Annotated in this window: 60 protein-coding genes, 2 tRNA genes and 1 riboswitch (2 of these 63 cut by a window edge); of the genes, 34 read left to right on the top strand and 28 right to left on the bottom strand. The window is 57.2% G+C overall.

Features of this window, described 5'->3' with window-relative positions; genetic code table 11:
- The 7 genes from FOM92_RS00560 to FOM92_RS00595 form a co-directional block, all read left to right on the top strand.
- Window positions 1–56, top strand: partial view of a hypothetical protein gene (locus tag FOM92_RS00560; RefSeq protein ID WP_143774846.1) — the 3' end only. 238 nt of this gene lie to the left of the window's left edge; the window shows 56 of its 294 coding nt (coding positions 239–294); its start codon lies off the left edge, out of view; it ends in the stop codon at window positions 54–56.
- Window positions 57–314: 258 nt separating this feature from the next.
- Window positions 315–755, top strand: a complete 441-nt coding sequence (locus FOM92_RS00570; RefSeq protein ID WP_143774848.1) for a terminase small subunit — start codon at window positions 315–317, stop codon at window positions 753–755.
- A complete protein-coding gene (locus FOM92_RS00575; protein ID WP_143774849.1) occupies window positions 752–1,024 on the top strand; it encodes a hypothetical protein in 273 nt (90 codons plus the stop codon). The genes FOM92_RS00570 and FOM92_RS00575 overlap by 4 nt, the downstream gene beginning before the upstream one ends.
- Entirely contained in the window at window positions 1,017–1,763 is a 747-nt protein-coding gene (locus FOM92_RS00580) for a hypothetical protein (RefSeq protein WP_143774850.1), read from the top strand. Before FOM92_RS00575 ends, FOM92_RS00580 begins: the two co-directional genes overlap by 8 nt.
- An 82-nt stretch (window positions 1,764–1,845) precedes the next feature.
- Window positions 1,846–3,939, top strand: coding sequence for a M23 family metallopeptidase (locus FOM92_RS00585; protein ID WP_170226753.1), 2,094 nt, complete (start codon window positions 1,846–1,848; stop codon window positions 3,937–3,939).
- Window positions 3,940–4,397: 458 nt separating this feature from the next.
- Complete coding sequence (locus tag FOM92_RS00590; RefSeq protein ID WP_143774852.1) at window positions 4,398–5,558, top strand: nucleotidyltransferase family protein; 1,161 nt, start codon at window positions 4,398–4,400, stop codon at window positions 5,556–5,558.
- A 413-nt stretch (window positions 5,559–5,971) separates the two neighbouring features.
- Window positions 5,972–6,418, top strand: a complete 447-nt coding sequence (locus FOM92_RS00595) for an energy transducer TonB (protein WP_143776251.1) — start codon at window positions 5,972–5,974, stop codon at window positions 6,416–6,418.
- Between the two features lie 88 nt (window positions 6,419–6,506).
- Here FOM92_RS00595 and FOM92_RS00600 read toward each other — a convergent pair whose 3' ends face one another.
- Both FOM92_RS00600 and FOM92_RS00605 read right to left on the bottom strand, forming a co-directional pair.
- On the bottom strand, window positions 6,507–6,743 hold the full coding sequence (locus FOM92_RS00600; protein ID WP_143774853.1) for a hypothetical protein: 237 nt from the start codon (window positions 6,741–6,743) through the stop codon (window positions 6,507–6,509).
- On the bottom strand, window positions 6,740–7,246 hold the full coding sequence (locus FOM92_RS00605; protein ID WP_143774854.1) for a hypothetical protein: 507 nt from the start codon (window positions 7,244–7,246) through the stop codon (window positions 6,740–6,742). The genes FOM92_RS00600 and FOM92_RS00605 overlap by 4 nt, the downstream gene beginning before the upstream one ends.
- A gap of 267 nt (window positions 7,247–7,513) precedes the next feature.
- Between FOM92_RS00605 and FOM92_RS00615 the strand changes: the two genes are divergently transcribed.
- Complete coding sequence (locus FOM92_RS00615) at window positions 7,514–7,987, top strand: hypothetical protein (protein ID WP_143774856.1); 474 nt, start codon at window positions 7,514–7,516, stop codon at window positions 7,985–7,987.
- 61 nt (window positions 7,988–8,048) lie between these two features.
- On the opposite strand, the gene FOM92_RS00620 is transcribed toward FOM92_RS00615, so the two are convergent.
- From FOM92_RS00620 to FOM92_RS00645, 6 genes are all read right to left on the bottom strand, one after another.
- Window positions 8,049–8,124 (bottom strand) — tRNA-Lys (locus FOM92_RS00620).
- Window positions 8,125–8,214: 90 nt separating this feature from the next.
- On the bottom strand, window positions 8,215–9,327 hold the full coding sequence (gene rodA, locus FOM92_RS00625; protein ID WP_143774857.1) for a rod shape-determining protein RodA: 1,113 nt from the start codon (window positions 9,325–9,327) through the stop codon (window positions 8,215–8,217).
- Entirely contained in the window at window positions 9,324–11,231 is a 1,908-nt protein-coding gene (gene mrdA / locus FOM92_RS00630) for a penicillin-binding protein 2 (RefSeq protein WP_143774858.1), read from the bottom strand. Before mrdA ends, rodA begins: the two co-directional genes overlap by 4 nt.
- Complete coding sequence (gene mreD / locus FOM92_RS00635) at window positions 11,228–11,782, bottom strand: rod shape-determining protein MreD (RefSeq protein WP_143774859.1); 555 nt, start codon at window positions 11,780–11,782, stop codon at window positions 11,228–11,230. The genes mrdA and mreD overlap by 4 nt, the downstream gene beginning before the upstream one ends.
- The gene (locus tag FOM92_RS00640; protein WP_170226754.1) at window positions 11,779–12,681 is read right to left on the bottom strand and encodes a rod shape-determining protein MreC; all 903 of its coding nucleotides are present in this window, start codon (window positions 12,679–12,681) and stop codon (window positions 11,779–11,781) included. Before FOM92_RS00640 ends, mreD begins: the two co-directional genes overlap by 4 nt.
- Window positions 12,682–12,695: 14 nt before the next feature.
- Window positions 12,696–13,736, bottom strand: a complete 1,041-nt coding sequence (locus FOM92_RS00645) for a rod shape-determining protein (RefSeq protein WP_143774861.1) — start codon at window positions 13,734–13,736, stop codon at window positions 12,696–12,698.
- 162 nt (window positions 13,737–13,898) lie between these two features.
- Here FOM92_RS00645 and mutL point away from each other — a divergent pair, with 162 nt between their 5' ends.
- Window positions 13,899–15,713: a DNA mismatch repair endonuclease MutL gene (mutL, locus tag FOM92_RS00650; RefSeq protein WP_143774862.1), complete on the top strand. Its 1,815-nt coding sequence runs from the start codon at window positions 13,899–13,901 to the stop codon at window positions 15,711–15,713.
- Window positions 15,714–15,811: 98 nt separating this feature from the next.
- On the opposite strand, the gene FOM92_RS00655 is transcribed toward mutL, so the two are convergent.
- From FOM92_RS00655 to ychF, 3 genes are read right to left on the bottom strand one after another with little or no spacing between them, the layout of a single operon-like run.
- Complete coding sequence (locus FOM92_RS00655; protein ID WP_143774863.1) at window positions 15,812–16,018, bottom strand: hypothetical protein; 207 nt, start codon at window positions 16,016–16,018, stop codon at window positions 15,812–15,814.
- A 21-nt stretch (window positions 16,019–16,039) separates the two neighbouring features.
- Entirely contained in the window at window positions 16,040–16,468 is a 429-nt protein-coding gene (locus FOM92_RS00660) for a group II truncated hemoglobin (protein WP_143774864.1), read from the bottom strand.
- Window positions 16,469–16,521: 53 nt separating this feature from the next.
- Window positions 16,522–17,622 carry a redox-regulated ATPase YchF gene (gene ychF / locus FOM92_RS00665; RefSeq protein WP_143774865.1) on the bottom strand — a complete coding sequence of 367 codons (1,101 nt, stop codon included), beginning with the start codon at window positions 17,620–17,622 and terminating at the stop codon, window positions 16,522–16,524.
- Between the two features lie 67 nt (window positions 17,623–17,689).
- Between ychF and FOM92_RS00670 the strand changes: the two genes are divergently transcribed.
- Window positions 17,690–17,947: a hypothetical protein gene (locus FOM92_RS00670; RefSeq protein ID WP_143774866.1), complete on the top strand. Its 258-nt coding sequence runs from the start codon at window positions 17,690–17,692 to the stop codon at window positions 17,945–17,947.
- 6 nt (window positions 17,948–17,953) lie between these two features.
- Here the strand turns inward: FOM92_RS00670 and FOM92_RS00675 are convergent, their stop codons facing one another.
- The 6 genes from FOM92_RS00675 to FOM92_RS00700 form a co-directional block, all read right to left on the bottom strand.
- The gene (locus FOM92_RS00675) at window positions 17,954–18,949 is read right to left on the bottom strand and encodes an SDR family oxidoreductase (protein ID WP_143774867.1); all 996 of its coding nucleotides are present in this window, start codon (window positions 18,947–18,949) and stop codon (window positions 17,954–17,956) included.
- Window positions 18,950–18,998: 49 nt separating this feature from the next.
- A complete protein-coding gene (locus FOM92_RS00680; protein ID WP_143774868.1) occupies window positions 18,999–19,496 on the bottom strand; it encodes a P-loop NTPase family protein in 498 nt (165 codons plus the stop codon).
- A 4-nt stretch (window positions 19,497–19,500) separates the two neighbouring features.
- Window positions 19,501–20,070 (bottom strand): aminoacyl-tRNA hydrolase, encoded by a 570-nt coding sequence (gene pth, locus FOM92_RS00685; RefSeq protein ID WP_143774869.1) that lies wholly within the window; start codon window positions 20,068–20,070, stop codon window positions 19,501–19,503.
- A gap of 104 nt (window positions 20,071–20,174) precedes the next feature.
- Entirely contained in the window at window positions 20,175–20,795 is a 621-nt protein-coding gene (locus FOM92_RS00690; protein WP_143774870.1) for a 50S ribosomal protein L25/general stress protein Ctc, read from the bottom strand.
- A gap of 105 nt (window positions 20,796–20,900) precedes the next feature.
- The gene (locus FOM92_RS00695) at window positions 20,901–21,677 is read right to left on the bottom strand and encodes a sulfite exporter TauE/SafE family protein (RefSeq protein WP_143774871.1); all 777 of its coding nucleotides are present in this window, start codon (window positions 21,675–21,677) and stop codon (window positions 20,901–20,903) included.
- Between the two features lie 286 nt (window positions 21,678–21,963).
- Window positions 21,964–22,401 carry an RrF2 family transcriptional regulator gene (locus FOM92_RS00700; RefSeq protein WP_143774872.1) on the bottom strand — a complete coding sequence of 146 codons (438 nt, stop codon included), beginning with the start codon at window positions 22,399–22,401 and terminating at the stop codon, window positions 21,964–21,966.
- Between the two features lie 191 nt (window positions 22,402–22,592).
- Between FOM92_RS00700 and FOM92_RS00705 the strand changes: the two genes are divergently transcribed.
- Complete coding sequence (locus FOM92_RS00705) at window positions 22,593–25,544, top strand: TonB-dependent receptor domain-containing protein (RefSeq protein ID WP_143774873.1); 2,952 nt, start codon at window positions 22,593–22,595, stop codon at window positions 25,542–25,544.
- 23 nt (window positions 25,545–25,567) lie between these two features.
- Window positions 25,568–26,617 (top strand): S66 peptidase family protein, encoded by a 1,050-nt coding sequence (locus FOM92_RS00710; RefSeq protein ID WP_211347329.1) that lies wholly within the window; start codon window positions 25,568–25,570, stop codon window positions 26,615–26,617.
- Here the strand turns inward: FOM92_RS00710 and FOM92_RS00715 are convergent.
- The 4 genes from FOM92_RS00715 to FOM92_RS00730 form a co-directional block, all read right to left on the bottom strand.
- Entirely contained in the window at window positions 26,614–27,387 is a 774-nt protein-coding gene (locus tag FOM92_RS00715; protein WP_143774874.1) for a CPBP family intramembrane glutamic endopeptidase, read from the bottom strand. The two genes, FOM92_RS00710 and FOM92_RS00715, sit on opposite strands and share 4 nt — an antisense overlap.
- A 63-nt stretch (window positions 27,388–27,450) precedes the next feature.
- On the bottom strand, window positions 27,451–28,395 hold the full coding sequence (locus FOM92_RS00720) for a TraB/GumN family protein (RefSeq protein ID WP_143774875.1): 945 nt from the start codon (window positions 28,393–28,395) through the stop codon (window positions 27,451–27,453).
- 48 nt (window positions 28,396–28,443) lie between these two features.
- Window positions 28,444–29,130, bottom strand: coding sequence for a hypothetical protein (locus FOM92_RS00725; protein ID WP_170226755.1), 687 nt, complete (start codon window positions 29,128–29,130; stop codon window positions 28,444–28,446).
- Entirely contained in the window at window positions 29,093–29,311 is a 219-nt protein-coding gene (locus tag FOM92_RS00730) for a helix-turn-helix transcriptional regulator (protein WP_143774877.1), read from the bottom strand. The genes FOM92_RS00725 and FOM92_RS00730 overlap by 38 nt, the downstream gene beginning before the upstream one ends.
- A 156-nt stretch (window positions 29,312–29,467) precedes the next feature.
- On the opposite strand from FOM92_RS00730, the gene FOM92_RS00735 reads away from it, so the two are divergent.
- The 11 genes from FOM92_RS00735 (at window position 29,468) to FOM92_RS00785 (ending at window position 40,454) form a co-directional block, all read left to right on the top strand.
- On the top strand, window positions 29,468–30,340 hold the full coding sequence (locus FOM92_RS00735) for a glycine--tRNA ligase subunit alpha (RefSeq protein ID WP_143774878.1): 873 nt from the start codon (window positions 29,468–29,470) through the stop codon (window positions 30,338–30,340).
- Window positions 30,340–32,391 carry a glycine--tRNA ligase subunit beta gene (gene glyS, locus FOM92_RS00740; RefSeq protein WP_143774879.1) on the top strand — a complete coding sequence of 684 codons (2,052 nt, stop codon included), beginning with the start codon at window positions 30,340–30,342 and terminating at the stop codon, window positions 32,389–32,391. Before FOM92_RS00735 ends, glyS begins: the two co-directional genes overlap by 1 nt.
- A 101-nt stretch (window positions 32,392–32,492) precedes the next feature.
- Window positions 32,493–35,153 (top strand): pyruvate, phosphate dikinase, encoded by a 2,661-nt coding sequence (gene ppdK, locus FOM92_RS00745; RefSeq protein ID WP_143774880.1) that lies wholly within the window; start codon window positions 32,493–32,495, stop codon window positions 35,151–35,153.
- A 38-nt stretch (window positions 35,154–35,191) separates the two neighbouring features.
- A complete protein-coding gene (locus tag FOM92_RS00750; RefSeq protein ID WP_143774881.1) occupies window positions 35,192–35,767 on the top strand; it encodes a DUF1214 domain-containing protein in 576 nt (191 codons plus the stop codon).
- On the top strand, window positions 35,767–36,285 hold the full coding sequence (locus FOM92_RS00755; protein WP_143774882.1) for a DUF1254 domain-containing protein: 519 nt from the start codon (window positions 35,767–35,769) through the stop codon (window positions 36,283–36,285). Before FOM92_RS00750 ends, FOM92_RS00755 begins: the two co-directional genes overlap by 1 nt.
- A gap of 54 nt (window positions 36,286–36,339) precedes the next feature.
- A tRNA-Arg gene (locus FOM92_RS00760) sits at window positions 36,340–36,416 on the top strand.
- A gap of 111 nt (window positions 36,417–36,527) precedes the next feature.
- The gene (gene queC / locus FOM92_RS00765) at window positions 36,528–37,211 is read left to right on the top strand and encodes a 7-cyano-7-deazaguanine synthase QueC (protein ID WP_143774883.1); all 684 of its coding nucleotides are present in this window, start codon (window positions 36,528–36,530) and stop codon (window positions 37,209–37,211) included.
- A complete protein-coding gene (queE, locus tag FOM92_RS00770; RefSeq protein WP_143774884.1) occupies window positions 37,208–37,846 on the top strand; it encodes a 7-carboxy-7-deazaguanine synthase in 639 nt (212 codons plus the stop codon). Before queC ends, queE begins: the two co-directional genes overlap by 4 nt.
- Before the next feature lie 76 nt (window positions 37,847–37,922).
- A complete protein-coding gene (locus FOM92_RS00775; RefSeq protein ID WP_143774885.1) occupies window positions 37,923–38,282 on the top strand; it encodes a hypothetical protein in 360 nt (119 codons plus the stop codon).
- 35 nt (window positions 38,283–38,317) lie between these two features.
- Window positions 38,318–39,664 (top strand): TldD/PmbA family protein, encoded by a 1,347-nt coding sequence (locus FOM92_RS00780; protein WP_143774886.1) that lies wholly within the window; start codon window positions 38,318–38,320, stop codon window positions 39,662–39,664.
- Window positions 39,657–40,454, top strand: a complete 798-nt coding sequence (locus FOM92_RS00785; RefSeq protein WP_143774887.1) for a 3'(2'),5'-bisphosphate nucleotidase CysQ — start codon at window positions 39,657–39,659, stop codon at window positions 40,452–40,454. Before FOM92_RS00780 ends, FOM92_RS00785 begins: the two co-directional genes overlap by 8 nt.
- Window positions 40,455–40,456: 2 nt before the next feature.
- Here the strand turns inward: FOM92_RS00785 and FOM92_RS00790 are convergent, their stop codons facing one another.
- The 4 genes from FOM92_RS00790 to crtY are packed head-to-tail and all read right to left on the bottom strand — an operon-like array spanning window position 40,457 to window position 44,608.
- Window positions 40,457–41,386, bottom strand: a complete 930-nt coding sequence (locus FOM92_RS00790; RefSeq protein WP_143774888.1) for a phytoene/squalene synthase family protein — start codon at window positions 41,384–41,386, stop codon at window positions 40,457–40,459.
- Window positions 41,383–41,964, bottom strand: a complete 582-nt coding sequence (locus tag FOM92_RS00795; protein ID WP_143774889.1) for an LOG family protein — start codon at window positions 41,962–41,964, stop codon at window positions 41,383–41,385. Before FOM92_RS00795 ends, FOM92_RS00790 begins: the two co-directional genes overlap by 4 nt.
- Window positions 41,964–43,445 (bottom strand): phytoene desaturase, encoded by a 1,482-nt coding sequence (locus FOM92_RS00800; protein ID WP_143774890.1) that lies wholly within the window; start codon window positions 43,443–43,445, stop codon window positions 41,964–41,966. The genes FOM92_RS00795 and FOM92_RS00800 overlap by 1 nt, the downstream gene beginning before the upstream one ends.
- Window positions 43,442–44,608, bottom strand: coding sequence for a lycopene beta-cyclase CrtY (gene crtY / locus FOM92_RS00805; protein ID WP_211347330.1), 1,167 nt, complete (start codon window positions 44,606–44,608; stop codon window positions 43,442–43,444). The genes FOM92_RS00800 and crtY overlap by 4 nt, the downstream gene beginning before the upstream one ends.
- A 106-nt stretch (window positions 44,609–44,714) precedes the next feature.
- Between crtY and FOM92_RS00810 the strand changes: the two genes are divergently transcribed.
- The 6 genes from FOM92_RS00810 to FOM92_RS00835 all read left to right on the top strand — a co-directional run bounded on the left by FOM92_RS00810 (window position 44,715) and on the right by FOM92_RS00835 (window position 49,150).
- A complete protein-coding gene (locus tag FOM92_RS00810; RefSeq protein ID WP_143774891.1) occupies window positions 44,715–45,464 on the top strand; it encodes a ParA family protein in 750 nt (249 codons plus the stop codon).
- A 26-nt stretch (window positions 45,465–45,490) separates the two neighbouring features.
- Complete coding sequence (locus tag FOM92_RS00815) at window positions 45,491–46,552, top strand: MBL fold metallo-hydrolase (protein ID WP_143774892.1); 1,062 nt, start codon at window positions 45,491–45,493, stop codon at window positions 46,550–46,552.
- Window positions 46,553–46,573: 21 nt separating this feature from the next.
- Complete coding sequence (locus FOM92_RS00820; RefSeq protein ID WP_143774893.1) at window positions 46,574–47,323, top strand: sterol desaturase family protein; 750 nt, start codon at window positions 46,574–46,576, stop codon at window positions 47,321–47,323.
- A 34-nt stretch (window positions 47,324–47,357) separates the two neighbouring features.
- Window positions 47,358–47,708: a DUF2141 domain-containing protein gene (locus FOM92_RS00825; protein ID WP_281285585.1), complete on the top strand. Its 351-nt coding sequence runs from the start codon at window positions 47,358–47,360 to the stop codon at window positions 47,706–47,708.
- Window positions 47,709–47,786: 78 nt separating this feature from the next.
- Window positions 47,787–48,665: a MipA/OmpV family protein gene (locus FOM92_RS00830; RefSeq protein ID WP_143774895.1), complete on the top strand. Its 879-nt coding sequence runs from the start codon at window positions 47,787–47,789 to the stop codon at window positions 48,663–48,665.
- A gap of 65 nt (window positions 48,666–48,730) precedes the next feature.
- Entirely contained in the window at window positions 48,731–49,150 is a 420-nt protein-coding gene (locus tag FOM92_RS00835) for a hypothetical protein (RefSeq protein WP_143774896.1), read from the top strand.
- Here the strand turns inward: FOM92_RS00835 and FOM92_RS00840 are convergent.
- Window positions 49,147–50,007: an MBL fold metallo-hydrolase gene (locus FOM92_RS00840; protein WP_143774897.1), complete on the bottom strand. Its 861-nt coding sequence runs from the start codon at window positions 50,005–50,007 to the stop codon at window positions 49,147–49,149. The genes FOM92_RS00835 and FOM92_RS00840 overlap by 4 nt on opposite strands.
- A 65-nt stretch (window positions 50,008–50,072) precedes the next feature.
- Here FOM92_RS00840 and FOM92_RS00845 point away from each other — a divergent pair, with 65 nt between their 5' ends.
- Genes FOM92_RS00845 through FOM92_RS00855 form a run of 3 tightly spaced genes read left to right on the top strand, consistent with a single transcriptional unit; the run spans window position 50,073 to window position 51,698 of the window.
- Window positions 50,073–50,405: an ArsR/SmtB family transcription factor gene (locus tag FOM92_RS00845; protein ID WP_143774898.1), complete on the top strand. Its 333-nt coding sequence runs from the start codon at window positions 50,073–50,075 to the stop codon at window positions 50,403–50,405.
- Complete coding sequence (locus FOM92_RS00850; RefSeq protein ID WP_143774899.1) at window positions 50,402–50,935, top strand: rhodanese family protein; 534 nt, start codon at window positions 50,402–50,404, stop codon at window positions 50,933–50,935. Before FOM92_RS00845 ends, FOM92_RS00850 begins: the two co-directional genes overlap by 4 nt.
- 1 nt (window position 50,936) lies before the next feature.
- Window positions 50,937–51,698, top strand: coding sequence for a sulfite exporter TauE/SafE family protein (locus FOM92_RS00855; protein ID WP_246087104.1), 762 nt, complete (start codon window positions 50,937–50,939; stop codon window positions 51,696–51,698).
- Between the two features lie 14 nt (window positions 51,699–51,712).
- On the opposite strand, the gene FOM92_RS00860 is transcribed toward FOM92_RS00855, so the two are convergent.
- Window positions 51,713–52,471 carry a DUF6445 family protein gene (locus FOM92_RS00860; RefSeq protein ID WP_143774900.1) on the bottom strand — a complete coding sequence of 253 codons (759 nt, stop codon included), beginning with the start codon at window positions 52,469–52,471 and terminating at the stop codon, window positions 51,713–51,715.
- A gap of 1 nt (window position 52,472) precedes the next feature.
- Window positions 52,473–52,578, top strand: a riboswitch (TPP riboswitch).
- A gap of 36 nt (window positions 52,579–52,614) precedes the next feature.
- On the opposite strand from FOM92_RS00860, the gene thiC reads away from it, so the two are divergent.
- Window positions 52,615–54,474 carry a phosphomethylpyrimidine synthase ThiC gene (thiC, locus tag FOM92_RS00865; protein ID WP_143774901.1) on the top strand — a complete coding sequence of 620 codons (1,860 nt, stop codon included), beginning with the start codon at window positions 52,615–52,617 and terminating at the stop codon, window positions 54,472–54,474.
- Window positions 54,475–54,502: 28 nt separating this feature from the next.
- Here thiC and FOM92_RS00870 read toward each other — a convergent pair whose 3' ends face one another.
- Entirely contained in the window at window positions 54,503–55,246 is a 744-nt protein-coding gene (locus FOM92_RS00870) for a GGDEF domain-containing protein (RefSeq protein WP_143774902.1), read from the bottom strand.
- Window positions 55,247–55,464: 218 nt separating this feature from the next.
- Here FOM92_RS00870 and FOM92_RS00875 point away from each other — a divergent pair, with 218 nt between their 5' ends.
- On the top strand, window positions 55,465–56,119 hold the 5' portion of the coding sequence (locus FOM92_RS00875) for an ATP-binding protein (RefSeq protein WP_143774903.1). It continues 1,442 nt past the right edge of the window; 655 of the gene's 2,097 nt are visible here — the first part of the coding sequence; its start codon is at window positions 55,465–55,467; its stop codon lies beyond the right edge, outside the window.

The raw sequence follows: 56,119 nt of genomic DNA on the forward strand, positions 1-56,119 counted from the left end.
ATGTTCGCATCGTGGATCTGGCCGGGGTGATGCCATCCGAACCTGAGGCGGCATAGATGCTTTGAGCGCCTAGCGTCCGCCCTCTACCGTCCTGAGACGTGCAAAGATGCATTCGAACAACAGGACGGCATTATGGAGCAATTACTGGTCAGAACCACAGAAGCGTTCAACGCAATTGGCGTTAAGCGGACTAAAGGGTTTGAGCTTATAGCGTCGGGTGATCTGGAATCAGTGAAGATTGGTCGCGCCACCCGCATACCAACTGAAAGCATAAGGGCCTATGTAGCCCGGCTTCGCGCCGATCGGACTGGCGCGTGACCCCAAAGCAGGAAGCCTTCTGCCTCGCTTATGTCGAGACCGGCAACGCGTCTGAGGCTTACCGGCGTGCATACGATGCTGAGAACATGAAGCCGGAAACGATAAACGTGCAGGCCTCCAAAATGCTGTCTGACCCTAAGATTGCTATAAGGTTGGCAGTATTGCGCGATGAACATGTCGAGCGACATAATTTGACTGTCGATGACCTAATCGCCCAACTTGACGAGGATCGGACCTTTGCTCGGGACCTCAAGGCTCCCGCTGCTGCCATTACGGCCTCGATGGGCAAGGCCAAGCTTCTCGGTTTCCTGACAGACAAGATCGAACACAGCGGCATCCAAAATCGACAATGGAGCGATGAAGATATTGCCGTGCGCGCAGCCTCCATCATCGCAAGCGTGCGTCAGCGGAACCCCGGCAGGTTTGAGGTAGAATGAACATGAATACCAAACATTATGTGCAGATGCTGGCGAAGCTCAACCAGGATGAAGTCGATGAAATGGCGGAGTTGCTGGCTGGGTTCACCGGCAAAGACAAGCGCGATGCAGGGGAAGAAGCCCGCCTGCAGGATTTCATTAATTCACTCCCAGAGCCTCCCGATAACGGGCGGGCAGAAGCATTGAAGCAGGCCCGCCTCTCCGCGGGAGAGCGCTGTAACGGCGGATATTTACCGAAACGACAATTGAAGGATCAAACACATGACTAACGTAACGAAATTGAATGTCGCTCAGATCGACGTAATACGCGCCAAGACGGCCAATGAATTGGATGAAGCGCAAGCCCGCCTAGACGAAGCCGCGTTCGAAGCCGCTCTGCCGGATGGTGACACAAAAGTAATGCTCAAGGCTCGCGATGCTGTGAACATCCTCGAACTCAAGCTGCAGGGATTGGCGGTTGTACGCAAGCAAGCCGCTGAGGAAGAGGAGCGGGAAAAGGAAGCTCATGCCGCTGCCAGGCGTCGTGAGGAAGCTGTTAAGATTCTCATCCTCATTGATGAGCATGTGGCCAATCTTCAAGGACTTGCCCAGACGCTCTACGAATTCCAGAAGCAAGTTGAACAGGCCGATGCAGTCGCGGATCGTTTGAGGGCACACGTTTTTGCGCTCACTGACAAAGAAAGGGATATCGAAAATGCTCAAACCGTCCTGGTAGCGCTCGGCACGTTTGGCACCGCAAACATTCCGTATTTGTATAAGGAGCTTCTCGCGAACGCTCCTCGAAGCGGCGAATATACTATGATGGGAAAGCCTCGCGCTCGTGGTTTGCTGGCAAAAATTGTGCCTGAAATTGAAGATGAAGCGGTGATTACAGAAGCGAACAAGGAATTAGATGACCGTGCGCTGGAGCGCTTTAAGGACAAAAATACCAAAGCTTTCCGCAATTCGAAAGAAGCGCTCAGTAAACTCGGAACCAGAGAGGCGCGGGAGCTTCTGACTGATGCCTAGCGTCCCCATAACCTCTGGCAGGTCTGTTGATGTCCGGCCTATGGGCAATGACCGGTTCCGCTACGCCGCACCGCGTAATCTCATGGGGCCTTCAATTGAGGGCTTTGGACGCGCGCTGCAAGGCGTGGCCAATGACATCGCTGAAATTGAGGCAACATACGACGACGCCAACAAACTCGAATTGCAAAATGATCTTCAGAAGGCGGCATCCGAAACTAGGTCGAGCGTGTTAAACCTGCGCGGCCGTGCGGCAGCTGACAGTCTGCCTGATGTTCTAAGGGATCTCGATACCCGGGCAGAAAAGCTTCTGATGTCAGCGCGTTCACCTCGCGCGCGCGACATGGCGAAACAGGCCTTTGACGTCGTACTTACCAATAATCGCGAGTTGCTCACTGGTCATGCTGACAAAGAAATGTTCGCTTTCAAAGGGGAGCAGTTGGTGGCGCAGCGCGATCAATTTGCGATGGATGCTGTGGACCTGCGAGGCACAGAGCTATTCGACGTTAATGTTGCGAGTGGCGTTGCCACTATCGAAAAGCTGGCGCGTCATAATGGTTGGCCTGATGAACAATTGGCAGGCGAGAGGCAGAAATTCATTGAGGGCGTATACTTGCGCGAAATTCTGGCGATCGACGCCGAAGACGGCGAGCCAACAAGGGCGCTGGCGCGATTAGATGAAAAGAAAAATCTCATCAGCCCGGATGCTGAATTCAAACTTCGCAACTCACTCATGCCCCGCGTCAATACGGCATGGGCGCGCAGCGAAATCCAAAACATCGCATCGAGCGTTGCACCGGCGCCGACGGCATCGGCGCAACCGCCTGCTGCTGGCAAGCCAGTGGCATTCGCTCATCCTCTTCGGGGCGCAGGCAAAACGATAGAGGGTGGCAAATACGGCGCTCCGCGTAAGTATGGCGGGCATAGTGGGGTTGATTATGCTTCGCCTCCTGGAACGCCTGCCTATGCCGCTGCACCGGGCAGAGTGACGCGCTCATACTTCGATCCTGCCTATGGCAACCGCATTGAAGTCGATCACGGTAACGGCACCGTCAGTACTTATTCCCACCTCCAGGCGCGAAGCGTGAACGTTGGCGATGAAGTGGGGCCCGACACTGTCCTAGGGGGTGTGGGCAACACTGGCAGTGCCTCCAACGGTAGCCATCTGCATTATGAGGTTTTGCGCAATGGTAAAAAGGTTGATCCGTCGACGGTTTCTGTACTTGCCGGCGTTGGTGGTGTGCCTGCTGACCCAAGGTTGGATGCTCAGGCAATGTCCAATGCTGTTGAAGCCTATATCCTGAAAAACAAAGTCTCTGAGACCAGAGCCGAGGCATTGCGAGCTGAGACTGACAGATTCGTATCGAATGCACGTTCAGAACGTGCTGAGGCCGAGAACGACGCCGCCCGCCGGGTTCAAGATTGGATGAACAAGAACAAGCCAGGCGATGATGACCTGACTTCTATCGGCGAGATTCCTGCAGCAATTCGGTCGGGGATATCCCCAGCCTTCGAGGCGTCATTGCGTGATCGCGCAAATAATACCCGGGACAGATTGAAAGCGCGCAGCGATGCTGCGGCGGCGGAGCGCGTAGCTGCAACATCGGACGCAGCGATATTTGAACTGCAGATGCTTACCGATGAGCAGTTGATGTCGACTGACCTCAGTCGCTACCGCGGTAGGCTCAAAGACAAGCAGTTAGGGCCTTGGGTCGATCGACAACAGGCTATTGCCAAGCAAGGGTCCGGCGCAGTCGTGAAACGTGATCGAATTACTGCAATATTGGATAGCGACTTGGCCAAGAAATTAGGTGCCTCCCGCGATCCTGATGCAAGCGACAAAGAAAAGCGCGCATGGTCAGCACTCAGCACCTATGTCGACAAGCAGGTGCGCGGCAAACTCGACAAGGAAGTGAGCCGAGAGGACATTCGTAGTTACATCGTGGCGGGCATGGCTGAAGTCGAGGTCAAGGGTACGGGTTTTCTGGGGTCCAATATAGGCAATGAGAGCATGCCTCGTGCAGCCGTCGCTCCTGGCGCAACTTTTGTCAGTGTCGTTCCAGTCGAGCAAAAGCGTAAAATACAAGCGAACTTCCGTGCACGTGTTGGCCGTGATCCCACTGAAGCCGAAGTGTTCGATGCTTACCAATCCGGCAAAGCCCGGGGAGCATGGGATTGATGGGTCAGTGATATTAAATCAGTGGGCAACGGTTCGAAATGTCAGCCTTTACAGATGTTTCAAGAGTTTCATGTGCACTGCACCGAAAGTAGCAATCAGATAGCAATCACGTAAGGACCAATCGCCATGTGCATGTCGCCCAAAGTTCCCGCCCCGCCACCGCCACCGGCGCAGCGTCAATCAACCAAAGCGCCTGAGATCAAGTCACGCGCTGGCGATCAGTTCGGGCAACGACGCCGGGGCTATGCTGCCTTGATGTCGGTTAAGGCTCCTTCGCTTCAGCCAGCCATGACTACCGCCTCGCTATTTTACGGCGGCTCGAATATGTGAGGGTAGGGATCAATCGGTTCTATTGCACACCCATATCATTATTGTGGTCGGCGCACTCATGGACTCGCAATCCCCGAAAGTAATGCTAAGTGATTAGTCTTCATGACTTTTGCCTTGGTGAAGCCGATATGTCTGAATTCCCACAACTTGAGTATTCAAAGAAGGATGTGGTGCGGGCGGGCAAGGCACTGACGAAGCGTTTAGTTTGGGAGGCTGAAACCAAGGCTGAAATTCAAACAGTGTTTGATATCGCCAACAGTTGGCGGGCCTCGCACGCGTTCCCCATGCATCGAATGCGCGCAGAGCTTCACGGCCGAATGAGTTCTCTGAAACTCAAAGGATTGACCGCAGCACGCTTAAAGCAAATGTCATCCATTCGTGGGAAGCTGAACCGCATCGAGAGCAATCTGCGTCAATTGCAGGATTTGGGTGGGTGTCGAGCGGTAGTGCCGGATATTCAGCAAGCACGCCTGCTGGTGAGCGATATCGTAGATAAGTCGCCGCACAAATTAACGCGGCAGGACCATTATATGGATAGTCCACGACCAAGCGGTTATCGCAGCCACCACATAGTGTTTGCGTTCAATCCCCGAAATAAAGCGGAAGAAGGCTATGAAGGGCGACTGATCGAAATGCAGATTCGCAGCCGCCTCCAGCACTCATGGGCGACTGCAGTTGAGGCCGTCGGTCTTTACCGCGGGGAGAACATGAAGGCGGGTGAAGGCAATCAGGATTGGCTACGCCTATTCCAGCTTATGTCGCATGAATTTGCTGCCAGCGAGGGCTGCGAGTACGCTAACGATGGGAGCAACAGCAGGGCGCAAGAGATCGTCGAGCTCAACGCAATCCTGAAGGCGACTGACGCCTTAGATAGCCTAAGCATTGCAGTTCACTCGCTCGATCTTATCGCACTCGAGCGCAACTATAAGCCCCGCTACTGCCTCATCAAATATGATCAACGGAATCGGAAGGTTGATGTCAGCTATTTGAATAGCCCCTCTAATATCGGCGGTGTTCTGGAAAATTTTGGCGACGACGAAGGCGATAGCGGTCAATTCAGCTCTGTAGTCGTTGAACTCGACAAAATTGATAACTTGAAAAAGGCATATCCCAACTATTTTGGTGATGTGCAATTATTTAAGTCGAGCCTGGCAGCGGTTGTTAATGGGCGCCCCGTCAAGGAATACTCATTGCCACCAATTGAACGCGCCCCGCCACCGCCAAAGGAAACTCCCGACGACTCTTGGTTGCGAAACCCAAGCCGTCGCTATCGTCGTTGGACAGAATAGCACCGCCGCCCCTGTTACAGCCTAACGCCCTCTTTAATCCATGGTCGCCTCATAGCGGCAGGCGCATTGATCTGGGTGAGCGCAATCCAACAATGGAAATAACTGTGCCTCTCCCGCCGGTGTGGTGTTCGGCAATGCTTTGACTGCATCACATGGACCAGCGAGCAGATTGCTCTCGATCTTTGTAACAAGGCCCTCCGGCCCCGCAAGATCAATCCAGCGCTGCAATCGAGCTTTGCACCATGCGCGGCTTTCCTCGGGCGTAGGGTATTGTTTTGGCATCTATGAAACCTTTCCCATTTTTGGTGCGATTGCGACTGTCCGAGTGAGTGGTCTGAGCATTGCTCGCTGTATCAGTTTTCGCCGGCACGGTCGTTAATCAACTTGAAACAAGTATCGGACAATCACAGGACATGCTCGAATTTATTTATTTCTTGGCTGCTGCAAGCTCCACAGGCAATGACCCGCATACCCACGCGCAATTCTCGCCGCCCCCAAGAAGTCCTATAATTCCTACACCTCCGCGACGGCCTGCCTATGTCCCTACAAAACCTTTGCCAAATAAAAGACCGGCATTTCCGATACCCAGAGGCAACCCAGGGAATTGGATTCAGCTAGCCATAGATTATCCCCCGGCAGCACGGGCCGCGAGACGACAAGGTACGACTGCGTTTGAGTTGACGGTCGATCGCAACGGACGCGTTGTTCAATGCAAAATCACTTCAAGCAGCGGTTGGGCCGATCTCGATGATGCAACTTGTGCGAATATTACCCGTCGTGCCCGTTTCTTGCCCGCGTTTGATGCCAGTGGAAACGCCACCACTGGAAAATACTCAAATCGTGCCCGGTGGCAGCTTTAATCGGTCTGCTGACGTGAGTGCCCATAAATGGCATTAAAAAGCCCCGCCGTTTCGGGCAGGGCTTTCGTGCGTACATGAACCCAGAAGACTACCAGCCAACGTGTTGGGTCTGGTCTATGCCGTAGTCCGGTGCAGGCGCATTTTCGGCATAGCATAACTCGCCTCGGTCTATGTCAGTGCCACTGTGGTCATCTTCCTCACGATCGCAGTCGCCGTCCATTTCGTCTAGACGTTCGATCAGTCGCTCTGTGACGGCTTCCAGTTCATGGCGGGTCAGCCTCGATATAGCCTGACTGATCAGGCCGATGGGAAGCGGGCGGCTCATGCTACGCTCTCCACTTCAAGGCCCTTGCAACTTTGGATTACCATTGCCGTCACGGCTTCAACACCGTTGGCGCGCTCCATGGATCGAAGCAACCGGCGATGCACCAGACTTTTAGGCTTTGCGCACAGGATCGCTTCACCCTCGCGGACGACATAGCTGCCTCCGTTGTTTTCCCACTCAGTCAACCAGAGATCCGGCTGAAAAATCGGGCTGACCGTTTCGCCGGATAGGCGGCGCAAGTCACCCACGATCGACGCAATGGCTTCGGGAGGCGGCATATCGCAGTCAATGGAGGCAATCTCCATCTTCACTAACACTGACCGCAAGTCTGGCGCTGATGTGCGCCACATCCGCTGCTCAATGTATGCAAGGCGGTCGCTGCTGGCGTCCACTTCCTCTTTAGTGTTAGCCTCAACGGCAAGGCAGTGCCGCTCGGCCTGATATGTCGTAAGAAGCTTTTCAAAGGCTTCACACGCGCGCGTCTGCTCTGTAGTGCTGTTCATAGTCGTAATCCTTCTCAAACAAGGTTTGCGGTTAGGGCCGGTGTGGAAGTTAGTGGCTTCCCATCGGCCTGATTTCGTGTTAACGCGATATCATGAGCAAGTCAACTGGTGATAACACGAAAAAGAGGGCGCCTGAAACAGGGACGCTTGTTGGGGTTCGATTTCAAGCTGGCCCGCTAGCACAGATCGATGAATGGCGTTCGGGTCAAGGGGACTTACCTAGCCGCCCGGAAGCGGTTCGCCGACTGGTCGAAAAGGCGCTTCTAAGTGGTTGACGATCGATTGCCAGCGGGCACATGGGAAGAAAAAATAGAGCGCATTCGCCAAGTAAGCGAAGTGAAGTATGGTCATACGACAATAGCGGCCAATTCTTCCGCAAATTGGCTGTTAGGCGCGGCAACGACTGCAAACAGTGCAGGTTTCTATTTTGCCATGTCTGCGCCCAATGCGTGGCTTACCATATCAGCAGCATTGGCTTTCGTACTTGCTCTCACTCTAACATTTGCTTGTGGATACTTTGTGACGAGAGTTCACGCGTTAGATGCGGAATCTGCCGACTTCATGCGCCAGGCTGATCTCGAAACATTCAAAGAGCAGTCCAAGGGTAGCTCTGAAGCCACAGATGACAGTTTAAATTCAAGTGCATGGTTACAGCGTACAGCTATTGCCAGCTTAACTCTCATGTGTCTGGGCGGATTGCTGCTGGTGGCTAGTAAGGGAAGCGCCCTGATTGCTATGTGATTGCTGGAGAGAATGTTGCCGGTCAATTCCGTGCCATTCTTACGGTAAGTCATTGAAAGAATGGTAGACGCTGAGGGGTTCGAACCCACGACCCGCTGATTAAGAGTCAGCTGCTCTACCAACTGAGCTAAGCGTCCCCATTTCGATGCGGCCAGATTGCTCGGCATCGTTTGGAGCGCCGCCTTTGATGGGATTCGGCGCGAATGTCAAGCTTGAGCTGTGTGCTTTTAGCTAAACTGCCCGCGTTTCGCTCCGGGATGGCGTTCGATCGACATGATGATGCCCACGCAGATCATCATGGTCAGCATGGAGGAACCGCCATGGCTGACGAAGGGCAGGGGTATCCCGGCGACAGGTGCCAGGCCAACGACCATCAGCAAGTTGATCATGATGTAGAAAAAGATGGTGCAAGTAAGGCCCGAAGCGACAAGTTGGCCGTAGCGGGTCTTGCTTTCCATGGCGACGGTCAGGCCCCAACGCATCAGAAGGACATACAGACCCAGGATGAAGAAGCCGCCAACGATCCCCCATTCTTCGGCCATGGTGGCAAAGACAAAGTCGGTATGTCCTTCGGGGAGGTAATCGAGATGGCTTTGGGTGCCGTTACCGAAGCCTTTTCCGAATATCCCGCCTGATCCGATCGCAATCTTGGACTGGGTAATATGGTAGCCCGCTCCTAGCGGGTCATTTTCCGGATTGAGGAATATGAGAACGCGGTCTTGCTGATAGGGCTTCATCCCGAAAAAATAGACAAGCGGGGCGAGGATGGCGACCGCTGCCGCGGCACCGATAAAGTAGATAAGCGGCAGGCCCGCCAGAAAGGCGACTACGCCCAGACCGAAGGCATAGGCGATGGCGGCATCGAAATCAGGCTGAATGACAACAAGCGCACTGGGGATCACAAGCAGGGCCGCGATTGGCCAGATTGCATCGATGCCGTTGATCCGGTTCGGCGGCAGGCGGTCGAAAAACCATGCCGCTGCCAGCACCATGACCGGCTTCATCAGTTCGGATGGCTGCAGAGTGATGATACCCAGATTGATCCAGCGCTGACTGCCGCCGCCGACAAAGCCCAGAAATTCGACGACGATGAGCAGGAAGATCAGGGCCAGATAGAGGGGGAAAGTGATGGATTTCCAGAATTCCATGCGGAGGCGGGACATCACGATTGCCATCGCAAGCAGCACCAGAAAACGGGCAACATGCTTGCCGGCCCACGGCTCAAGATGGCCGCCAGCCGCGGAATAGAGGACGGTCGCGCCAAAGCCGACCAGAGCCGTCAGAATGAAGATGACCCGCCACGGAAGCGTGGCAATAGGGGCCGGGACAACGCTATTCATCCCGTCGGATCCAGTGGCGGCGGATCAGCGGGTTGCCCCTGGAACGCGGCATATTTGGCCGCCATGCGCTGTTCGATATTTCCACCCCAGCCCGCTTCAAGTGCTTCGAGCGATTTCATTGCCTGTTCGCGGTCGTACAGAAAGGTAAGCACATCCTTGGCAATCGGTGCAGCGGCTCGCGCTCCCCCCATACCATGTTCGATTACGACCGCGGCCCCGTAACGCGGTTGGTCGACGGGTGCAAAGCAGACGAAAAGACCGTGGTCACGATATTTCCATGCGCCCGACTGGCCACGCTGCGCGCCTTCGATCCTGCGGACCTGTGCGGTTCCGGTTTTGCCTGCCATTGCAATGTTTTCGAGCTGCAGGCGGCTGCGCACAGCCGTACCGGCGCCGTTGACCACAAGATCCATACCCTTGCGCACTACGTCGAGATGTTCCTGCGGAAAGGAGAGCAGGGTTGGCGCTGCGCGGTTTTTCTTGATGATTTCGGGCAGCAGATTTCGCCCCGAAGCAATACGCGCCGCCATAAGGCCAAGCTGGAAGGGGCTGGAGATTATGTAGCCTTGGCCGATGACCGCATTCAATGTGTCAGATTCGGTCCATTTCTGGCCGAATTTGCGCATTTTCCATTCGCTGTCGGGAACTGTGCCATAGCGTTGCGATGGAAAGGGCAGAGGGAATTCCTGTCCTAGCCCGAGTTCGCGCGCGATCGGTGCAATATTGTCATAACCGATCCGACGTCCAATCGAATAGAAATAGGTATTACAGCTTTTCATGATCGCGGTCGCCATATTCACCGGACCATGACGCCCCAGGCATTTGAAAACGCGATTGCCGAGGCGGTAGCCACCACCGCATGTCACGGTTTCCTCGGGATCGACCCCATGTTTCAGCATTGCCAATCCGGCCATGGGTTTAAGGGTCGAACCCGGCGGATATAAACCCTGCAACGCCTTGTTGAGCATCGGAATATGATCGTCCGAATTCAGCATTTTCCACTCGATACGGCCGATACCGTCCGAAAAGCTGTTGGGGTCGTAGCACGGCATGGACGCCATTGTCAGAATATCACCTGTCAGGCAGTCAAAAACGACTACGGATCCTGATTCCAAACCAAGTCGCCGGGCGGCATAATTGTGCAGGTCTATATCAATGGTGAGCTGGACCGGCTTTCCGGGAATGTCTGGACGCGTGGTAAGTTCGCGGACAATCTTGCCGCGGGCGGTTACTTCGGTACGCTTTGCACCCGGTTCCCCTTGCAGTCTGTCTTCCAGCGTTTTTTCAAGACCATCCTTGCCGACCTTGAAACCGGGTGTGATCAGCAAAGGGTTTTTGTTTTTCTGATATTCTTCAGCGGAAACCGTTCCGACATAGCCGATAAGATGTCCTACGGCCGCGCCGCTGGGGTAAAAACGGGAGTAGCCTTGCCGGGGGCTTACGCCAGGCAAATCCGGGAGGCGGACACTGACCGCAGCGAAGCGTTCATAGTCGAGGCCGTCTGCCACCTGCACCGGTTGAAAGCCTTGTGCCTGTTTGAGTTCCCGATTGATCCGGTCCACATCGTCGCTCGACAATGTGAGAAGCTGGGCGAGCGTGGCAATTGTCTCGTCTTTGCGGACCAGCCGGTCGGGAATGATATCAACGCGGAAATCCGCGCGATTGGTGGCGATCGGTTTGCCGTACCGGTCGATGAACCAGCCGCGGCGGGGTGGGATGATGGTCAGATTGACCCGATTGCTTTCAGCGAGAAGCTTGTACTTTTCGTTATCCGCAACCGCGATATAGGACATGCGCGCGGCAACGGTCGCGCCAATCGCCGCCTGTACACCACCCACGAAAACAGCGCGACGGGTGAATGTGAAATCAAGCTGTCCCGATGTAACCTGCTTTTCGACTTTCATGTTGCCAATCGCCAGCTATCCAACCGTGCGCATATTCGCACGACCAGAGGATATAGCAATATGGACAGCAGCATTTGCGGTAACAGAATGATCGGGTCCGAAGCAGCATGAGCCATGCCCGCTATCCACAAACCGCCGAGCAAGACGATAATGATCAAAAGAGAGGCGATAAGCCAATCCTGCATATAATCGCGCCAAATCGCCCGGGAATCGATGACTTCGATGGCCAGCATCGCCAATGACCATAACAGCCCCGCACTACCGAAGGGCTGGCCACTGAACAGATCGTCAACCAGCCCGAACGGCACGCCGGACCAGACGGGTAACAATCCCGGACGCATCAGGCGCCAGGCGAGAAACATCAATAAACCGAACGGTGGCAATATCGGCTGTGTGGTCAGAAACGGCAGGGTGGTTACCATTGATGCCAGAACAATCGAGGCGATCGGAATAGCAAGCATTTTGAGCAAGGACTGTTCCCTGTCAAAGCGGCTTTCATATTCGCGGCCCGGACGCAAAGGCAGCCGGATGGCGGTAACCGGATTTTTCACTCCGCTACCTCTTGGGTCTTTCCGTCCGGAGCAATTGCCTGTTGTTCGGCGCGCGCTTCGGCCTGATAGGCTTTCATGACGATAGCATAGGGGCTGTTTGCCGGGTCCGCTAAAGGCCGGGCCAGCGCTCCGTCGCTTGTTTTGCGAATAACACGGGCAAAGGGAATGTTCGGCTGGTACAAACCACCATTTCCGGATGTCACGATGATGTCACCGACCTTGAACGGACTTTCGCCGAGATTTAGCGGCTTGATGACTACCAAGCCATTGCCGAGACCTGTTGAAAATGCAGGTAATCCGTCTCCAACACGCATGACGGGCACTAGATTTTCGGCGTCGGTCACAAGCAATATGCGCGCGGTTGTAGGGCCTGTTTCAATGACACGACCGATAAGACCGGACGGCCCGCGAACCGGTTGCGCCCGCTCGACCCCATAGTTGGAGCCGATAGACAATGTTGCGATCCGACGTGTGCTGGATGCAGTGGAGCTGATGAGGCGTCCCACCGCGACTTGTTCGCCCGTTTCATCTTTCAGTTTAAGCAGACCGCGCAGTCGCGCGTTCTCGACCTTTAAAGCACGAGCTTCGATCAACTTGGTGCGGCTCGCCTTCACTTCTTTTGTCAGAGCAGCATTTTTGGATGCCGCGTCAAAATAGGCGGACAAGTTTCCACCCATATCATTTCCGGTACGCCGGATGCTGTTGAAGAAACGAGCCACCGGCGCGGTAATCTCCGCCCCGGCTGCACGTAATGCCGCAAAACCTGTGGGATCAGCGACCGATATAATCAGCAACAGGGCAGCCACAACCGTTCCTGCAATCGCGATGACATAAGTCGCGAACAGGCCATACTGCGCTTTCCGGGAAAATCCGGGGCGCCGATGGGGTGGCGGCGCCATGCTGAAATCCTGGATCAGGCTGTCAGCAGGACGCCGCGGAAGATCGGATCTTCCATTGCTCTGCCTGTTCCGATGGCCACGCATGTCAGCGGATCTTCGGCGACTGTGACCGGCAGGCCGGTCTCGTCACGCAGATATTCATCGAGACCTTGCATCAACGCACCGCCGCCGGTCAGGACAATACCCTGATCAACGATATCCGCAGCCAGTTCGGGCGCGGTATTTTCGAGCGCGATACGCACGCCTTCCAAAATCGTGCCGATAGGTTCGGAAAGAGCTTCGGCAATCTGGCCCTGGTTGATGGAGATTTCCTTAGGAACGCCATTCACCAGATCGCGGCCCTTGATGTGCAAGGTGTGACCGATGCCGTCCGCAGGTGGCCGCGCCGTGCCGAAGTCCTTTTTGATACGCTCGGCAGTGGCTTCGCCGATCAGCAGGTTATGGTGTCGTCGCACATAGGAGACAATCGATTCGTCCATCTTGTCACCTCCGGTGCGAACCGAGGTCGTGTAGGCAAGACCACGAAGCGAAAGAACCGCAACTTCGGTTGTACCACCGCCAATATCGACCACCATCGAACCGATGGGTTCTGTTACCGGCATGTCGGCACCGATGGCCGCTGCCATGGGTTCTTCGATCAGGAAAACCTCCGAAGCTCCGGCATTGGATGCAGCGTCACGAATAGCGCGGCGTTCCACCGATGTCGAACCGGACGGAACGCAGATCACGATTTCAGGATAGCTGAACATCCGGCGCTTGCCATGCACCTTATGGATGAAGTGCTTGATCATTTGTTCGGCGACATCGATGTCGGCGATCACGCCATCGCGCAAAGGACGGATAGCTTCGATGCTGTCAGGCGTCTTGCCCATCATCAGCTTGGCGTCATCACCAACCGCCTTCACGCGCTTGATCCCGTTCAGGGTCTCAATCGCGACAACAGAAGGCTCGTTCAAAACGATGCCCTGACCACGCACGTAAACCACGGTATTTGCCGTACCGAGGTCGATTGCCATATCTTGCGATGCGAAACGGAAAAACTTGCCAAAAACCATTTAATGTCCACCCAATCCAAGTCTGGTGAGAATCCTTTTGAGCGCGCCCAAAACAATCGCGCGGTCCTAGCGGAATTTGCTGTTTTTAAAAACAGGTATTTGGCTGGATTGCGAACGATTAAGGAGTCGCCTGCACGGGCCGCTTGGGCTAGGAAAGCCGACATGTCAATAAGAAGACTTCCGGAAAATCTGGTCAACCGCATCGCTGCCGGTGAAGTGGTGGAAAGACCGGCCAGTGCGTTGAAGGAACTGGTTGAAAATGCCATCGATTCCGGGGCGCGTACGATTTCAGTACGTCTTGGCGCGGGTGGCATCGATCTGATCGAAGTCACCGACAATGGCTGTGGCATGTCACCCGCCGACATGGCCCTTGCTCTGGAACGCCACGCAACTTCCAAATTGCCGGATGAGGATATCGAACTCGTCGCTACCCTTGGCTTTCGTGGGGAAGCATTGCCTTCGATTGCCAGCGTATCGACGCTGACGCTGGAAAGCCGTGTTGGTAATGCCGAAGGATGGCGGCGTGTCGTCGATCACGGGACGCTGACCGGTGAAGGACCGGCCGCTTTGCCGCCCGGAACTCGGGTGCGTGTCGAGAATCTTTTCGGAAAAATACCCGCTCGACGGAAATTTCTACGGAGCCCCCGTGCTGAATATGCTGCGGCACTGGACACGGTGAAACGGCTTGCGATGGCGAGGCCCGATATCGGATTTACGGTCGAACATGATGGGCGCCGCGTGCTGTCGGTCCAGCCCGACATGGAACGCCCGGAGCGGGTGGCTGCACTGACCAGTGTAGAGCTCGTCGACAACAGTGTGGGCCTCGATTTTCAGCGCGAAAATGTACGGCTGGGGGGCATTGCCAGCTTGCCTACCTATAACCGCGGTGTTGCCGACCATCAGTTTCTTTTCGTGAACGGCCGCCCGGTGAAGGACAAGCTTTTGATTGGCGCCGTTCGCGGCACCTATGCGGAAATGCTGGCGCGGGACCGTCATGCCGTTGTCGCCTTGTTTTTGGACCTTCCGCTGACCGAGGTCGATGTCAATGTCCACCCGGCGAAAACCGAGGTTCGTTTTCGTGAGCCTGCTCTTATTCGCGGGATGATTGTCTCGGGTCTGCGCCATGCGCTGGACCAGTCAGGCTTTCGCGCTGTTCAACGGCCCGCAGCCGATGCGTTGGCGGCATGGCAGCAAGAACCTATCCATACGGTACAGGGCAATATTTTCGCTAGCCCGCGCCCGGTCTACCAGAACAATATCCCGCCAGCCTTTCCGTCCTTAGCGGAAAAGCGAAGCAGTTTTGCAGATCTGGGCCAAATTGCGGGCGAAGACCTCGCCCCCCTGATGGGACGTGCAGCTGCTGCAACCGAAGCCGTGCCGGAAAGCCGCAAACATCCGCTCGGGGTTGCCCGTGGGCAGGTCGCGAACACCTATATCGTGGCCGAGGCGGAAGACGGGCTTGTCATTGTCGACCAGCATGCAGCGCATGAGCGCCTTGTTCTGGAACGCATGCGCAAGGCCATGACCCAGACAGGCGGCGCTGTGCCTTCGCAGGCGTTGTTGCTTCCGCAGGTGGTCGAGCTGGACGAACCCGCGTGCGACCGGTTGGAGGCCCGATTGGAGGAGCTCTCGGATTTCGGTCTTGAACTCGAACGGTTCGGCCCCGGCGCGATGCTGGTTCGTGCTACGCCCGCGATGTTGGGTGGTGGTGACGCGAAAGCGTTGGTTGAAGACCTGGCTGACGATCTGGCAGCTTATGACCATGCATTGTCGCTTAAAGAACGCATCGACCATGTCGCGGCCACGATGGCTTGCCACGGCTCGGTACGCGCAGGGCGGGTCTTGTCCGTTCCGGAGATGAATGCACTGCTCCGTGAAATGGAAGTGACACCACATTCCGGGCAGTGCAACCATGGCCGGCCGACATGGGTCAAGCTGGCGCTGAGCGATGTGGAAAAGCTGTTCGGCCGGAAATGACCGAACAGCTTCTTTCTTCAATGGCCCAAAGGCTATTTTGCAAATAGCGTAAAGGCGACCGGGCTTTCGCCATTGGCACTGATCCGCCGAGAGCAGGATTAAGCGGCCCGGTATGAGGAACACGACATGCATAGCCCGCCTAAAGCTTGCTGACGCGGGAACCGTACTTCGTGCAGCGGGTCGCTGTGTTCGGGAAACAGTTCAACATTCTTCACATTTTCAAGGCGGTCGAACAGGGTGTTGCGATCATCAATATCCCAGTTCGCCTCGATCGTAACGGCGAGTAGTGCGATGCTCCGGAACATGATTGCTACTGGGCGCCACTCTTAATGGCTATCACCCCTGCCGGCATTAGACACCATGGCTTTCGACATGCTTGCAAATGCTGCAACCATATTGTCGACGAAGTCGGGGTCAGACGGGATTGTGTCTTTCGCGGCCTGTTGCATGGCAAGCACCCATTGGGTTGCAGTCGCAAAGTTCATGCTTTCAAGGGCGCGATGTGCCGACATGACGCAGGCACCGGGACGCTTCTCAAACCAGTCCCGGGGACCACCCATCCATGCCATAAGAAAATCGGTCAGCGATTCACGCATCGGTGAAAGATCCGTCGCATGCATGGCCCGAAGCTCCGCAAAATCGGGTTCGCTTTCCATGAGATCGTAAAAGCGATCCACCATGCGCTGTATAGGTTCGCGCCCGCCAATCCGATCAAAAGGCAGAACGGGCTTCACTGTAGGTTCGGTCTTTTCCATCACACAATCTCTGGCGCAAAATCCGGGTGCACGTCTTTGCGCGAGATCAAAATTCAGACGTTGAACCGGAACAGCATGATGTCGCCATCCTTGACGAGATATTCCTTGCCTTCAGAGCGCCATTTGCCAGCCTCTTTCGCACCGGCCTCGCCATTATACTGGACATAGTCTTCATAGGCCATGGTCTCGGCGCGGATGAAGCCCTTTTCAAAATCGCTATGGATGACACCCGCCGCATTTGGAGCTGTTGCACCCTTTGTCACGGTCCACGCCCGCGCTTCCTTGGGGCCGACGGTGAAAAATGTGATGAGGTCCAGCAATGCGTATCCCGACCGGATCACGCGCGCCAGGCCGGTTTCTGTAAGGCCAAGGTCTTCGAGAAATACTTCACGGTCTTCTGCTGGCATTGTGGAGATTTCCGCCTCGATTGCGGCAGAGACCACGACGGCTTCGGCGCCCTCTGCCTTTGCCTTTTCAAACACCTTGGCGGACAAGGCGTTGCCATTTGCAGCGCTTCCTTCCTCCACATTGCAGACATAAAGGACAGGCTTGGCCGTCAATAACTGCGCCATGTCAAACAGGCGCTGTTCTTCGGGGTCGGCGGGAACGACCAGACGGGCGGGTTTGCCATCGCGAAGCAAATCCAGCGCACGCCCGAGCACAGCCGCAGCTGCCTTTGCTTCCTTATCACCCTGAGCGGCTTTTTTCGCGAAGTTGGGAACGCGCTTTTCAAGCGATTCGAGATCGGACAGCATCAATTCGGTTTCGACCGTTTCGGCATCCGAGATCGGGTCGATCTTGTTGTCGACATGCTGGATATCGTCATTCTCGAAACAGCGCAGAACATGGACGATTGCATCGACTTCGCGAATGTTGCCAAGGAACTGGTTGCCCAATCCTTCCCCTTTGGATGCGCCGCGCACCAGGCCGGCGATATCGACAAAGCCCAACTGGGTTTCGATAATTTTCTGGCTGCCGCCAATTTTGGCGATGGTCTGCAAGCGCGGGTCCGGCACGGCGACGTTACCGATATTCGGTTCAATCGTGCAGAAGGGATAATTGGCGGCCTGCGCAGCGGCGGTCTCCGTCAGTGCGTTGAACAACGTGGACTTGCCCACATTGGGGAGCCCGACAATACCGCATTTGAAACCCATGATGACCTACTCTTGACTTGAACTGGAGGAGCGCCTTTAGCGCCTGAATTCCGAAAAGGGGAGCAAAATGGAACAGCTTTGGTCAGGCCTTGGTATCTTTCTCGATTTTGCGACGATAATCGCGTCGGCTCTGGCCGCATGGTTCTGGTATCTCGCCAGCATTCAGACAATTCACCGGGTGCACGCGTCCGAGACATTCGATTATCATGACTTGAACAGGATCATTGTCGCCATCAACCGCAACTCTATCCGGAACCGCAGGGGCGCGTTGGCCAGCGCCTTGGTAGCTGCCCTTCTGGCGATTGATCTTGCCGTTGGCAGTTAACCCGGATCAGTCGTGAACCGCCTTTATCCAAGGTCCAAAGGGCGAATTGCCCAGCCAGGCAATCTGGGTTTCGGCGGACACTTTGTTAATTGCCTCCTGCGGTTTCATTCCCGGATGCACCGCCCGGCGTAACGGTCTGGTTCCGGCGGGCATTGCAATTATGTCTGCGATCGCGCGCGGCACGTCCATCGGATCCGTATTGCGGCCCGTACCGTCTTCAGTGCCCATGCGCGAAACAAGGGCAGGATAGGCGGCAGCTTGTTCGGCGGTCAGGCGGTCTTTCAGATCCTTGGCGAGTTCATTCCGGTTGACCCATACTTTGGTGGGATAGCCGCCGGGCTGGATGATGCAAATTTCCACACTGTGGGGCACCAGTTCATACGCCATTGCCTCGCTCATGGCCTCCAGAGCGAATTTGGTGGGTGAATAATGGCCCGCAGACGGTGCGATGACGCGGCCCAATTGCGATGAAATATTGAAAATCAGGCCTTTTTTGGCTTTTCGCATGGATGGCAATACGGCTCGTGCCATCCGGTGCGGGCCGTACACATTGGTATCGAAGATCAGCTTTGTAGCTTCCATATCCTGAAGCTCGATCGGACCCGCATAGCCCACACCGGCATTGTTAATCAGCACATCCAGCGCACCACCGGCCAACCGTTCCGCCTCAGCGACGCCGGTTGCGACTTGGTCATCCGAAGTGACGTCAATCTCGATAATGGTGATGTCGAGCTTTTCCTTTTTCGCAAGGGCAGCAAGGGTATCCGCTTCGGGGCGGGGCAGGTTGCGCATGGATGCAATCACCTTCGCGCCTTTTCGGGCGTAGTGGAGAGCGCCATCAAATCCGAAACCGGATGAGCATCCCGTAATCAAAATGGATTTCCCCTTCAGAGAGGACGCATCGGTTTGCGCATATGTAGCCGTCGCGACCGTCGAAGCGGCTGTTGCAACAACGGCGCCACCCAACAGGGTGCGGCGATCAATATTGGTATCGGTAGGCATCGGGGGGATCCTCTCAAATCTGGATATGACACCCTATTATATGTGCAGCTTAAAGCGAGTCCATCCAGCGTTGCAGGTCAGCAGGACTATGAAGGCGGATAACCTTTACCTCATGTCCTTTTAATCGCGCTTCGGTACGCACCCTTGGTCCGCTGTTCCAACGGATCAGATAGAACAGAAATGCGATATCAAATCGCTCGGGGCAGCCTTCCGTCATGTCCGGACGGCTGCGACCGCGATAGGTCCATATTCTTTTCAACAGCCGTTTGACACACAAGGTGATGGGATAGTCCAGATAAATCACGCTGTCGGCATAGGGCAGCCGTTCCCCGAGAGTCCCCCCATAGGTTCCGTCGATAAGCCAGCGTTCATTGCCAACGATCTGGGCCAGCTTTTCGCGTAACTCGTCTTTGCTGCTCTCAACCCAGCCGGGTTTCCAGTTCAGCTGGTCCATATGATAGACGGGCAAATCCAACTTTGCGCCCAGAGCGGTTGAGAGGGTGGATTTGCCCGCGCCACAGGGGCCAATGACGAGCACACGTTGCACGTGCCTAATCCTGCAACCGCAGGGCCACATCATTCATAAAACGAACGTCATCACCTTTGGCGAGCCAATCGGCTTCAGCCGCTACCGCACCCAGAAGGTCGGCAAGATCATCGATTTCGCTCTTATGAAAGTTCCCGAGCACATAGCCTGTCACCCGGTCCTTGCTGCCGGGGTGCCCTATGCCCAGCCGAACCCGCCGGAAATCAGCGCCAATATGGTCGATTGCCGAGCGAATGCCATTATGACCGGCAGCGCCGCCACCAAATTTCACCTTCACCTTGAACGGCGCAAGATCCAGTTCGTCGTAGAATATGGTGACCTGTTCCGGCTCAAGCTTGTAAAAGTCCATGGCGGCGCGGATGCTGCGGCCGCTTTCGTTCATGAACGTGGCGGGTTTCAACAGAATGATTTTTTCAGAACCCAGCCGCAATTCCTGGACCCAGCCCTGAAATTTCTTGGCGGGTAAGGGTAGGTCGTGAATTTCGGCAAGCGCATCAATGGCCATGAAGCCGATATTATGCCTGTGCATGGCATAGGTCGGTCCGGGATTTCCAAGGCCTACCCATAATTGCATGGCTAAAAATGCTCCCCATTAGGGGAGAGGGGTGGGGAGCGGAACGACCAACGCGGCCCGCTCCCCCTCTCCCGGTCTGCATCCCTTTGCAGGGATGCCGATGTTTATGCGTCGGCTGCGCCGTCGGTCTTAGTGGTGTCACCTTCCTGGCTCTTCAGGCCGGAAGGCGCGACGATTGTAGCGATGGTGAAGTCGCGGTCGGTGATCTTGCTTTCCGAACCAGCAGGAAGCTTCACATGGCTGATGTGGATCGAATCGCCGACGTCAAAGCCGGTGACGTCGATCTGGATGTCGTCCGGAATCTTGTCATTTTCGCAAACAAGTTCGAGTTCATGACGAACGATGTTCAGAACGCCACCACGCTTCAAGCCTGGCGATGCTTCTTCGTTGATGAAGACAACAGGCACGTCCACATCAACCTTGGCGCCCTTGACGATGCGCAGGAAGTCGACATGGGTCGGGCGATCGGTAACCGGATGGAAAGCAACATCCTTCGGGATGGTAATCTGCTTCTTACCGCCAAGGTCGATCTCGACAACGCTGTTCGAAAAATGGCCGGTCATCAACAATTTGACGAGTGCCTTTTCCTCAACATGGATGAGTTCGGGGTCTTGTTTGTTGCCGTAAATAACGGCCGGAATCCGGTTTTGACGACGCAAATCGCGGGAGGCTCCCTTGCCAGCCCGTTCGCGCGTCTCGGCCGACAAGGTCAGCTGATCGCTCATGATAAATCTCCAATAAAGTTACACTTGCCGTCACGCCTCCAGGGATGACCACGAACGGCAAGCGCGCGCCTATATGCGGGCTTTACTCCAAATGCAAGCTTTGTCCTAGCTAAGCGCCTTGTACAGGCTGAACATGCTGGTCGCGATCAGAACGATGCTGACGGCGAACAGAAGCCGGCGAGGTTCGATCCGCTTGGCGACATAAGCCCCCAGCGGCGCAGCAAGCAAACCGCCGATCAGCAAACCACCCGTCACAACGGTGAAGGCCTGAAGACCGATAGTCATGATGAAGGTCATTGAAATCGCAAATGTCAGGCAGAATTCCGCCGTGTTCACGGTGCCGATCGTCTTGCGCGGGTCGGTGCCCTGAATAAGCAGGTTGGATGTAACGACCGGACCCCAGCCACCGCCGCCCGAAGCATCAAGGAAGCCGCCAATGACGCCGAGAGGCACGGTAACCTTGGGGTCACGTGCCTTATGCTCATGCGAAAAGGTCAGCGCCTTGTAGAGCAGGTAAAACCCGATGACGGTAAGATACAGCATCACCAGAGGCCGCGCGGCTTCGGTATGTACATTCGCAAGCAGATAGGCGCCTGTACAACCGCCGATGACGCCCGGTATGGCGATGCGGCTGAACAGTTTCCAATCCACATTCTTGTGCAGGATATGGCTGATACCCGATGCACCGGTGGTAAACATTTCCACAAAATGGACGCCTGCGGACGCACGGGAAGGTGCAACACCCATCACGCTGACCAGCAAGGTGCTGCAAATGACGCCGAAGGCCATTCCAAGCGCACCGTCAACAAGCTGTGCCGCGAACCCAACCGCTATGTAGGGCCATATGGCACCCCAGTCGAGGTTAAGAATAAAATCGAGCATGCGGTGTTCCCTTGCCTGGCGAATGTTCTGGCGTGCGGATATTAGTCCGCATAATCACTGCAAATTCTATTTGCTACCGCATTAACCCTAATTGCCCGGATTTCGCCAGAATTGCCGGAAATCCAACCAATTTGCGGACTTTTTTGTTTCGGAAGGGTTAATGAAGAAGTAGAAAGCATCGCATCAAACGATAATCTCAACTAAATTAATTGACAATATAATTCGGCCAAAGATTTTGCTTTTCGCGGCGAAAGGTTCTCTTTGTGCGTTATTGGGACAGCTTGGCTTATTCAGCTGCCAGCAAATAGGCGTCCGCCTCGACCTTGTCGGTTAAATAAATCGAATCGAGCAGATGGGCAGTCTTGTCGCGGACCTGCAGCATCAGTGCGCGTGTACGGCAGTTTTCTTCTTCCACGCAGTTCTGGCAGGTTTCATGGGCATAGCGGCTGGCGCAGGGAACGAGCGCCAAAGAACCGCGCATGATACGGATAAGGTCGCCATAGCTGATGTCGATCGGCGGAACACCCAGCCAGTATCCGCCATCCTTCCCCCTTTGCGATGCGACCAGACCGGAGCGCGCCAGTTCCGACAATATAACCGTTAGGAACTTCGGCGGGATCTTCTGCTCTTCCGCAATATCGGCCAGCTGTACCGGTCCTTTGCCGTAATGGTCGGCAAGGTGTTGCATGGCGCGGATGGCGTAGCGGGTTTTCTGCGACAGCATAATATATCTTTGCGCCGAAATTATCTAATTTTCAACCCCACGAGTAGACAAACACGAATGTGCAATCGATAGCAACGAAAGCGACGAAATTTCATTAACCTAGTTGCATTGGCGAAGTTGCCAGAATAGCCTCGCCCCCGAACCAGACTCAGGAAAAGCTTCCGGGTTGTTTTCCAAAAAGGGGGAAAAACATGAAGTTCACAAAATCGATATCGTTACTTGCAGCAACCTGCCTGACATTTCCTGCCTTTGCACAGGAAGCTCCGCCAACGGCGGCGCCGGAGGCGGAGGAGTCTGCGCCTATCATCGTGACTGGATCGCGCATCAAACGCGACCCGACCGATAGTTCGCTTCCTTTGCAGGTTATCAATACCGAAGAATTGTCGCGCGAAGGCATCAATAGTCCGGAACAGCTGATCTCCTATCTGTCGACAAACGGCAATGGCGCCGACAATCTGGCATCCAACGCAGACGTCACCAGTGGTGCGCAGCGCGGAACCAACGGTTTGTCCGCTGCCAACCTGCGCGGGCAGGGTTCGGCATCGACCCTTGTTCTCCTGAACGGACGGCGTGTGGCGGCACACGGACTTACGGGTTCGGCTGTGGACGTAAACCAGATTCCCATCGCCGCGTTGGAGCGTGTCGAAGTTTTGAAGGACGGCGCGTCCGCCATTTACGGTACAGACGCGATTGGCGGCGTGATCAACTTCATCACCAAAACAAATTTCCAGGGCCTCACACTCAACGCCTTTAACGACATTACCGAAGCGGGTGGCGGCAACATCTACCGGCTTTCGGCAACGGCCGGTTATGGCGACCTTGATGAGCAAGGCTTCAACATCATGGGTGCGATCAGTCGGAGCGTGAACAATGTGCTCAACGGATCGGACCGGTCCTTTGTAAATGGTAACCAGCCCAATCGCGGTTTGTCGGTCGATACCCGCGGCACCCCCATTGCCACTGCGTTCGCGACCGGCGCCAATGCCATCTTTGCGCCCACCGGCTCGCTGTTGAGCGGGGTCACTCTGTTGGAAGCCGGTGCAACCGTTCCGGCAACGGGTGGTATCAACATATTGGATCTGCCCGGCGGTGCGGGATGCGGATCCGTTGATGGTGGTATGGCCTATGACGAACAGCTATGGGCCATCCCGTCCGCCCGTTTTGCCTGCGCATGGGATACGGGCCGCGCGGCGGTGCTGCAACAACCGCTTAACACGCTCACCTATTATGGCCGTGCTACGGTCAAGGCGGGCGATCATCAATTCTATGCGGAAATTACCGGTTCGGACGCGGATTCGGCCAAACGTTTCTCGAACAACCAATATTCGGGCAACGCGACCACTTTACCGCTCTATTATCCTTTGAACCCGACGACGGCGGCCACCTATAATGATGTGTATAACCGTCTGGTTGCGGTATTCCCGCAAATCGCGGTGAACTATGGCAAACCGATCTCCTATCGCTGGCGCTGTATTGCGTGCGGAACACGCGAATATGAAACCAATACCAAAACACTGCGGGCTGCGCTTGGTGCAGAAGGTCCGCTTTTCGGAGATTGGGATTATCGTGCCGGGGCGTCCTATGCCCGCAGTGAATCCTCATCCGTATTGGGTGACGGCTATCATTATCGGGGTACCTTCTCGTCAGCTGCAGCGGCGGCTGCATCCGGTGTTCCCGGTGCGGTGTCGGGCGGCATTGATCCGCGCGCACCGACGGCACCTGGCGCGACACGTCCGGGTATCGTGGGTCTGCTGAACAGCGGCATCCTGAATCCTTTCTCTGTTACGCAGTCGCCTGAAGCCCTTGCAGGCCTCAGGGCAATTTCCGCGAAAGGGGTCACGCTGTACGGCGGTAAATATGAAGTGAAGCAACTCGACGCTTCGATTTCGGGTTCGCTGTTCGATCTGCCTGGCGGGGCCGTGCAGGTTGCCTTGGGTGTGGACTATCGCCGGGAAACCTACAGCTTTAACGGTTCGCCTGCGGCGGTGACGGGCACGCCCGATATCTTCAACGTGGCGTTCGACAATATCAACGCGCTGACGCCGAAAAATCGGGATGTGAAGGCGGCTTATGCCGAAGTCCTTTTCCCCATATTCGACATGCTGGAAGTGACAGGGGCGGTCCGTCTCGACGATTATACCGGCTTTGGCACCACAATTAACCCCAAGGTTTCGGCCAAATTCCGGCCCGTCGACTGGTTCATGGTGCGTGGTTCATACAACACCGGTTTCCGCGTTCCTGCGTTTAACCAGATTTTCAACGGCGTGACCCAGTCACCCAATCCCGGCAACACGCTGGTTGACCCGACAACATGCCCTTCCGGCACGGTCAGCCTGCTTCCCGGGTGCGCCGCGATTACGCCGGACACATTGACGGGTGGTAACCTGAATTTGGGACCGGAAACGTCCGAACAATATAGTGTCGGCGTCGTTCTCCAGCCCTCTAACCGTTTCAGCGCATCGGTCGACTTCTGGTCAATCGCTGTCGATGATACGATCGGTGCGCTGACATTGCGTCAGTTGCTGGACAATATTGCCTTCTTCCCGGACCGGGTCATCCGCACCAACGGCATAATCACCCTGATCGATCTTCGCGCCGACAACATCGGTTCACGCCGGACCGAAGGTCTGGAAGTCTCGCTGCGTGGCGGTGCGGATCTGGCGGGCGGTGTGCTGACCGCCGGTCTGGACGGCACCTATTTGCTGAAGAAGCGGGAAAAGTTCCTGCCGTCGGCTCCCTTCGGCCCGAGCCTGATCGGTGTGTTTTCCTTTTCCGGCGATCTGGGCTTGAAGTGGAAGCATAATGCGTTCCTGACCTACACCAAGGATGACCTGACGTTCAGCATCTCGCAAATCTACCGCGATGGTTACAAGAACCAGGCTCTGCCCGGTATTGCAAATGGCACGGTGACGCGCCCGGATTTCAACCCGCGCGTCAAACCCTATATCATCTACAATACGTCGGTGAGCCTTGATATTCAGGAACAGTTCCGGCTGACCTTCGGTATCAAGAACCTGTTCGATAAGGATCCCCCATTTGCCATCACCTATGACAGTAACACGGGCGCTGGCAGCAGCTGGGAACCGCGCGTCGCCGATCCCCGGGGACGTTCGTTCACCCTCGCGGTCGAAGCAAAGTTCTAAGCAACCGGTCGCCGGAGGATAATATGGAAGCTTCACGGCGGCAGATCATGGCGGGGCTGGCAGCAATGCTGTCGGCCCCACCTGTTTTAGCAACACAGGCAAGTGGGCGAGGCCTGCCTGCGCATCGCAAGCCGGCACGGCTGAAGAAAGGCGACACGGTCGGCCTGATCGAACCGGCTTCGGCAAGTGATGAGCCGTTCCAGATCCAGTTGGTCGAGGAAGCCATTACCGCGATGGGGCTGATCCCCAAACGGGCTCCGCATATATTGGACCGCTATGGCTATCTGGCGGGAAGGGACAAGGACCGGGCATCCGACATCAATGCGATGTTCGCCGACAAGGACGTGAAAGCGATCTTTGCCGTTCGCGGTGGATGGGGCAGCGCGCGGTTGCTTCCCTATCTCGATTGGGACATCATTCGCGCGAACCCCAAGCTTTTGACCGGTTTCAGCGACATTACCGCTTTACATATGGCGATTGCTGCCAAGGCGGGCTTTACGACTTTGCACGGTCCGAACGCCGGAAGCGCGTGGGGCAAATCATCGTGGGACGCATTTTACCCGATCGCTTTCGACGCGGCGACGCCGACTCTTATCAACCCGGAAGGCGGGGAAGACAGGCTGGCGCAACGCCGGTGGCGGACGCAGACCATAACCCCGGGCAAGGCGAAGGGACGTCTGTTGGGCGGGAACCTGACTGTGTTATCGGCCTTGTCAGGCAGCAGCTATCTGCCCGACTTCAATGGCGCGATCCTCTTCCTCGAAGATGTGGATGAGGCCGAGTATAGAATCGACCGTATGCTTACCCAGTTGGGACTTGCGGGTATCCTCAAAAACCTGGCGGGTGCGGTCTTTGGTCAGTGCACCAGTTGCACAGGCAGCAGCAGCGGTGTCTATGGCGGCTTTACCCTGAACGATGTTCTTCGCCAGCATCTGGGATCGCTCGGTGTCCCTGTCTATACCGGTGCCTGGTTTGGCCATATCACCGACCAGTTCACACTGGCACAAGGGGTGATGACGGAAATCGACGCCGATGCAGGGACGCTGCGTATGCTGGAGCCGGCTGTCGCCTAAATCATCGACTGGGTCAGCAGCAGTGCGGCAGAATTGTTCAGCATATGCAAGATGATGTTCGTCCTTAGCGAACCTGTGCGATGATAGAGATATCCGAAAGCAATGCTGAGCGACATCAGGCCCGGGATGGCATAAGGTTGTCCATGCACCGCCGCAAAAACGAGCGAGGATAAGAGGATTGCGGGCCAGACGGGAATGAAGCGGGCGAGGGCGTTCTGTAACAATCCCCGGAACAACAGCTCTTCGACGATGGGCGCGGCGATTGCGATGGCACCGAAACCCAGCGCGATATTGAGGGGAGTGCGCGGAATTTCGGCAAGCATCTTTGCCATATCTGCCTGCATGCCAATGCCAGGAATGACATAGGTGGCGTAAAGAAAATTCGCGATCATGGCCGTCAGTATCAGTACAAATGCCAGCCCTATGGTTTGGGCAAAAGGCATTTTCCCAAAACTGTCGAGCCCGATCCGGTGATAGCGGCCATCCTTTTTCAGATAGAGGGTGAGAAGCCCGATCTGGATAATCGCCGAAATCACCAGGCCCCAAAGAACCGCAACGCCTTTGGTGTCGCCACTCGCGGCGCCTGCCAAGCTGCCTCCGCCTACACCTGCGGCAATCAAGACCGCCGTGCACAGGATCTGTAGTACGAAGTACAGCACGATCCAGCCAATGCTGGGTAATATCCCGCGAAGAAATTGCACCAATTTCGCACCGAAGCCGGTCTTTGCCGGTTTGCTTTCAGGCGGCAGCGATATTTCGGCGTTGTCCATTATTCCCCCTAAATGGATGAAGGCCCGCACAGCGCGGACCTTCCCCAAATGACAGGCAAATCGTTAATAAGCTACTCTCACCGCGCTCAGTCCGTAGGCCGGCAAAAGATTTTGCACGCTTGTCGGCCCCGACAGATGTCCGGCGCCAACGGCCATGAAGGTCGTGCCGGGTTTGTCCATTTCGGCCTTGATCCATTTCGCCCAGTTGGCGTTACGGCGCGTCAGCAATGCATCATAAAGTGCGCGGCTGGTCAGTCCTTCGTTCATAAGCTGCCCCAGACCATCGGGATCCGGCGCGCCCCAAAGCTCAACCATTTTGTCCATCATGTTGGACGAGCCTTCGACGACCTTTGCTGTCTCGATAAGGAACCGGATCTGCTCGCTTTCGGGCATGTTGTCGAACACGCCAAGCTGGAACTCCATTGTTTCAACGCCTGCGATTGGCTTTTTTGCTGCATTTGCTGCAGCGGTAAGCTGCTTTTCAACGCCGCTGTTGAGGTCAAAGCCCTGCTTTTGCATCGAGATCACGGAGAGCGTGACGGCTGCCGCCCAGGGGTCAAAGGGATCAAGTGCTTCGGCAGGAAGGCCTGTTTTGGCCATGGCCTTTTCATAAACAGCCCGGTCCGCATCGCTCATTTTGGAACGCAGCGTCTTGCCACTTTTGTCGATGGCAAGTTTGCCGAAAAGCGCCTGGCTCTCCGCTGCGCTGGGTTCCACCATTTCCAGGACAAGCTTGTCCGATCCTTCAAATGCCTGCTTCACACCGTCGTCGAACCAGCCAAGATTGGGCTTCAAAATGTGGACGGTGCCGAACAGGTAGATGGTCGTGTCCTCGTCCTTGACCACCCACAGTGCAGGATCGACATCCTTGATTGCAGGTGGCGCCGCCTTGACAGGGTCAAGTGCCTGGACTGCTGCCGGCGCTTCGGTCGGCGCATCTTGCGCAAAGCATGCCGGCGAAAGGGCCATCGCGGCGGTAACCAAGAGTGCTTTATATTTGGGGGACATGGGTAACTCCTGTTTGTTCGTTGTTATTCTATGCTAAAATTCGGAAATTCAGTGATATTTTTTCCAGTACCAGACGGCTGCCCAGATGATGGCGAACAGGATGAAGATTGCGACACCATTGGGTTCGGGTACCAATCCACCGCGCCACAGGAACCACCAAGACGGCGCACCCATCAGATAGGCATATCCCGCATAAAAAGCGCCATCGCGATAGGCGCTGGCCTCCTGCTCGTCGATAGCACGCTTATGCCAGACCCATGAAATGACGGGCATGATAACGCCCCAGAAAAAGGCGAGAAGCAGTGCCGCCAGGGGCGGAATGGAGGAATTCAGGAAGAGATCAATCGCGTCAGCGTCGGACGACGCGGTGAGCGTGCTGTTGAGAGAGATCGTTAGCCCCACAATTCCGCCACCGATGCCGCAGCCGAGCAGGATGTTCCGGTTAAGCTTTTCCCGTTTTGTAAGGGGCTCGCTATTCGCCTTCAACTTTCGGCTGTTCGTCCAAATAACATAGCCGAGGCCCGCGATAAGTGCAGCGAACACACTGAAAGTCACGATTCCGGCCGTCCCCAGTGGGCCGCCGCCTTGCGCATTATGCTCCGCCATATAGCCTGCAATCGCACCTCCCACCATGACGATGCCGAGGGTCGATATGATTATCCACATGATGCGGCGGCCGTTGGATTGGGCGATGTCATCACTGTCCGTCATCGGTGCCTCCGTCAAATTCATCATCGAAAATCTCCTCAATCGGGCGCCCGAACAAACGGGCTATTTTGAACGCCAACGGAAGCGATGGATCATATTTACCCGTTTCAATCGCGTTCACTGCCTGTCGCGACACGTCCAGATGCTGGCCGAGTTCGGCCTGGCTCCAGTCCCGCATTGCGCGCAATATCTTCAACTGGTTTTTCATGTCAGGTAAAGCTGTCGTTGTGTCATGTTTACCTTACTAAACCGATTCGCGGGCAATGTCAACAAGACCTTACATAATGCTATGCGAGGCTGACAAAATGGCGTCGGTTGGTCCAGAACCTTGATTTAGCGGCATATCTCGGCCAAGGGGCTGGCCATGTCTGAGGTGGCGCCATTAAGTTTTCAGGACCTGATCCTGACTCTCCATGATTATTGGGGTAAGCACGGCTGCATCATTTTGCAGCCCTATGACATGCGCGTCGGGGCAGGGACTTTCCACCCCGCGACGACCTTGCGTGCGCTCGGCCCCGACAGCTGGAACGCCGCCTATGTGCAGCCCAGCCGCCGTCCGACCGACGGGCGTTACGGCGAAAACCCCAACCGGTTGCAGCATTATTACCAGTATCAGGTCATCATGAAACCAAGCCCTGCCAATTTGCAGGAGCTTTATCTTGGCTCGCTCGACGCCATCGGCATTGACCCGCTGAAGCATGATATCCGCTTTGTCGAGGACGACTGGGAAAGCCCGACCCTGGGTGCCTGGGGTCTTGGCTGGGAAGTCTGGTGCGACGGTATGGAGGTGACCCAGTTCACCTATTTCCAGCAGATGGGCGGCTTTGATTGCAAACCTGTTGCAGGCGAGCTGACCTACGGTCTGGAACGGCTTGCCATGTATATCCAGGGCGTCGACAGCGTCTATGACCTGAAATTCAACAATCATGGCGTCACCTACGGCGATGTCTTCCACAAGAATGAGGTCGAATTTTCGACCTATAATTTCGAGGTCGCCGACACCGCCGCGCTGTTCGATGGTTTTGCCAAGGCCGAGGCCGAATGCCAGCGGTGCATCGCGGCGAACATCCCGCTTGCGGCCTATGACCAGGCGATCGAGGCCAGCCATCTGTTCAACCTGCTGCAGGCCCGCGGCGTTATCTCGGTGCAGGAACGCGCATCCTATATGGGGCGCGTGCGCGATCTCGCCAAAGGTAGCTGCCAGGCGTGGATGGAGAAAAATGGGTGGGCGGAATAATGGCCGACTTCCTTCTCGAACTTCTTTCCGAAGAAATCCCTGCACGGATGCAGGCCAAGGCCAAGGAAGACCTTGCCCGCCTGTTTAACGATGCGCTCGCCAAGGCTGGCCTTGCGGCGCAATCGGTCGAAACCTTTGCAACGCCCCGCCGTCTGGCTCTGATTGCCAAAGGCCTGCCGCTTGCAACCGAGGCTGTTTCCGAAGAAACCAAGGGCCCCAAGGTCGGCGCACCGCCACAGGCGATGGAAGGATTCTTGCGCAAAACCGGTCTGACTCAGGACCAGTTGGTGGAGCGCGATGGTGTCTATTTTGCTGTTGTTGAAAAGCCCGGCCGCAACACCGCCGATGTGCTGGGCGAAGCGATACCCGCGATCATCCGCGCATTTCCGTGGCCCAAGTCGCAACGTTGGGGTGCAGCGTCGATTTCGACCGAAAGCCTGCGCTGGGTTCGCCCGCTGCAGGGGATTATCGCACTGCTCGGCAATGATATCGTGCCCTGCGCCATCGATGGTATCGAAAGCGGACGCCACAGCATGGGGCACCGTTTCCATTCGAGTGGTCCAATCGAAATTGCCAACGCGGATGCCTATGTCGAAGCCTTGCGCGCGGCGCATGTGATCGTCCACTTCTCCGAACGGTGCGCCCTGATCCGCGACGGGGCAAAGGCAGCGGCTGAGGCTGCCGGTCTTGTGCTGGTGGATGATGAAGGGCTGGTCGCCGAAAATGCGGGACTGACCGAATGGCCGGTGCCGATGCTCGGCCGGTTCGACCCTGCCTATCTGGAAGTGCCAGAGGAGGTCATTCAGCTGACCGCGCGGGTAAACCAGAAATATTTCGTCTGCCATGACAGGAATGGAAAGCTGGCCAACGCCTTCGTCTGCACCGCGAATATCGTAGCAAAGGACGGCGGCGCCGCAATCGTTGCGGGGAATGAAAAGGTTCTGGCCGCACGGTTGAGCGATGCGAAATTTTTCTGGGAACAGGATCTGAAGGTTCCGCTCGACGAACAGGCCAAAAAACTGGCGCAGATTACCTTCCATGAGAAACTGGGGACCGTTGCCGACAAGGTCGAGCGCGTCGCCAAACTGGCCCGCTGGCTGGCGGAAGAAGGCATCGTCAAGGGCGCCAATGCCGACGAAGCCGAACGTGCGGCCCGTCTGTGCAAGGCAGACCTTGTGACCGGCATGGTTGGCGAGTTTCCCGAATTGCAGGGCCTGATGGGCGGTTATTATGCCCGCGCCCAAGGTGAGAGCGATGCCGTCGCCGACGCTGTGCGCGACCATTACAAGCCGGTCGGGCAGGGCGACGATGTACCGACGGCACCCGTGACGGTGGCGGTGAGTTTAGCGGATAAGCTGGATACGTTGGTCGGGTTCTTCCAATTTGACGAAAAGCCAACCGGGTCCAAAGATCCTTTCGCGCTTCGTCGCGCGGCTATCGGGATATTGTCGTTGATCCTGGACAACAATCTCCGGGCCTCAATGCGTGATTTGATAACGGCAGCGGCGCATTCCGGAGGATCGGATGCCGGGATCGACGTTGCAAATTTCCTGATCGACAGGCTGAAAGTCCAGCAAAGAGAAGCGGGTATTCGTCACGACATGATCGACGCTGTGGTATCGGTCACACAAGGTGGTGACAATGTGCTGATGGTCAAGCGCGTCAGAGCGCTGCAAGGCTTTGTGACGACCGACGAAGGCGCGAACCTTCTCGCCGGTTACAAGCGCGCGGCCAATATCCTGAAGCAATCGGGTGATGCCGAGACCGGAAAGGCGAACGACGTTCAGCATGACGGCGCGAGTGACGTGGAAATGGCACTCAAATCCGCCCTCGACGCTGCCGAACCTAAAGCTGCCGCTGCCATTGAGGCAGAGGATTTTGAAGGCGCAATGACAGCGCTCGCAACTTTGCGTGCACCGATCGACGCCTTCTTTGAGGGCGTTATGGTCAACGATCCCGATCCGGCAGTGCGGGCTTTCCGCCTGGGGCTGCTGACGCGTTTCCGGGACGCTGTCCACCATGTGGCCGATTTCACAAAAATAGAAGGATAGTTGGCCACTATCCTTTTGAAGCAATTTTCCCCCTTTATTGCCTTTGCCAATTGAGGGGCGTTTTGGCACGGGCAAGACAACAGACGAGTTTTGGAGGCGACATGACCCAATATGTGTTTCGGTTCGGCGGCGGTGTTTCGGACGGTGACGAAACGGTTCGCGGCAACAAGAACCTGTTGGGGGGCAAGGGTGCCAATCTTGATGGCATGGCATCCATTGGTCTGCCGGTTCCTCCCGGTTTCACCATTACGACCGAAATGTGCACCGCCTATTATGCCAATGGCCAGACCTTTCCGGAAAGCGTCCGGGCCGAAGTCGCAGGCGGCATTGCGCATATTGAGCAGGTGACCGGCAAAAGTTTTGGCGATCCGGCCAATCCGTTGCTGGTATCTGTCCGTTCGGGTGCACGCGTGTCGATGCCCGGGATGATGGATACGGTGCTGAATCTCGGCCTCAATGATGCCACGGTGGAGGGGCTTGCCACTTCGTCGGGCGATCCCCGCTTTGCCTGGGACAGCTATCGCCGCTTTATCCAGATGTATGCCGATGTCGTCCTTGAACTCGACCATGGAGCTTTTGAAGAGGCGCTGGAAGTCGCGAAGGAAGATCAGGGCTATTATCTCGACACCGAATTATCGGCCGACGATCTGAAGGCTCTGGTTGCGACATATAAAAAGCTGGTCGAGGCCGAATGGGGCAAGCCCTTTCCCCAAGATGTGCATGACCAGCTTTGGGGTGCGGTCGGCGCGGTGTTCGGATCGTGGGAATCGGACCGGGCGAAAGTCTATCGCCGTCTGAACAATATCCCCGGCGACTGGGGCACGGCGGTCAATGTGCAGGCTATGGTCTTCGGAAATATGGGTGAGACATCGGCCACCGGCGTTGCCTTCACCCGCGATCCGGCCACGGGCGAAAATGCCTATTATGGCGAATATCTGATCAACGCGCAGGGCGAGGATGTCGTTGCCGGTATCCGCACGCCGCAATATCTGACCAAGGCGGCACGCGAGCGCGCAGGCGCCAAGCCGCTGTCGATGGAAGAGGCGATGCCCGGCGTTTATGCCGAATTGGCGCGCGTTTTTGAAATCCTCGAAACCCATTATCGCGACATGCAGGATATCGAGTTCACCGTTGAGCGTGAAAAATTGTGGATGCTGCAAACCCGTTCGGGCAAGCGCACCGCAAAAGCGGCGCTGAAAATTGCGGTGGACATGGCAGAGGCCGGCTTGATCAGCACGGACGAGGCGGTGCTGCGGGTTGATCCGATGGCGCTGGACCAGTTGCTGCATCCCACATTGGATCCCAACGCACCGCGCGATGTGCTGACATCGGGCCTGCCTGCATCCCCCGGTGCGGCATCGGGCAAGATCGTGTTCGACGCCGACACGGCAGAGCGTTTCAACGATATGGGCGAATCCGTCATCCTGGTGCGCATCGAAACCAGCCCCGAAGACATTCATGGCATGCATGCCGCCAAAGGCATATTGACCGCCCGCGGCGGGATGACCAGCCATGCGGCGGTTGTGGCACGCGGCATGGGGCGGCCTTGCGTATCCGGCGCGGGTAGCCTGCAGATTGACGCGGCGGCGCGGGTCCTTCGGATCGCGGGCCGCACCTTGACCGAAGGTGACATATTGACGCTCGACGGATCGACGGGCGAGGTAATGGCGGGCGAGGTTCCCACCCTGCAGCCGGAACTGGTTGGCGATTTCGGAACCCTGATGGTCTGGGCCGATGCCGGTCGCCGCATGAAGGTGCGGGCCAATGCGGAAACGCCGCTTGATGCACAAACCGCACGCGATTTCGGCGCGGAAGGTATCGGCCTGTGCCGGACCGAGCATATGTTCTTCGACGCCAGCCGCATTACGGCCGTTCGCCAGATGATCCTGGCGGAGGATGAAAAAGGCCGCCGCGCCGCGCTCGACAAGTTGCTGCCCGAGCAGCGCAAGGACTTTACTGCCATTTTCGAGGTGATGGCCGGGCTTCCCGTTACCATCCGCTTGCTCGACCCTCCCTTGCACGAATTCCTGCCGCATCAGGAAAGCGAATTTGCCGAGGTGGCGGAGGCAGCGGGTGTCGGGGTCGAGGTGCTCAAGCAACGCGCGGCCGAACTGCATGAATTCAACCCCATGCTGGGACATCGCGGTTGCCGTCTGGGCGTTACCTATCCCGAAATCTACGAAATGCAGGCCCGTGCGATTTTTGAGGCGGCCTGTGCGCTCGACGTTGCGCCGGTTCCCGAAATCATGATCCCGCTGGTGGGTACCAAGCGCGAACTGGAATTGATGAAGGAGGTTGTCGACAAGGCAGCGGAAGCGGTTTTTGCAGAGCAGGGCAAGCGCATTGAATATCTGGTCGGTACGATGATCGAACTGCCGCGCGCCGCCCTGATGGCGGATGAAATCGCCGAAGTCGGCAGCTTCTTCAGCTTCGGCACCAATGACCTGACGCAAACGACGCTGGGTGTCAGCCGCGACGACGCCGCCCGTTTCCTGACGCATTATGTCGATAAGGGCATTTACGCCCGCGATCCTTTTGTCAGCCTTGATGTAGAAGGCGTCGGGCAGCTTATCGATATTGCCGCGACCAAGGGCAAGGCCACGCGCCCCGATATCAAGCTCGGCATCTGCGGCGAACATGGCGGCGATCCCGCGTCCATTGCTTTCTGCGAAAAGGTCGGCCTCGATTATGTCAGCGCTTCGCCCTATCGTGTGCCCATCGCACGGCTGGCTGCGGCACAGGCGGCTCTTGCCAAGAAGTAGGCGACATGCTTAGTCTCCCCTAAAAAGGGGGGAGAGGCATGAAAAGCTGGCATCGTTTTGCCATTTGCGTGACGCTTGGGCTTATAGGTGGCGCCGCGTTCGCGGTTCATCAGGTGCGTGGGGGTATGGCCAATGGCACAATATCCAACGGTCCATGGACGACAGGCAAGAGCTTCGGCACCGCAGATGCTTCGGCTCTTACGCGCGCTAAGGTAGCGCTTTCCGGTCTATTGGCGCTGCCAGCGAAAGAGGCCATGTATTTCACCGCCAAAGTCGACAGCGACGGCAAGCCGCTCGACGGGCGCTGCACCTATCTGGTCAGCGGAGGAAAGCTTGATGGCCGCTGGTGGAGCATTACGCTCTATGAAGGCGAAGGCTGGCTCGTGAAAAACAGCGCCAACCGCTGGTCTGTTCCGGCAAGTGCGGTGGATCAGGCCGAAGACGGGATTTGGTCCTTAACCATGGCACCGGACCGGCAAAGCGGCGTCTGGTTGCCTACAGGCGAAGTCCCGGCCTTTGATCTGACGCTCAGGCTTTACCATCCTTCACCGGCAGTAATCGGCAATCCGGCAAAGGCGATGCTTCCGGCCATCAAACGACTGGGGTGTGCGTGATGCGGCAGTGGTTATTTCCGATTGTGGCAGCGGTTGCGGTGGCCGCAGGTGCCTATCAAGCGACGTTGCTGGCCACACCCTATGTCCTGATGAACGCGGCAATCAAAAAGGTTGGGGAACGGGGGCCGGAAAACCGTTTCGCCTTCGGGCACATGGCGACGGCGGACAACCAGCCTATCGTGCGGCCAAGCCCGGACCTTTCCTATTCCACCTGTGCCTTTAATCTGGCGAAAGGCCCGGTGCTGATTGATGTGGAACCGGTTCCCGACCGCTATTGGTCCGTCAGTATCTTTGATGCCCGCACCGACGTCGCTGCGGTCCGCAGTGACCGCGACACCGGGGGCAAGGCGGCCCGGCTTGCGTTGGTCAAAGACGGACAAAAGGCACCCGCAGGTTATGAACCGGTGCGGCTGGACCATGACCGCGGGATCGCCCTTATCCGGATATTGCTTGCCGATCCGGCAGAATTCCCGGTCATTGATGCCATCCGCCGGAAATCGACCTGCAAGGTGCTGTAAGGCGAAATTAGGTGTTGCACATGGGCAGCGACCTCCCTAATAGCGGCGCTCCACGCACCCGTAGCTCAGCTGGATAGAGCATCAGACTACGAATCTGAGGGTCGGGCGTTCGAATCGCTCCGGGTGCGCCATTTTCTCTCACTGCCCAATTCCGTTCGCCTCGAGCGCAGTCGAGAGGCTAACTGATTTATGCGCCAAAACGGTGTCTCGACTTCGCTCGGCACGAACGGCTATGGGAAATTATGAACGCCAATCGCAAATCCGCCATTGTTCTGTTGTCCGGTGGTCTCGACTCTATGGTCGTGGCCGGACTGGCGCGTGAGGCGGGCTATGCCCTGGTTGCGCTGACCATCGATTATAACCAGCGGCACCGCGTCGAACTGGAATCGGCCACCCACATTGCCCGACATCTGGATGCGATCGAACATATCATCCTGCCGCTCGACCTGACCCGCTTTGGCGGTTCGGCCCTGACTGCGGATATTGATGTGCCCAAGGAAGGTGTCGAGGAAGACGCCATCCCGGTCACCTATGTGCCTGCCCGCAACACCATCTTTTTGTCGCTGTGCCTTGGGCTGGCCGAAGCACGCGGTGCGCGTGATCTCTGGATCGGCGTCAATGCGCTCGACTATTCGGGTTACCCTGATTGCCGTCCGGAATTCATCCGCTCATTCGAAGCAATGGCCAATCTGGCGACGAAGGCCGGGGTGGAGGGGGATGCGTTCACGATCCACACGCCGCTTTTGCATATGAGCAAGGCTCAGATCGCGACCGAAGCGGCGCGCCTCGGGCTGGATGCAGGCATGAGCTGGTCCTGCTATGATCCGACCCCGGATCACAAAGCCTGCGGCAAGTGCGACAGTTGCCGCCTGCGCGCCAAAGGTTTCGCTGATGCAGGGCTGGTCGATCCGACCATTTACGCATGAGTTACGCGGTCAAGGAAATATTCCTGACGTTGCAGGGTGAGGGCGTGCATGCCGGACGCCGTGCTGTGTTCCTGCGGTTTGCCGGATGCAATTTGTGGACCGGCCGTGAAGAGGATCGTGCAAGCGCCATCTGCCAGTTCTGCGATACCGATTTTGTGGGCATGGACGGCGAAAATGGGGGCCGCTATTCCGCCGATGAAATTGCGACCAGGGTAGCAGAGCTTTGGGGCGAAAGTCAGTCGGACCGTTATGTCGTGCTCACCGGCGGGGAACCGATGCTGCAGGTCGATGATGCACTGGTCGACGGTCTGCATGCGCGGGGTTTTACGATCGCCATCGAAAGCAACGGCACGATCGAAACGCATCCCCGGATCGACTGGGTGTGCATCAGCCCGAAAGCAGGGTCCGAAGTCGTACAGCGCAGGGGAGACGAACTGAAGCTCGTCTGGCCGCAAAATGGCAGCGATACCGACGCCATGGCGCACTGGAACTTCGCCAACTTTCTGATCCAGCCGATGGACAGCGGAGACAGCGCGACGAATCAGGCGCATGTCGAAGCCGCCACCGCCTTTGTCATGGCCCATCCGAAATGGCGTTTGTCCTTGCAAAACCACAAGATTTTGGGCCTCCCTTAAAAGTTGGTAAATCTGCTTGAATTGCAGCCTTTAAGGTGACAGTCTCCTCCTCGGAGAGCAAAAGGGGAGAGCTGCCATGGCAAGAGCCGAGCACGCAACCATTAGGGTGCATAAAAGCTATTCGAAACGGATGTCCGATCATGTGGCCTTTGCGCTGGTCGCATATACATTGGCGCTGATATTTCTCGTGACGCCGCGAATGGAAAGCGACGGGACGTCCATATTTCCTTATTTCCTGCTGGTGATCCTTGTGGCGGCGGTGATTTCACCGTGCCGCAATCTGGAGCGGCGCTGGCAAGCGTTGCAAGCCACGGACAATGGCGATGGCAGTCTCGACGGGCGTTATAAGGCGGATCGTGCAAAGCTTTGGTTCGCAGCAATTGCGTTGCCGGTCGTCTTTGCGCTCATTTGCCATATGATTGCTAGCGTCGCCTGATTGACGCTCTTGCGCCCCGCGCCTAAGCGGGGACTATGCTAAAACCAAAAGAAGCGCTCGAGCGCGCAGAGAATCTTGTTTCCCAAGCTGTAAAAGCAGGCGCCGATGCCGCCGACGCCGTTTATGTGTGCGATGCATCGACCGAGGTGCAGGTTCGGCTCGGCGCTCTTGAAGATGTGGCGCGGTCGGAAGGCGAAGAAATCGGCCTCCGGGTTTTCGTCGGGCAGCGTTCTGCCACCATTTCATCTTCGAGCCTCAATCCGTCCATTTTGGCAAATCTGGTTTCGCGCGCCATCGATATGGCCAAGGAAGCGCCCGAGGACCAATATGCAGGACTCGCCCCGCAAGATCTTTTGCTGAAGGGTGCCGTGCCGGATCTTGATGTGGATGACGGACAAGATCCCGATCCGGCGATGCTGCGTGCGTCCGCTCTGGAATGCGAAGATGCCGCCCGCGCCGTTGCCGGGGTGACCAACAGTGAAGGGGCCGGTGCCAGTGCCGCACGGTCCATTTTCGCGCTCGCCACCAGCCATGGCTTTGCCGGTGTGAAATCGTCGACCGGCTACGGTCTGTCCGCAAGCGTTCTGGCAGGTGAGGGGGATGCGAAAGAGCGTGATTATGACTGGCGTTCCGCGCGCCATCTCGCCGATCTGGACAGCGCCGCAGCGATTGGCACGAGGGCCGGTGAACGCGCGGTCCGGCGGGTAAATCCGGGATCGGTAAAAAGCGGCGCGATGCCCGTCATATTCGATCCACGTGTCGGCAGTTCGCTGGTCGGGCATTTGCTGGGGGCAATTTCGGGTTCCTCGATAGCACGCAAAACGAGCTTCCTGCTCGACGCCAATGGCACCGCCTTGTTTGACAGCAGCATTTCGGTGATCGATGATCCCCTGCGTCCGCGCGGCCTTGCCAGCCGTGCATTTGATGGCGAAGGCCTGCCGACAAAGCGGCGTGCCATCATTGAAAAGGGCGTGCTTACAGGATGGCTTATGGAAAGCGCCTCGGCACGGCAACTGGGTCTGCAACCGACCGGTCACGCCAGCCGCGGCGTCAGCGGGGCACCTGGCGTCAGCACATCCAATCTGCATTTGGAAGGCGGATCGGTAAGTGTTTCCGACCTGATCGGTGACATTAAATATGGCGTCTATGTCCATGAACTTGTTGGACAAGGTGTCAATCTGGTAACCGGCGACTATAGCCGCGGCGCCGCCGGATTCCTGATTATCGATGGCGAGATTGCAGGGCCGGTCAGCGAATTCACCATCGCCGGCAATCTGAAAGACATGTTTGCCGCAATGGTTGCCGCCGACGATCTGGAGTTCATCCGCAGCAATAACGTCCCCACTTTGCGGGTCGACGGGATGATGATTGCGAGTGCCTGAGCCGATCGTTGATCGTGCGGCGGTGATTGCCGCTGTTGAGCAGGCGGGCGCTCTGGCAATGACCAGTTGGCGCGACGGCGCTGCGCCCGACACGCGCGTCTGGTCAAAAGGTAATGACAGCCCGGTCAGCGATATCGATATGGCGGTGGATGCTCTGTTGAAAGAGCGCCTGACGCAAATTCTGCCCGAAGCAGCCTGGCTGTCGGAGGAAACGGCGGACGATGCGGCACGACTGGATTCGCGATTGCTGTGGCTTGTCGACCCGATCGACGGCACGCGTGATTATGTTCGGGGACGAAATGGCTGGTGCGTTTCGGTGGCGCTCGTTGCGGACGGAAAGCCGCATTTTGCGATCATGGCCGCGCCCGCGCAGCAGAAATTATGGGTGGCCGCACATGGCGAAGGGGTAACCTGCAATGGCGACCGTCTTACCGGATGCGCGCGGCAGGAATTTGCGGGCGCGCGTGTGCCCGCCGATGATCTGCCGAAAATCGACCATGATCTGGTCACGGTGACCAAACCCAACAGCATCGCGATGCGCATGACCATGGTTGCGTGCGACCGCGCCGATCTGGTCGCGACGCTCCGCTGGGGCCATGAATGGGACGTTGCGGCGGCACATCTGGTGGCGCAAGAGGCTGGAGCGGTGGTGACCGACGCCCTGGGCCAGCCACTGTCCTACAACAAACGTGATCCCCGCGATTTCGGATTGATATGCTGCGCACCGGGAATTCACGAGGCGGCGGTTCAGCGGCTTGAGGACCGGGCGCGCAAATATATGGCGCCCTGAAACTAATCCCTTGGCCGTGTCCAAAGACCGCTTCGGTCCATTGGGCGGGGATTATTGGCAACAGCGTCGGCAAAGGCCGTTTTGACCCAGCGAAATTTTTCCGGACGACTGGTATAGATCCGCTGATCCCACGCATGTTCGCCCGCACTGCGGACCTGCCGCGCGATGTCGCCATAAATGCCCGCGGCCGAAAGTACCGCCCAGCGTGCACGGAAGGGAAGTTCGACCGCCCCCACACGTGCCGAAGCTTCATATTGTTCGGCCTCGTCGGCGAGCCAGCGGCCCATCAGCGCGAGTTTCTTGCGGTTGTGCGGACGCATATGTTCGCCGGGCGAAATATCCAGGGTCGCCAGCCAGTCGTCGGGCAGATAACAGCGCCCCGCGGCATCGTCTTCGGCAATGTCGCGGGCGATGTTCGCCAATTGGAAGGCAAGGCCGAGGTCGCAGGCACGATCAAGCGTTGCCTCCTCATCAGGGGATACGCCCATCACCACGGCCATCATGACGCCGACCGCGCCAGCGACATGGTAGCAATAGCGATACAGGTCATTTTCCCGCCGCGGGTGCCAATCGGCGGCGTCCAGCGCAAAGCCCTCGATCACGTCGTCGGCCATTTTGGCAGTCAGTCCGCATTCGCGTGCGACGATGCCGAGGCAATCAAAGGCAGGCTCGCCGGTCGGCTTACCATCCAGCGCCTTTGCCGTCAGGTCACGGATGATCGCGAGTCTTTCCATCGGGTCATCGACAACGCCCATAGCGCCGCCATGGTCCTGTCCGTCGGCCATATCATCGCATTTGCGGCACCAGGCATAGAGCAGCCACACGCGTTCACGCGTCGCGCGGTCGAACAGGCGGCTGGCAAAACGGAAGGATTTGGAACCGCGCGCGATGCTTTCCTGCGCGAAAGCGACGAGCGCGGCGCGGTCAGTCACAAATCATCCGCCTTCATCTGGAAGATCGTTTTGTGGGGCACATAGTCCCTCATTTTGCCAAGCAGACCATCGAGCGTGTCGTCGACGAGCATGATGCCGGCATGTTGAGGACGGATGAAGCCGACATTGATCATCTTCGCATTGAACGCGATCAGCTCATCGTAAAATCCGGCCACGTTCAGAACGCCCACCGGTTTCTGATGATAGCCGAGCTGTGACCAGCTGATCGCCTCCCACAATTCATCCATCGTGCCGACGCCGCCCGGAATGGTGATGAACCCGTCCGACAAATCGGTGAAGCGCGCCTTGCGTTCGTGCATGCCGGAGACAACATGCAATTCGGTGCAGCCTTTGTGCGCCACCTCCGCGCCGACCAGGGCTTCCGGGATGATGCCAATCACTTCGCCGCCGGCCTCCAGCGCGGAATCCGCAACCGCACCCATCAGGCCCAGCCGGCCACCGCCGTAGACGACCCCGATGCCGCGTTCCGCAAGCCCGCGGCCGACGCTGCGCGCTGTTTCGATATAGATGGGGTCTTCAGGTGTTGCCGAACCGCAATAAACCGCAAGTCGCTTCACTATTTTGCTTCCTCCAACATCAGCTCTGCCGTGGCCTTGGCACTTCCTACAACGCCGGGAATTCCTGCACCGGGATGCGTACCTGCGCCGACAAAGTACAGGTTGGAAATTGCATCATCGCGGTTATGCGCGCGCATATAGGCCGATTGCCACAGCACCGGCTCAAGGCTGAAGGCGCTGCCGAGATGCGCGGACAGGTCGCGTCCGAAATCGGCTGGCGTATAATGGAACTGGGTCATGATCCGCGAACGGATGTCGGGGATCAGGCGGCGTTCGAGTTCGTCCAGAATCCGCTCCGTCATGGCAGCGCCCACATCGCCATCCCAATCCAGCGGCGCTTTGCCCATATGGGCCACCGGCGCCAGAACATAGAAGGTCGAACATCCTTCGGGGGCAAGGCTTGGGTCCGTGACCGTGGGATGGTGCAGATAGAGCGAGAAATCCTTGGGCAGGATACCGTTCTTGTAAATATCGTCGAGCAGTCCCTTGTAGCGCGGGCCGAACAGGATCATGTGGTGGGGAATTCCGGGCCATGTGCCTTTGATGCCCAGATGCAGCACGAACAGCGAAGGCGACCAGCTTTTCCGGTTCAGCGATTTCGCCGCCCGCTCGCCCCGCTTGTTGCTGGTCAGCAGATCCCGGTATGTGTGCATCAGGTCGCCGTTGGACGCCAGCATGTCGCAGTCCATCCGCCAGCCCGATTTGGTCCGCACGCCTGTTACCTTGTCACCGCGCGTTTCGATTTCTTCGACCGGATCGGCGAGGCGCAGGGTGCCGCCAAGGCGTTCGAAATGGGTGACCATTGCCGCAACCAGCCGGTTTGTCCCGCCCTTGGCAAACCAGACGCCGCCATCTTTTTCAATGGTATGGATCAGCGCGTAAATCGCGCTGGTCGACATGGGATTGCCCCCAACCAAAAGCGTATGGAAGGACAAAGCCTCGCGCAGCTTTTCATCTTTCACGTATGACGAAACAATCGAATAGACCGAACGCCACGCCTGATATTTCATCAGGGCAGGGGCGGCTTTGATCATCGATGCAAAATCAAGGAAGGCAACAGTGCCGAGCTTTTGATAGCCTTCCTTGTACACACCCTTCGAATATTCGAGGAACTTGCGGTATCCTTCGACATCTTCGGGGTTCAGTTTCTCGATTTCCGCTTTCAACCCGGGGACGTCGTTGGAATAATCGAAATTGGTGCCATCGGACCAGTTCAGCCGGTAGAAGGGGAAGACCGGCATCAACTCGATATCGTCGGCCATCTTGTGGCCGGACAAGGCCCATAATTCTTCAAGGCAGGGCGGGTCGGTGATGACGGTGGGCCCGCCATCAAAGGTGAAGCCGTCCTTTTCCCAATAATAGCCGCGGCCGCCGGGCTTGTCCCGGGCTTCGACTATGGTGGTCGCGACGCCAGCGGATTGCAAACGGATGGCGAGCGCAAGTCCCCCAAATCCGGCACCTATGATTGCTGCGGTTTTCATTTCTTTTTGCTCCGGATCGCGGTGATGGCTTTCCCGATGGGAATGGGCGGCTTGCCAGTCAGAATGCGCGCCTTGTCACCGGGCGTCGTATTCCCCGCATAGAAGCGTTCGATCAATCCGGGCTTTAACCTGTAGAAGCGTTCAAGGATTTTGTAGCGATCCGCCGCTTCCGCACCCCGGAACAGCATGCGGTTCAGCATGCGGTAGAATTTGCCATTTTGCCAATGCTCCTGCGCACGCTGGCGCATCACCATGTTCAGCTTGTCCCCGTCCAGATCGGGTTGTTCGGCAATGAAGATGGCATTGCGCACGGCGTCGGGCAGGGAATAGCTGGTCACCGCCTGGAAAAAAGCACCGCGCGCGCCGGCCTTGGCGGTTCGTCCGCTGCCGCTCGCCCAGTAATTTTCAAGGTCGCCGCCCATCACCACCGGTAATACGCCGCTTTCCTCGCGCACCACGCGTTCGACTTTCCAGCCATTGGTGTCCGCATATTCGGCAATACGCTGCCGGTAACGGCGGGCGTCGTGGGCGGGCGTGTCGCTATAATAGGTGTCCTCCACAAAAATCTTGTCCATGCCAAAGGGCAGGACATAGACGAAACGGTAGCCGTCAAACTGTTCCACGGTAGCGTCCATGACGATCGGCTTCGTCAGATTGTGGGGTTCGGACAATTGCATCAGTTGCCCGGTAAACTTCTGCCAGCCGCAATCCAGATGGTTGAGATCGCCCGCACCGCGCACGTCGATGACCCCTCCGGCATTGATACGCTGCGCACCGTCAAGCACGACCAGCCGGGGGGATACGGCCTTTACCTCCCGCCCCAGCATCAGGGCAGATGAAGGCAGGCTGTGGCGCAAAACCCAGTCCAGCCGTTCCGACTCAATGGTGTAATAAATATTGTCTAGCTCGCGGCTATGCGCGGGGAAACGCACTTCATAACCGGACCAGCCATAGGTGACGAGCGGCGCCGTCAGCCAGCGATGCTCCGGCAATATGTCGCTCGCAAAATAGCTCCAGATATGGTTGCCGCCAAAGCTGTCGCCCTGTTCGATAAGCACGATTTTCAGTTCGGGACGCATCTTTGCGAGCGCAAGGGCGATCAAACCACCCGCAAGACCGCCACCGACAATCGCAAAATCACATTTAATATTTTCTCGGTTCACCCCCCGGCCCTAGCGCAGGCCCTTTGCAAGGGGAAGGGTTGTCCCAAGGAAATACACAGCTTTCTGCATGGTTGACATTCTAAGGGTGGGAAGAGAGCAAGGGCATATGGCGCACAAGGCAAAAGTGATTGCGATTTACAGTTTGAAAGGCGGTGTCGGGAAAACCACGCTGGCCGTCAATCTGGCGGCGGAGGCAGCACTGCGTCGCGGGCGCAAGACCTTGCTGTGGGATCTCGACCCTCAGTCGGCGGCAAGCTTTCTCCTGCGTCACGAACCGGAGAAAAAGGCCAAGGCCCGATCTGTTTTCGAACGTGATATCGAGCCCGGCAAACTGATCGTGTCGACACAGATCAAGGGACTGGATCTGTTGCCTGCGGATATTTCGCTGCGCGGTCTGGACAGTTTCTTTCACGCGCTGGGAAAGAAAAAGCGGTTGGCCAAAATCGTCGAGGATATTCGCCATGACTATGACCGCATATTTCTCGATTGCCCGCCGGGCCTGACAGAAACAAGCGAGCAGATGATGCGGGCGGCCGACATCATCCTGGTTCCTGTCATTCCTTCGCCGTTGTCGCGCCGCGCGCTGGACGAGGTCGTCGCGCATCTGCACGGCCACCACAAGGGCCATGCCCCGCTGCTGCCGGTCTTTTCCATGGTTGATCGCAGGCGGAACCTGCATGCCACGGCGCTCGCTTCAAATCCTGACTGGCCGCGCGTGCCCATGGCCAGCGCTGTCGAGCAGATGGCGCTTCACCGCGCGCCGGTCGGGCTTTTTGCGCACCGTTCACCGGCTGGCGAAGCTTTCCATATGCTTTCGGGTGCAATTGAGCGTAAGCTTGCCAAATTGCAGGGATGAAATAGCTTTTTCACAAGGGGGGGGATATGCGCAGAAAATGGCTTTTGGCAGTGCTCGGGGTGGCGGCATTGGCAGGTACGGTCGGCTATGTGAAGCGTGACGCCATTGCCATGAACCTGCTTCATCGGGGTGCCGAAGCGGCGATGGCCCGCAATACGCTTGCCGCTTTGCCGAAGGATCAACTGCATGTCGCCTTTTGCGGCACCGGTTCCCCGCTTCCCAGCCGCGACCGCGCGGCGGCGTGCACGGCTGTTATTGCCGACGGACGGATCTTTGTTTTCGACATGGGGGAGGGGGCCGGTGAAACCCTGTCGCTGATGGGCTTGCCGCTCGAAAAGATCGAGGGTGTATGGCTGACCCATTTGCACAGCGACCATTTTGAAGGCCTCGGCCCGTTCACCCTGCAACGCTGGGCTGGCAGCAGCGCTGCGACGCCGCTTCCCGTATCGGGCCCCGAAGGCGTTGAAGAGATTACCAATGGCTATAACGCCGTCTATCGCATCGATTCCACCTACCGCATCGCGCACCATGGCGCCGATGTCGTAAAACCTGCGGGCTTTGGCATGACCGGTAAGGCAATTGCCCCGGGGTTGGTCTATGATGACAATGGCGTCCGCATTACCGCCTTCGCCGTCGATCATGACCCCATAAAGCCCGCCTTCGGCTACCGTGTCGACTGGAAAGGACGCAGCGTCACCATCAGCGGCGATACCGCCTACACCCCGGCACTGGCCGCCGCCGCCAAAGGGTCGGACCTGTTTGTCAGCGAGCTGCTGTCGCCGCGCATGGTCAAGATTCTGGAAAACAGCGCGCGTAAGGCGGGCAATAGCAATCGCGCCAAAATCTTCAGCGATATCCAGAACTACCATATCAGCCCCGAACAGGCCGCCGATGTTGCCAAAGTCGCAGGTGTCGGCATGCTTGCCTTCACCCATATTGTTCCATCGGTGCCAGGGCCGCTGGAATTTGCGCTGACCGGCACGGCATCGGCGAATTTTGCAGGCCCCATAAAGGTCATGCATGACGGTGATGTCATCAGCATATCGGGCAAGAATGAATTCAAAACTCAGAATTTGCTAAGTCGCTAATTGCCGGAGTAAGGGAAGGCCATGGATTACGCTCTTCCCATACTGCTATCCGCATTGGCGATGACCCTGATTGTGAGTGTCCGCTACCTAGTGGTGAGCGGGGCTTTCGCATGGGCAACGCGTATCCGGCATCCCCGGCTATATGCCGGACTGGAACCGCAGATGCGGCGCGAAATCGGATGGAGCCTTGCCAGTGCCGCCATATACGGAATTCCGGCAGGCATCGTCGCCTGGGGTTGGGATAGCCAGGGCTGGACGCTTATCTACCGCAACATGTCGGACTATCCGATCTGGTATGTGCCCTTGTCGATCTTCCTTTATCTGTTCGCGCACGACACATGGTTTTACTGGACCCACCGGCTCATGCATCGTCCGTGGTGGTTCAAAAAGGCGCATGCCGTCCACCATGAAAGCCGGCCACCCACGGCATGGGCCGCAATGTCGTTCCACCCGTGGGAGGCGCTGACCGGCGCGCTTGTTATCCCTATTTTGGTGTTCATCATTCCCATTCATGTTGGCGCAATTGGCGTTGTGCTGAGTGTAATGACGGTTATGGGTGTAACCAACCATATGGGCTGGGAATTATTTCCCCGATTCATGGTTAACGGGAAATTAGGAAATTGGCTGATAACAGCAACGCATCACCAGAAACATCACGATGCGTATCGGGGGAATTATGGGCTTTACTTCAGGTTTTGGGATAAAATGTGCGGCACCGATCTCGGTCTTGGGGATTGGGGCAGCAGCCCTTCTCGCGGGAACAGCGCTTAACGCAACCGGGTCAACCTCCACTCTGGACGTCAACATCCACGGCCTGCGCAGCATGAAGGGCAATGTCCTCGTCTGTGTTACCGCCAACCCCAAATATTTCCCGGATTGCAGCAAGGACCCCAAAAGCTACCGCGCAAAGGTTGCCGCGCGGGACGCCGAAAATGTGAGTTTTCAGGGTCTGGCCAAGGGCACTTATGCTGTCGCCCTGATCCACGACGAAAATGCCAATAGCAAGATGGATATGGCGGTTTTCCTGCCCAAAGAGGGTTTCGGCTTTTCGCGCAATCCGGCGGTCGTCACCGGTCCGCCCAAGTTCAAGGCCGCTGCCTTTGCCGTCGATGCCGATGAAGTCAGCCAGCGCGTCAAAATGAAATATATGCTCTGACTGCGGTCCTGTGCGATAAGCATGGAACCAATCATGGGGACGGGGTGTTTGTCGCCCTGATAACCGCGGGAGCATTTCATGCCATTTTCCAAGATTCTAGCAACAAGTTGTGCCCTTTTCGCTCTGGGCATCAGCCCGTCGGCCTTTGCCCAGGCGCAAGAGGTGGAAACGGCAAAGGCCGACGCCCCTGACCGCGGTGTTTTTGCAGGCGACTGGCTCACCATCGGTGTCGGTGGTGGCTATGGGCCAAGCTACGAAGGCTCCGACGATTATGTCCTGTTTCCCGCGCCCCTCGCGCAAGGCAGCGTCGATGGATTTGATTTTGGCGCTCGTGGTCCCGGCCTTTATGTCGATCTGGTGCGTGACACCAATTCCGAAGGTAATGTGAAGTTTCTCGCAGGGCCGCTCGTCCGTGTCCGCACCGACCGCAACAGCAATATCAAGGACGCGGTCGTCCGTTCGCTGGGCAAAAGGGATGTTGCGGTTGAAATCGGCGCGACGGCTGGCGTTTCCTTTTCAAAAATGCTCAATCCCTTTGACACGCTGACCCTGTCGTCGGATGTGCAGTGGGACGTCGCCAAAGCGCATCGCGGTCGCCTGATCAGCCCCAGCATCAGCTATTCGACACCGCTATCCACCGCCATTTTCACAAACCTCAGCCTGTCGGCGACCCATGTCGACGGCAATTATGCCGACACCTATTACAGCATCGATGCCGCGGGCAGCGCTGCGAGTGGTCTGCCGGTATTTGACGCCAAAGGCGGTTGGAAAAGCTATGGCGCATCCTTGCTCGGCGGGGTTGATCTGTCGGGTGATGCACGCGACGGCGGCTGGGGCGTGTTCGGCCTTGTCAGCTATTCCCGTCTGACAGGCGATGCCAAACGGTCGCCGGTGACATCGATCCGGGGCGATGCGGACCAGTGGTTTCTGGCCGGCGGCATCAGCTACACATTCTGAAACGGACTTTAACCAGTTGGAAATGGTGATTGGGGCATAGTGGAGCCAATAAAAGGGGCTCGCACATGATCCACGAACGCCAAGAAGACATGCGGAACGACGCAAAAGCCGTCGGTTACAGCCGCGAAAGCCGCGCGAGCTGGATCGGCTCGAAGCTGGCCCAGACGACGGGAATCGGTATCGACCAGCTTGATGCGGTCCACAATTATATGTGGCTGCGCATCCTTCAAAACAACGCCGCAACCCCGACCGCCACCAATGAGGCGGATCATCTGGCCATGCACATCGTAAAACTCGCCCTCCTCGCCGAAACCGCCGCTGCCGATGGCGGCCCGAAGGCGGCAATGGCAGCGGTCATGGAAGCAAGCGGTAACGAGGTCGACCCCCTTCTGGCCCAGAATTTCCTGCGGCTCGCCAGTTCCTCCATATTCTGGATGGCGCTGGATTCAGGAGGTGGCGCGCGGGGTATTCAAGCCAACGCCTAAATCGCGTTAACAGGTATGCGGAAATAGACGTGGCCGCCCGGGGATGCCGGGGGCATGGCTCCCGCGCGGATGTTTACTTGCAGCGATGGCAGGATAAGCAGCGGCGCTTCCAGTGTCTTGTCGCGTGCGGTCCGCATTTCGACAAATTCGGATTCCGATATACCGTCATGCGCGTGGATATTTGATGCCCGCTGCGCCGCGACGCTGGTTTCCCAGCGATAGTCGGTGCGTCCGGAAGGCAGATAGTCATGACCAACGAAAATTCGCGTTTCCGGCGGCAAGGACAGGATTTTTCGGATAGATTTGTACAAGGTCTCGGCATTTCCCCCCGGGAAATCCACGCGGGCGGTGCCATAGTCTGGCATGAATAGCGTATCGCCGACAAAAGCTGCGTCACCGATGACATAGGTCAGGCATGCCGGCGTGTGGCCCGGCGTATGCAGAACCTCGATCTGTAATGATCCAAGAGGCAGGCTGTCGCCTTCGGCAACCAGACGGTCAAACTGGCTGCCGTCGGGAATGACGTCGTCAGCTTCGAACAATGTCGCAAATATCGTTTGGACCTGCGTGATATGATCGCCGATGACGACAGGTGCGCCGGTGACATCGCGCAGATGATGCGCCGCGGATAAATGGTCAGCATGGGCATGGGTTTCGAGCAGATATATGATCTCAAGGCCCTGCGCGTTTGCCGCCGAAAGCAAGGCATCGGATGATGCCGTCGTCACGCGTCCGTTGCGGGGCGTGAAATCCAGCACAGGATCAATAATTGCCGCCTTCTTGGTGACGGGGTCGTGGACAATATAACTTACCGTATTTGTGGCGTTGTCGAAAAAGGCCTGGACGGAAGGTTGCATGAGTCGTCTCCTTATTCTCATATATTAGCACTTGCTAAATTAGAATCAATGAATATAAATAGGCTATGTTTGACACATCACGTTTCGATCTCTCCCTGTTTGAAGAAAGCGCCGGCCGCGCCGCTAACCTGCTTCGTCTATTAAGCAATGAACGGCGCCTCATGATCTTGTGCCAGTTGGCAGAAGGGGAATTATCCGTCGGCGCGATCCAGTCGCGGGTCGGGTTGTCGCAATCCGCGCTGTCGCAGCATCTGGCCCTCCTGCGGGAGGATGGCGTCGTGGCCACCCGCCGGGAGCGTCAGACCATCTATTACAAGATCGTTGATCACGCCGCGCTGCGCATCATCGAAACCCTCGCAGAACTTTTCTGCCCCCCTGAATTAAGGACAAAATCATGACCGCTGCCTTGCATAAACTTTCGCCACGCGAAGTGCAGGATCGGCTGGATGCCGGTTATGCAATTCTTGTAGATATCAGAGAGACCGATGAATTTGCGCGCAGCCACATCAAAGGGGCGCAGTCCACGCCGCTTTCGATGTGGGAAAAGGCGCATCTAAACGTTGATCCCGACACAGATGTTATCTTCACCTGCCGTTCGGGTATGCGCACGGCGGGGGCCTGCGATCGCCTGGCGGCGCGGGTGAAAGGCGATGCCTATGTGCTGGATGGTGGCGTAGATGCGTGGGCCAAGGCAGGCCTGCCTGTCGAAACCGACGCCGATGCACCGATGGAAATCATGCGCCAGGTCCAGATTGCGGCGGGTTCGCTGGTGTTGCTTGGCGTCATTCTCGGCTTTGCCATCGCCCCCATTTGGTTTGCACTTTCGGGCTTTGTAGGTGCCGGGCTGGTTTTTGCCGGTGTCAGCGGATTTTGCGGCATGGCAAGGCTGCTTATGCTCGCCCCCTGGAACCGTGTGAAAGCCGCCTGAAGTGGCCATTGAATCGCTCCTTCTGGCAGGGTTGGGCGGGGCGCTCATCGGTCTTTTGCTCACCTTGTTTGGCGGAGGCGGCTCGGTGTTGGCCACGCCCTGGCTCATCTATGTCGTCGGGCTGACCGATACCCATGCGGCCATCGGAACGTCGGCTGCCGCCGTTGCTGTCAATGCCGCAACAGGCTTGGCGGCTCAGGCGCGGGCGGGGCGGGTCAAATGGCCGTGCGCCATCACCTTCGGAATTGCAGGCCTCGCCGGTTCGCTTGTCGGCGCGCATTTCGCAAAGCAGGTTGATGGCCAAGCGCTGCTCACATGGTTCGCGTTCGCCATGATTGCCATCGCGCTGTCGATGCTCCTGCCAAAGAAGAGCGCCGGTGATCCTTCGGTTCGCTTGACGCCGCCGATGGTATTGAAACTGGCGCCGATTGGCTTGCTTGCCGGACTGGCTGCCGGATTTTTCGGAATTGGCGGCGGCTTTCTGATTGCACCGGGTCTTATGGCCTCGACGGGGATGACGCTGGCAAATGCCAGTGCATCCTCTCTGGTATCGGTCAGCCTGTTTGGCGGTGCAACCAGCCTGTCTTATGCCGCGTCGGGGCAACTGGTCTGGCCGCTGTTCGGTGCTCTTGTAGTGGGCGGGGCAGGGGGTACGTTGGCTGCATTGCCTCTGGCAAAAATGCTCGAAAGCCGCGTGGCTTTGGCACGGGCGATATTCGCACTGATGGTTATTGCGGTGGCTGTCTTTATCTTACTGCACTGAAATCTGTTTAGGGATTACGATCCCACCAGAAACATGTTGATCGTCAGCCGTCCCTTGCGCGGGTCGGGGGACAGGGCGGATGGATCGGGGATGATGCCCGAATGCAATTGCCGTCCGCGGTAGAGGACCAGCCGGTCGGGCACGGCCTCCACCTCGTCGATCAGCTCGAACCAGTCGGTATCGCCATAGCAATAGCGGGCCGGGGGCATACCATAGGCGCGTTCATCCTGGGCGAGCGCGGCGTTGTAACGATCCTCGCGATCGGGCGTTACGGTTTCAAAACCGGTCCGGCGGTGGCGGTAAAAGGCGGTGCCGCCGCTTTCGGGACCCATCAGATAATGCATGATCGCAATGACTTCGCCGCCTGCATGGTCATAATGCGGGATGCGCTGGAGCGGGGAGAGTTCGGACTCCGCTTGCGTGACCAGTGAAAAGGTCGATGCGTCCAGCCGCACGCCACGGGTAAAGCCGAACACGCGCTGCATGACCTGCATCATCAGGTCGCGCCGCCGGTCGAGATAGCTGGGGTCTGCCCAGGACCGTATGCCGGGATAGGAGGCGCCCGCATGCTGATAGGGTGCGGCATAGCCGGCCTGCAGCAATTCGTCCGCCATACCGCTGAAGCCGTCAATGATGACCAGCGGCTCGCCTTCGCGGCCCATGGCGCGGACGTTGATCCTGGGTTCGGGCAATTCCATGGCGACCACATGGGGGAGCGGACGGGCGCAAGTCAACAGCCGCCTCTCGACAGCGCGGGAGAGAAGGCCTATCACCGGACCATCCCCGGGGAGTCGTGTGACTGAGAGGCAGGTGTAACGCCCTGCGACCCGCTGAACCTGATCCCGTTGACGCGGGCGTAGGGAGGGAGCGGCACCCGAAACCCGCGCTCTCCTTATCGATATTATGGAGAGTAGACATGGCAGACATCCCCGCTAGAACCGAAATCGGCGTTACCACTGGACCCATTCGTGGCAGCAAGAAAATATATGTGGGCGAGCGCCGCGTGGCGATGCGCGAAATCCACCTTGAACCCACCAGCGGGGAGCCGCCTGTGCGGGTTTATGACACCAGCGGTCCCTATACCGATCCCAATGCCCTGATCGATATCAGCGCCGGTTTGCCCGAGATCCGCAAGGACTGGATCCGCGCCCGCGGCGATGTCGAGGAGGTTGCCCAGCGCGAGGTGCGTCCCGAGGATAATGGACAGCTCGGCCCCGATCGCAGCGGCGGCGTCGCGCCATTTCCCAATGTCCGCAAAAAGGTGCTGCGCGCCCGGCCGGGGATGAATGTCAGCCAGATGCACTATGCCCGCCGCGGCATCATCACGCCCGAGATGGAATATGTGGCGGAACGCGAAAATCTGGGCCGTGCGCGGCTGGCGGAATATGTCCGCGACGGCGAAAGCTTTGGCGCGGCCATTCCCGATTATGTGACGCCCGAATTTGTGCGGGACGAGGTCGCGCGCGGGCGGGCGATCATCCCCAGCAACATCAACCACCCCGAAAGCGAGCCGATGGCCATTGGCCGCAACTTTCTGGTGAAGATCAATGCCAATATCGGCAACAGCGCCGTCGCCTCCGACGTGGCGTCCGAGGTGGACAAGATGGTCTGGTCCATCCGCTGGGGCGCGGACACGGTGATGGACCTGTCGACGGGGCGCAATATCCACGACACCCGCGAATGGATCATCCGCAACAGCCCCGTGCCGATCGGCACCGTGCCCATTTACCAGGCGCTGGAAAAGGTTGGCGGTATTGCGGAGGACCTGACCTGGGACATCTTCCGCGACACGCTGATCGAACAGGCCGAACAGGGCGTCGACTATTTCACCATCCACGCAGGGGTCCGTCTGCCTTACGTCCCGCTCGCCGCCAAGCGGGTGACCGGCATCGTGTCGCGCGGGGGCAGCATCATGGCGAAATGGTGCCTTGCCCATCATAAGGAAAGCTTCCTCTACGAACATTTTGACGAGATCACCGAGATCATGAAGGCCTATGACATTGCCTACAGCCTCGGCGACGGTCTGCGTCCCGGCTCCATCGCCGACGCCAATGACGAGGCGCAATTTGCCGAGCTCTACACGCTGGGCGAACTTACCCACCGCGCGTGGAAAGAGGATGTGCAGGTCATGATCGAAGGTCCGGGCCATGTGCCCATGCACAAGATCAAGGAGAATATGGACAAGCAACTGGAGGTGTGTGGAGAGGCGCCCTTCTACACCTTGGGACCGCTTACCACCGACATTGCGCCGGGCTATGACCATATCACCAGCGGCATCGGCGCGGCGATGATCGGCTGGTACGGCACGGCCATGCTCTGCTACGTCACGCCCAAGGAGCATCTGGGCCTGCCCGACCGCGACGATGTGAAGGTCGGCGTCGTCACCTACAAGCTGGCCGCCCATGCCGCCGACCTTGCCAAGGGCCACCCCGCCGCAAAGGTCCGCGACGACGCGCTCAGCAAGGCCCGCTTCGAATTCCGCTGGCGGGACCAGTTCAACCTCAGCCTCGATCCCGACACGGCCGAGCAGTATCACGACCAGACTTTGCCCGCGGAAGGCGCGAAGACCGCCCATTTCTGCAGTATGTGCGGCCCCAAATTCTGCTCGATGAAAATCAGCCAGGAAGTGCGCGACTTCGCCCGCCTGCAAAACCAGCCCGCCACCGAATTCGTTGCGGCAGAAGAGGCCGAGGCCGGCATGGCGGAAATGAGCAAGGTCTATGACGAAACTGGCCGCGAACTCTACATGGGCGCGGGAGACCGCGAGCACGACTAGGCCAGCTTAAGCCAGCCCCCTGCGATTGTCACACCGACAGTTGCAGGCGGTTGCGGCCGGCGTTCTTCGCGGCGTAGAGCGCCATGTCGGCGCGGCTGAGCAGGGTGTCGAGCGTTTCGCCCGGGCGGCTGACCGCAAGGCCGAAACTGGCGGTCACATGGATCAGCCCCTGCGGCGTGATCAGCGGCATCGCCTCCAGCTGCAGGCGCATCGCCTCGATATGCGCCTGTGCCGCCATGGCTGCCGCCCCGCGTTCGTCATGGGGCAGGGGAAAGAGCAACCCGAACTCCTCCCCACCCAGACGGGCGAGCAGAGCCTCCTTGGGCGCGGCACTGCGCAGCACCTCGGCGGCATGCTTCAACGCATTGTCGCCGCCGGCATGGCCGATCCGGTCGTTGATCTTCTTGAAATGGTCGATGTCGATCATGGCGAGCATATGGGAACTGTCCGTGCCCAGCCGCGCGGTGGCGGCATCGACAAAGGACCGGCGGTTATGGAGCGCCGTCAACGGATCCAGATGCGCCAGCTTGTCGAGCCGCTCATTCGCCTTTTTCAGCTTCCAGCTTAAAAAAGCGACAAAGCCGTAGGAGGGCGGCGCCACCAGCAACGGAATGATCGCCGCCACCATCATGGTCGTGGCATAATCGGCGGTCCCGCTGATCTGGAAACTGATATGCGTGGCAAGCAGCGACGCGATGACGGAAAAGGCAACGACGCCAATCCCCGTCAAAACCAGCCTCAACTTTGTCGCCGCGATATTCATCTCATCCATAAAGCCTATAAACGACCGCCCGCGCCTATCTTTGATAGGGAAGGCGGAAGTTTATGATGCAGGGAGAATGATTAATATTTTGGGTGGTTGGGGGTGGTGAAGGAGTTCGAGATTCTTGCGATGTGTGAATTATTGCTCGAAATTTCGATAAAATGTGCGATTAGTTTCCGATACGATTATCTGACTGGTCAGTAATTTGAACAAATTGAAAAGGGGCTATGGTGACTGACCGTTTATTTTCTCAAAAAGTAGATCCTTGGCTTTTGCGAGGAAACCCCCAAGTTACTGAACTTTTAAACGGTCTTCGTGGGAGCTTTGAAGTAACATGGGCGGCTGAACGTATAGCTTATGGCACGAAAATGTTATGTTTCATTCTAAAGCCACATGACATTATTAAAGAAACATTTGGTTTTGAGCGCGAGATTGCATTATTTGTTTCTCGTTTCCCTTTCGTCGAGCCGAGGACATTTCAAGCCATCGACCAATTTTGTCATGAAAGCCCGCTCCATGAACGGGTCGATCCAAGCGTTGTAATACTGAACTCCCCTGATAATCGCATGCTCGAAAAAATAAATAACCAGCAGAGCGAGTACCCACAATCGCGAATGATTGTCGCGCTAAGTGACGCCATACTATCGAAAGCTGTCGATGATAGGTGGGCCATAAACAACGGAATAAGTGAAGTTCTATTCATAAGAGACCTATTTAATTATAAGTTGCCGGTTCAGCCTAGTCAGTATTTTTACGGTCGTGAACAAGTTATATCTACATTGGTAGATGGGGTTAGAAAGTGTCAAAATAGTGGCTTATTTGGGTTGAGAAAGACCGGAAAAACATCAATATTACTAAGGGTATTAGATATATTGCATCACG

The sequence above is a fragment of the Sphingorhabdus contaminans genome (genome assembly GCF_007280415.1).
Classification (GTDB): domain Bacteria; phylum Pseudomonadota; class Alphaproteobacteria; order Sphingomonadales; family Sphingomonadaceae; genus Sphingorhabdus_B; species Sphingorhabdus_B contaminans.

Bases quoted from the DNA above. Each gene is read 5' to 3' on its own strand.
- FOM92_RS00575 (WP_143774849.1), top strand. From the start codon at position 752: ATGAACATGAATACCAAACATTATGTGCAGATGCTGGCGAAGCTCAAC.
- FOM92_RS00580 (WP_143774850.1), top strand. From the start codon at position 1,017: ATGACTAACGTAACGAAATTGAATGTCGCTCAGATCGACGTAATACGC.
- FOM92_RS00585 (WP_170226753.1), top strand. From the start codon at position 1,846: ATGGGGCCTTCAATTGAGGGCTTTGGACGCGCGCTGCAAGGCGTGGCC.
- FOM92_RS00590 (WP_143774852.1), top strand. From the start codon at position 4,398: ATGTCTGAATTCCCACAACTTGAGTATTCAAAGAAGGATGTGGTGCGG.
- FOM92_RS00595 (WP_143776251.1), top strand. From the start codon at position 5,972: ATGCTCGAATTTATTTATTTCTTGGCTGCTGCAAGCTCCACAGGCAAT.
- FOM92_RS00600 (WP_143774853.1), bottom strand. From the start codon at position 6,743: ATGAGCCGCCCGCTTCCCATCGGCCTGATCAGTCAGGCTATATCGAGG.
- FOM92_RS00605 (WP_143774854.1), bottom strand. From the start codon at position 7,246: ATGAACAGCACTACAGAGCAGACGCGCGCGTGTGAAGCCTTTGAAAAG.
- rodA (WP_143774857.1), bottom strand. From the start codon at position 9,327: ATGAATAGCGTTGTCCCGGCCCCTATTGCCACGCTTCCGTGGCGGGTC.
- mrdA (WP_143774858.1), bottom strand. From the start codon at position 11,231: ATGAAAGTCGAAAAGCAGGTTACATCGGGACAGCTTGATTTCACATTC.
- FOM92_RS00640 (WP_170226754.1), bottom strand. From the start codon at position 12,681: ATGGCGCCGCCACCCCATCGGCGCCCCGGATTTTCCCGGAAAGCGCAG.
- FOM92_RS00645 (WP_143774861.1), bottom strand. From the start codon at position 13,736: ATGGTTTTTGGCAAGTTTTTCCGTTTCGCATCGCAAGATATGGCAATC.
- mutL (WP_143774862.1), top strand. From the start codon at position 13,899: ATGTCAATAAGAAGACTTCCGGAAAATCTGGTCAACCGCATCGCTGCC.
- FOM92_RS00655 (WP_143774863.1), bottom strand. From the start codon at position 16,018: ATGTTCCGGAGCATCGCACTACTCGCCGTTACGATCGAGGCGAACTGG.
- FOM92_RS00660 (WP_143774864.1), bottom strand. From the start codon at position 16,468: ATGGAAAAGACCGAACCTACAGTGAAGCCCGTTCTGCCTTTTGATCGG.
- ychF (WP_143774865.1), bottom strand. From the start codon at position 17,622: ATGGGTTTCAAATGCGGTATTGTCGGGCTCCCCAATGTGGGCAAGTCC.
- FOM92_RS00670 (WP_143774866.1), top strand. From the start codon at position 17,690: ATGGAACAGCTTTGGTCAGGCCTTGGTATCTTTCTCGATTTTGCGACG.
- FOM92_RS00675 (WP_143774867.1), bottom strand. From the start codon at position 18,949: ATGCCTACCGATACCAATATTGATCGCCGCACCCTGTTGGGTGGCGCC.
- pth (WP_143774869.1), bottom strand. From the start codon at position 20,070: ATGCAATTATGGGTAGGCCTTGGAAATCCCGGACCGACCTATGCCATG.
- FOM92_RS00690 (WP_143774870.1), bottom strand. From the start codon at position 20,795: ATGAGCGATCAGCTGACCTTGTCGGCCGAGACGCGCGAACGGGCTGGC.
- FOM92_RS00695 (WP_143774871.1), bottom strand. From the start codon at position 21,677: ATGCTCGATTTTATTCTTAACCTCGACTGGGGTGCCATATGGCCCTAC.
- FOM92_RS00700 (WP_143774872.1), bottom strand. From the start codon at position 22,401: ATGCTGTCGCAGAAAACCCGCTACGCCATCCGCGCCATGCAACACCTT.
- FOM92_RS00705 (WP_143774873.1), top strand. From the start codon at position 22,593: ATGAAGTTCACAAAATCGATATCGTTACTTGCAGCAACCTGCCTGACA.
- FOM92_RS00710 (WP_211347329.1), top strand. From the start codon at position 25,568: ATGGAAGCTTCACGGCGGCAGATCATGGCGGGGCTGGCAGCAATGCTG.
- FOM92_RS00715 (WP_143774874.1), bottom strand. From the start codon at position 27,387: ATGGACAACGCCGAAATATCGCTGCCGCCTGAAAGCAAACCGGCAAAG.
- FOM92_RS00720 (WP_143774875.1), bottom strand. From the start codon at position 28,395: ATGTCCCCCAAATATAAAGCACTCTTGGTTACCGCCGCGATGGCCCTT.
- FOM92_RS00725 (WP_170226755.1), bottom strand. From the start codon at position 29,130: ATGATGAATTTGACGGAGGCACCGATGACGGACAGTGATGACATCGCC.
- FOM92_RS00730 (WP_143774877.1), bottom strand. From the start codon at position 29,311: ATGAAAAACCAGTTGAAGATATTGCGCGCAATGCGGGACTGGAGCCAG.
- FOM92_RS00735 (WP_143774878.1), top strand. From the start codon at position 29,468: ATGTCTGAGGTGGCGCCATTAAGTTTTCAGGACCTGATCCTGACTCTC.
- glyS (WP_143774879.1), top strand. From the start codon at position 30,340: ATGGCCGACTTCCTTCTCGAACTTCTTTCCGAAGAAATCCCTGCACGG.
- ppdK (WP_143774880.1), top strand. From the start codon at position 32,493: ATGACCCAATATGTGTTTCGGTTCGGCGGCGGTGTTTCGGACGGTGAC.
- FOM92_RS00750 (WP_143774881.1), top strand. From the start codon at position 35,192: ATGAAAAGCTGGCATCGTTTTGCCATTTGCGTGACGCTTGGGCTTATA.
- FOM92_RS00755 (WP_143774882.1), top strand. From the start codon at position 35,767: ATGCGGCAGTGGTTATTTCCGATTGTGGCAGCGGTTGCGGTGGCCGCA.
- queC (WP_143774883.1), top strand. From the start codon at position 36,528: ATGAACGCCAATCGCAAATCCGCCATTGTTCTGTTGTCCGGTGGTCTC.
- queE (WP_143774884.1), top strand. From the start codon at position 37,208: ATGAGTTACGCGGTCAAGGAAATATTCCTGACGTTGCAGGGTGAGGGC.
- FOM92_RS00775 (WP_143774885.1), top strand. From the start codon at position 37,923: ATGGCAAGAGCCGAGCACGCAACCATTAGGGTGCATAAAAGCTATTCG.
- FOM92_RS00780 (WP_143774886.1), top strand. From the start codon at position 38,318: ATGCTAAAACCAAAAGAAGCGCTCGAGCGCGCAGAGAATCTTGTTTCC.
- FOM92_RS00800 (WP_143774890.1), bottom strand. From the start codon at position 43,445: ATGAAAACCGCAGCAATCATAGGTGCCGGATTTGGGGGACTTGCGCTC.
- FOM92_RS00810 (WP_143774891.1), top strand. From the start codon at position 44,715: ATGGCGCACAAGGCAAAAGTGATTGCGATTTACAGTTTGAAAGGCGGT.
- FOM92_RS00815 (WP_143774892.1), top strand. From the start codon at position 45,491: ATGCGCAGAAAATGGCTTTTGGCAGTGCTCGGGGTGGCGGCATTGGCA.
- FOM92_RS00820 (WP_143774893.1), top strand. From the start codon at position 46,574: ATGGATTACGCTCTTCCCATACTGCTATCCGCATTGGCGATGACCCTG.
- FOM92_RS00830 (WP_143774895.1), top strand. From the start codon at position 47,787: ATGCCATTTTCCAAGATTCTAGCAACAAGTTGTGCCCTTTTCGCTCTG.
- FOM92_RS00835 (WP_143774896.1), top strand. From the start codon at position 48,731: ATGATCCACGAACGCCAAGAAGACATGCGGAACGACGCAAAAGCCGTC.
- FOM92_RS00840 (WP_143774897.1), bottom strand. From the start codon at position 50,007: ATGCAACCTTCCGTCCAGGCCTTTTTCGACAACGCCACAAATACGGTA.
- FOM92_RS00845 (WP_143774898.1), top strand. From the start codon at position 50,073: ATGTTTGACACATCACGTTTCGATCTCTCCCTGTTTGAAGAAAGCGCC.
- FOM92_RS00850 (WP_143774899.1), top strand. From the start codon at position 50,402: ATGACCGCTGCCTTGCATAAACTTTCGCCACGCGAAGTGCAGGATCGG.
- thiC (WP_143774901.1), top strand. From the start codon at position 52,615: ATGGCAGACATCCCCGCTAGAACCGAAATCGGCGTTACCACTGGACCC.
- FOM92_RS00870 (WP_143774902.1), bottom strand. From the start codon at position 55,246: ATGGATGAGATGAATATCGCGGCGACAAAGTTGAGGCTGGTTTTGACG.